The organism is Halosimplex yunnanense, from assembly GCF_054504345.1.
Window position 1 is genome coordinate 54,849 of the sequence record NZ_JBTJEL010000034.1, and the last position, 55,800, is coordinate 110,648.

General features: G+C 67.1%; 54 protein-coding genes (2 of these 54 running past the window's edge). 26 read left to right on the forward strand and 28 right to left on the reverse strand.

From position 1 onward, the window contains the following. A protein-coding gene (locus AB2U09_RS11605) for a hypothetical protein (RefSeq protein ID WP_459192883.1) crosses the window boundary here: on the reverse strand, positions 1–394 show its 5' portion. 233 nt of this gene lie to the left of the window's left edge; only the first 394 of its 627 coding nucleotides appear in the window; it begins with the start codon at positions 392–394; the stop codon falls past the left edge of the window. A gap of 239 nt (positions 395–633) precedes the next feature. On the opposite strand from AB2U09_RS11605, the gene AB2U09_RS11610 reads away from it, so the two are divergent. The 4 genes from AB2U09_RS11610 to AB2U09_RS11625 all read left to right on the forward strand — a co-directional run bounded on the left by AB2U09_RS11610 (position 634) and on the right by AB2U09_RS11625 (position 4,751). Continuing rightward, complete coding sequence (locus AB2U09_RS11610; protein WP_459192884.1) at positions 634–1,764, forward strand: enolase C-terminal domain-like protein; 1,131 nt, start codon at positions 634–636, stop codon at positions 1,762–1,764. A gap of 110 nt (positions 1,765–1,874) precedes the next feature. Next, positions 1,875–2,831 carry a TIGR03557 family F420-dependent LLM class oxidoreductase gene (locus AB2U09_RS11615; protein WP_459192885.1) on the forward strand — a complete coding sequence of 319 codons (957 nt, stop codon included), beginning with the start codon at positions 1,875–1,877 and terminating at the stop codon, positions 2,829–2,831. A 75-nt stretch (positions 2,832–2,906) separates the two neighbouring features. Continuing rightward, the gene (locus AB2U09_RS11620) at positions 2,907–3,704 is read left to right on the forward strand and encodes an SDR family NAD(P)-dependent oxidoreductase (protein ID WP_459192886.1); all 798 of its coding nucleotides are present in this window, start codon (positions 2,907–2,909) and stop codon (positions 3,702–3,704) included. 81 nt (positions 3,705–3,785) lie between these two features. Further along, entirely contained in the window at positions 3,786–4,751 is a 966-nt protein-coding gene (locus tag AB2U09_RS11625) for a beta propeller repeat protein (RefSeq protein WP_459192887.1), read from the forward strand. A 58-nt stretch (positions 4,752–4,809) separates the two neighbouring features. Here AB2U09_RS11625 and AB2U09_RS11630 read toward each other — a convergent pair whose 3' ends face one another. After that, the gene (locus tag AB2U09_RS11630) at positions 4,810–6,174 is read right to left on the reverse strand and encodes an aspartate aminotransferase family protein (protein ID WP_459192888.1); all 1,365 of its coding nucleotides are present in this window, start codon (positions 6,172–6,174) and stop codon (positions 4,810–4,812) included. Positions 6,175–6,394: 220 nt separating this feature from the next. Here AB2U09_RS11630 and AB2U09_RS11635 point away from each other — a divergent pair, with 220 nt between their 5' ends. Continuing rightward, entirely contained in the window at positions 6,395–7,162 is a 768-nt protein-coding gene (locus AB2U09_RS11635; RefSeq protein ID WP_459192889.1) for a PHP domain-containing protein, read from the forward strand. 7 nt (positions 7,163–7,169) lie between these two features. On the opposite strand, the gene AB2U09_RS11640 is transcribed toward AB2U09_RS11635, so the two are convergent. Beyond that, on the reverse strand, positions 7,170–7,370 hold the full coding sequence (locus AB2U09_RS11640; RefSeq protein WP_459192890.1) for a hypothetical protein: 201 nt from the start codon (positions 7,368–7,370) through the stop codon (positions 7,170–7,172). Positions 7,371–7,497: 127 nt separating this feature from the next. After that, on the reverse strand, positions 7,498–8,019 hold the full coding sequence (locus AB2U09_RS11645) for an archaemetzincin family Zn-dependent metalloprotease (protein ID WP_459192891.1): 522 nt from the start codon (positions 8,017–8,019) through the stop codon (positions 7,498–7,500). A gap of 40 nt (positions 8,020–8,059) precedes the next feature. On the opposite strand from AB2U09_RS11645, the gene AB2U09_RS11650 reads away from it, so the two are divergent. The 3 genes from AB2U09_RS11650 (at position 8,060) to npdG (ending at position 10,229) form a co-directional block, all read left to right on the forward strand. Beyond that, positions 8,060–8,449 (forward strand): UPF0146 family protein, encoded by a 390-nt coding sequence (locus AB2U09_RS11650; RefSeq protein WP_459192892.1) that lies wholly within the window; start codon positions 8,060–8,062, stop codon positions 8,447–8,449. A gap of 139 nt (positions 8,450–8,588) precedes the next feature. Further along, positions 8,589–9,473 carry a TIGR01548 family HAD-type hydrolase gene (locus tag AB2U09_RS11655; protein ID WP_459192893.1) on the forward strand — a complete coding sequence of 295 codons (885 nt, stop codon included), beginning with the start codon at positions 8,589–8,591 and terminating at the stop codon, positions 9,471–9,473. An 87-nt stretch (positions 9,474–9,560) separates the two neighbouring features. Further along, positions 9,561–10,229, forward strand: coding sequence for an NADPH-dependent F420 reductase (npdG, locus tag AB2U09_RS11660; RefSeq protein WP_459192894.1), 669 nt, complete (start codon positions 9,561–9,563; stop codon positions 10,227–10,229). A gap of 112 nt (positions 10,230–10,341) precedes the next feature. Here the strand turns inward: npdG and AB2U09_RS11665 are convergent, their stop codons facing one another. Next, positions 10,342–10,608 (reverse strand): thioredoxin family protein, encoded by a 267-nt coding sequence (locus AB2U09_RS11665; protein ID WP_274326015.1) that lies wholly within the window; start codon positions 10,606–10,608, stop codon positions 10,342–10,344. Between the two features lie 142 nt (positions 10,609–10,750). Here AB2U09_RS11665 and AB2U09_RS11670 point away from each other — a divergent pair, with 142 nt between their 5' ends. The 3 genes from AB2U09_RS11670 (at position 10,751) to AB2U09_RS11680 (ending at position 12,878) form a co-directional block, all read left to right on the forward strand. Next, positions 10,751–10,909 (forward strand): preprotein translocase subunit Sec61beta, encoded by a 159-nt coding sequence (locus AB2U09_RS11670; RefSeq protein ID WP_459192895.1) that lies wholly within the window; start codon positions 10,751–10,753, stop codon positions 10,907–10,909. An 83-nt stretch (positions 10,910–10,992) separates the two neighbouring features. Continuing rightward, a complete protein-coding gene (locus AB2U09_RS11675; protein ID WP_459192896.1) occupies positions 10,993–11,367 on the forward strand; it encodes a DUF7532 family protein in 375 nt (124 codons plus the stop codon). Continuing rightward, positions 11,364–12,878 carry a ribonuclease FAU-1 family protein gene (locus tag AB2U09_RS11680; RefSeq protein ID WP_459192897.1) on the forward strand — a complete coding sequence of 505 codons (1,515 nt, stop codon included), beginning with the start codon at positions 11,364–11,366 and terminating at the stop codon, positions 12,876–12,878. The genes AB2U09_RS11675 and AB2U09_RS11680 overlap by 4 nt, the downstream gene beginning before the upstream one ends. Before the next feature lie 8 nt (positions 12,879–12,886). On the opposite strand, the gene AB2U09_RS11685 is transcribed toward AB2U09_RS11680, so the two are convergent. Both AB2U09_RS11685 and AB2U09_RS11690 read right to left on the reverse strand, forming a co-directional pair. After that, complete coding sequence (locus tag AB2U09_RS11685; RefSeq protein ID WP_459192898.1) at positions 12,887–14,536, reverse strand: LVIVD repeat-containing protein; 1,650 nt, start codon at positions 14,534–14,536, stop codon at positions 12,887–12,889. Between the two features lie 46 nt (positions 14,537–14,582). After that, positions 14,583–16,310, reverse strand: coding sequence for an LVIVD repeat-containing protein (locus AB2U09_RS11690; RefSeq protein WP_459192899.1), 1,728 nt, complete (start codon positions 16,308–16,310; stop codon positions 14,583–14,585). A gap of 138 nt (positions 16,311–16,448) precedes the next feature. Here AB2U09_RS11690 and engB point away from each other — a divergent pair, with 138 nt between their 5' ends. Further along, on the forward strand, positions 16,449–17,066 hold the full coding sequence (gene engB / locus AB2U09_RS11695; RefSeq protein WP_459192900.1) for a GTP-binding protein EngB: 618 nt from the start codon (positions 16,449–16,451) through the stop codon (positions 17,064–17,066). A gap of 532 nt (positions 17,067–17,598) precedes the next feature. Here the strand turns inward: engB and AB2U09_RS11700 are convergent. From AB2U09_RS11700 to AB2U09_RS11725, 6 genes are all read right to left on the reverse strand, one after another. Beyond that, positions 17,599–18,012 carry an SCP2 sterol-binding domain-containing protein gene (locus AB2U09_RS11700; RefSeq protein ID WP_459192901.1) on the reverse strand — a complete coding sequence of 138 codons (414 nt, stop codon included), beginning with the start codon at positions 18,010–18,012 and terminating at the stop codon, positions 17,599–17,601. Positions 18,013–18,510: 498 nt separating this feature from the next. Continuing rightward, a complete protein-coding gene (gene purM, locus AB2U09_RS11705; protein WP_459192902.1) occupies positions 18,511–19,527 on the reverse strand; it encodes a phosphoribosylformylglycinamidine cyclo-ligase in 1,017 nt (338 codons plus the stop codon). 54 nt (positions 19,528–19,581) lie between these two features. Further along, positions 19,582–20,358: an SDR family NAD(P)-dependent oxidoreductase gene (locus tag AB2U09_RS11710; RefSeq protein WP_459192903.1), complete on the reverse strand. Its 777-nt coding sequence runs from the start codon at positions 20,356–20,358 to the stop codon at positions 19,582–19,584. A gap of 64 nt (positions 20,359–20,422) precedes the next feature. After that, entirely contained in the window at positions 20,423–20,905 is a 483-nt protein-coding gene (locus AB2U09_RS11715) for a peroxiredoxin family protein (protein WP_459192904.1), read from the reverse strand. Between the two features lie 92 nt (positions 20,906–20,997). Further along, positions 20,998–21,690 carry a DUF502 domain-containing protein gene (locus AB2U09_RS11720; protein WP_459192905.1) on the reverse strand — a complete coding sequence of 231 codons (693 nt, stop codon included), beginning with the start codon at positions 21,688–21,690 and terminating at the stop codon, positions 20,998–21,000. Positions 21,691–21,747: 57 nt separating this feature from the next. Further along, complete coding sequence (locus AB2U09_RS11725; protein ID WP_459192906.1) at positions 21,748–22,968, reverse strand: GNAT family N-acetyltransferase; 1,221 nt, start codon at positions 22,966–22,968, stop codon at positions 21,748–21,750. 106 nt (positions 22,969–23,074) lie between these two features. Here AB2U09_RS11725 and eif1A point away from each other — a divergent pair, with 106 nt between their 5' ends. Then, positions 23,075–23,362: a translation initiation factor eIF-1A gene (eif1A, locus tag AB2U09_RS11730; RefSeq protein WP_459192907.1), complete on the forward strand. Its 288-nt coding sequence runs from the start codon at positions 23,075–23,077 to the stop codon at positions 23,360–23,362. Positions 23,363–23,431: 69 nt separating this feature from the next. Then, positions 23,432–24,304, forward strand: a complete 873-nt coding sequence (gene rio1, locus AB2U09_RS11735) for a serine/threonine-protein kinase Rio1 (protein WP_459192908.1) — start codon at positions 23,432–23,434, stop codon at positions 24,302–24,304. Positions 24,305–24,316: 12 nt separating this feature from the next. On the opposite strand, the gene AB2U09_RS11740 is transcribed toward rio1, so the two are convergent. Continuing rightward, positions 24,317–25,102: an RlmE family RNA methyltransferase gene (locus AB2U09_RS11740; RefSeq protein ID WP_459192909.1), complete on the reverse strand. Its 786-nt coding sequence runs from the start codon at positions 25,100–25,102 to the stop codon at positions 24,317–24,319. A 162-nt stretch (positions 25,103–25,264) separates the two neighbouring features. Here AB2U09_RS11740 and AB2U09_RS11745 point away from each other — a divergent pair, with 162 nt between their 5' ends. Both AB2U09_RS11745 and AB2U09_RS11750 read left to right on the forward strand, forming a co-directional pair. After that, complete coding sequence (locus AB2U09_RS11745; protein ID WP_459192910.1) at positions 25,265–25,639, forward strand: winged helix-turn-helix domain-containing protein; 375 nt, start codon at positions 25,265–25,267, stop codon at positions 25,637–25,639. Further along, positions 25,629–25,985 carry a hypothetical protein gene (locus tag AB2U09_RS11750; protein ID WP_459192911.1) on the forward strand — a complete coding sequence of 119 codons (357 nt, stop codon included), beginning with the start codon at positions 25,629–25,631 and terminating at the stop codon, positions 25,983–25,985. The genes AB2U09_RS11745 and AB2U09_RS11750 overlap by 11 nt, the downstream gene beginning before the upstream one ends. 11 nt (positions 25,986–25,996) lie before the next feature. Here AB2U09_RS11750 and AB2U09_RS11755 read toward each other — a convergent pair whose 3' ends face one another. Beyond that, the gene (locus AB2U09_RS11755) at positions 25,997–26,641 is read right to left on the reverse strand and encodes a hypothetical protein (RefSeq protein WP_459192912.1); all 645 of its coding nucleotides are present in this window, start codon (positions 26,639–26,641) and stop codon (positions 25,997–25,999) included. 185 nt (positions 26,642–26,826) lie between these two features. On the opposite strand from AB2U09_RS11755, the gene AB2U09_RS11760 reads away from it, so the two are divergent. Next, positions 26,827–27,570 carry a DNA polymerase sliding clamp gene (locus AB2U09_RS11760; protein ID WP_459192913.1) on the forward strand — a complete coding sequence of 248 codons (744 nt, stop codon included), beginning with the start codon at positions 26,827–26,829 and terminating at the stop codon, positions 27,568–27,570. Between the two features lie 298 nt (positions 27,571–27,868). Next, positions 27,869–28,879, forward strand: coding sequence for an AI-2E family transporter (locus AB2U09_RS11765; protein ID WP_459192914.1), 1,011 nt, complete (start codon positions 27,869–27,871; stop codon positions 28,877–28,879). 119 nt (positions 28,880–28,998) lie between these two features. Here the strand turns inward: AB2U09_RS11765 and AB2U09_RS11770 are convergent, their stop codons facing one another. Continuing rightward, positions 28,999–32,277 (reverse strand): methyl-accepting chemotaxis protein, encoded by a 3,279-nt coding sequence (locus AB2U09_RS11770; protein WP_459192915.1) that lies wholly within the window; start codon positions 32,275–32,277, stop codon positions 28,999–29,001. A 216-nt stretch (positions 32,278–32,493) separates the two neighbouring features. Here AB2U09_RS11770 and AB2U09_RS11775 point away from each other — a divergent pair, with 216 nt between their 5' ends. From AB2U09_RS11775 to AB2U09_RS11785, 3 genes are all read left to right on the forward strand, one after another. Continuing rightward, the gene (locus tag AB2U09_RS11775; RefSeq protein ID WP_459192916.1) at positions 32,494–34,299 is read left to right on the forward strand and encodes a TraB/GumN family protein; all 1,806 of its coding nucleotides are present in this window, start codon (positions 32,494–32,496) and stop codon (positions 34,297–34,299) included. Positions 34,300–34,388: 89 nt separating this feature from the next. Next, positions 34,389–35,000 carry a zinc metalloprotease gene (locus AB2U09_RS11780; RefSeq protein WP_459193272.1) on the forward strand — a complete coding sequence of 204 codons (612 nt, stop codon included), beginning with the start codon at positions 34,389–34,391 and terminating at the stop codon, positions 34,998–35,000. Positions 35,001–35,045: 45 nt separating this feature from the next. Beyond that, the gene (locus AB2U09_RS11785; protein WP_459192917.1) at positions 35,046–35,504 is read left to right on the forward strand and encodes a pyridoxamine 5'-phosphate oxidase family protein; all 459 of its coding nucleotides are present in this window, start codon (positions 35,046–35,048) and stop codon (positions 35,502–35,504) included. A gap of 81 nt (positions 35,505–35,585) precedes the next feature. Here AB2U09_RS11785 and AB2U09_RS11790 read toward each other — a convergent pair whose 3' ends face one another. The 4 genes from AB2U09_RS11790 to AB2U09_RS11805 form a co-directional block, all read right to left on the reverse strand. After that, positions 35,586–36,506 carry a metal-dependent hydrolase gene (locus tag AB2U09_RS11790; protein WP_459192918.1) on the reverse strand — a complete coding sequence of 307 codons (921 nt, stop codon included), beginning with the start codon at positions 36,504–36,506 and terminating at the stop codon, positions 35,586–35,588. Between the two features lie 166 nt (positions 36,507–36,672). Further along, entirely contained in the window at positions 36,673–36,996 is a 324-nt protein-coding gene (locus AB2U09_RS11795; protein ID WP_459192919.1) for a DUF5783 family protein, read from the reverse strand. A gap of 129 nt (positions 36,997–37,125) precedes the next feature. Next, positions 37,126–37,404 (reverse strand): hypothetical protein, encoded by a 279-nt coding sequence (locus AB2U09_RS11800; RefSeq protein ID WP_459192920.1) that lies wholly within the window; start codon positions 37,402–37,404, stop codon positions 37,126–37,128. A 270-nt stretch (positions 37,405–37,674) separates the two neighbouring features. Continuing rightward, entirely contained in the window at positions 37,675–37,902 is a 228-nt protein-coding gene (locus AB2U09_RS11805) for a hypothetical protein (RefSeq protein WP_459192921.1), read from the reverse strand. A 1,333-nt stretch (positions 37,903–39,235) separates the two neighbouring features. On the opposite strand from AB2U09_RS11805, the gene AB2U09_RS11810 reads away from it, so the two are divergent. Beyond that, positions 39,236–39,508 carry a hypothetical protein gene (locus tag AB2U09_RS11810; protein ID WP_459192922.1) on the forward strand — a complete coding sequence of 91 codons (273 nt, stop codon included), beginning with the start codon at positions 39,236–39,238 and terminating at the stop codon, positions 39,506–39,508. On the opposite strand, the gene AB2U09_RS11815 is transcribed toward AB2U09_RS11810, so the two are convergent. Next, positions 39,501–39,914, reverse strand: coding sequence for a universal stress protein (locus AB2U09_RS11815; RefSeq protein ID WP_459192923.1), 414 nt, complete (start codon positions 39,912–39,914; stop codon positions 39,501–39,503). The two genes, AB2U09_RS11810 and AB2U09_RS11815, sit on opposite strands and share 8 nt — an antisense overlap. Before the next feature lie 445 nt (positions 39,915–40,359). Here AB2U09_RS11815 and AB2U09_RS11820 point away from each other — a divergent pair, with 445 nt between their 5' ends. From AB2U09_RS11820 to AB2U09_RS11830, 3 genes are all read left to right on the forward strand, one after another. Beyond that, entirely contained in the window at positions 40,360–41,937 is a 1,578-nt protein-coding gene (locus AB2U09_RS11820; protein WP_459192924.1) for a coiled-coil domain-containing protein, read from the forward strand. A 382-nt stretch (positions 41,938–42,319) separates the two neighbouring features. Beyond that, entirely contained in the window at positions 42,320–43,852 is a 1,533-nt protein-coding gene (locus tag AB2U09_RS11825; RefSeq protein ID WP_459192925.1) for a Gfo/Idh/MocA family protein, read from the forward strand. Positions 43,853–43,931: 79 nt separating this feature from the next. Then, a complete protein-coding gene (locus AB2U09_RS11830) occupies positions 43,932–46,118 on the forward strand; it encodes a pentapeptide repeat-containing protein (RefSeq protein WP_459192926.1) in 2,187 nt (728 codons plus the stop codon). 77 nt (positions 46,119–46,195) lie between these two features. Here the strand turns inward: AB2U09_RS11830 and AB2U09_RS11835 are convergent, their stop codons facing one another. The 5 genes from AB2U09_RS11835 to AB2U09_RS11855 all read right to left on the reverse strand — a co-directional run bounded on the left by AB2U09_RS11835 (position 46,196) and on the right by AB2U09_RS11855 (position 51,560). Next, positions 46,196–46,621, reverse strand: coding sequence for a spore germination protein GerW family protein (locus AB2U09_RS11835; protein WP_459192927.1), 426 nt, complete (start codon positions 46,619–46,621; stop codon positions 46,196–46,198). Positions 46,622–46,927: 306 nt separating this feature from the next. Further along, on the reverse strand, positions 46,928–47,935 hold the full coding sequence (locus AB2U09_RS11840) for a DUF7972 family membrane protein (protein WP_459192928.1): 1,008 nt from the start codon (positions 47,933–47,935) through the stop codon (positions 46,928–46,930). A 230-nt stretch (positions 47,936–48,165) separates the two neighbouring features. Further along, positions 48,166–49,152, reverse strand: coding sequence for a hypothetical protein (locus AB2U09_RS11845; RefSeq protein WP_459192929.1), 987 nt, complete (start codon positions 49,150–49,152; stop codon positions 48,166–48,168). 530 nt (positions 49,153–49,682) lie between these two features. Beyond that, positions 49,683–51,026: a winged helix DNA-binding protein gene (locus tag AB2U09_RS11850; RefSeq protein WP_459192930.1), complete on the reverse strand. Its 1,344-nt coding sequence runs from the start codon at positions 51,024–51,026 to the stop codon at positions 49,683–49,685. Between the two features lie 336 nt (positions 51,027–51,362). Next, positions 51,363–51,560, reverse strand: a complete 198-nt coding sequence (locus tag AB2U09_RS11855) for a hypothetical protein (protein ID WP_459192931.1) — start codon at positions 51,558–51,560, stop codon at positions 51,363–51,365. Positions 51,561–51,708: 148 nt separating this feature from the next. Between AB2U09_RS11855 and AB2U09_RS11860 the strand changes: the two genes are divergently transcribed. Then, positions 51,709–51,906, forward strand: a complete 198-nt coding sequence (locus AB2U09_RS11860) for a hypothetical protein (protein ID WP_459192932.1) — start codon at positions 51,709–51,711, stop codon at positions 51,904–51,906. 1,015 nt (positions 51,907–52,921) lie between these two features. Here AB2U09_RS11860 and recJ read toward each other — a convergent pair. Next, positions 52,922–54,349 carry a RecJ family nuclease gene (gene recJ / locus AB2U09_RS11865; protein WP_459192933.1) on the reverse strand — a complete coding sequence of 476 codons (1,428 nt, stop codon included), beginning with the start codon at positions 54,347–54,349 and terminating at the stop codon, positions 52,922–52,924. Between the two features lie 538 nt (positions 54,350–54,887). After that, on the reverse strand, positions 54,888–55,800 hold the 3' portion of the coding sequence (locus AB2U09_RS11870; RefSeq protein WP_459192934.1) for a metallophosphoesterase family protein. Its footprint extends 53 nt past the window's final position; only the last 913 of its 966 coding nucleotides appear in the window; its start codon lies off the right edge, out of view — the gene reads right to left on this strand; its stop codon occupies positions 54,888–54,890.

Below are 55,800 nucleotides of genomic sequence, written 5' to 3' on the forward strand. Positions count from 1 at the left end.
CCTTCAGCAGGAGTTCCCGAGCACTCGGGGAATCGGCGGGGATCGCCTCCCGGACGCCCTCGCGCGGGCCCGCCGCCTGCGAGAACCCGGCGGTCAGGAGCAACAGGAGCGCGACGGGGGCGACGAACAGGCCGATCGACATCATTCCGAGGACCGCCAGACCCGTCGTCAGGAGGGCGGCTGCCCAGACGAGCGGCGTCCGGCTCGTCCACGCGCCGACCGCGGCGACGGCGGCGAGTCCGACGACGACCAGCACCCACGCCGCGAAGTACGCGTCGGCGAACGGGTCCGGGTAGAGCAAGGCGAACGCGGCCGCGCTCGCGGCAAAGACGGCGAGCGCGCTCGCCTGTCGACTGGCCGTCTCGGGCGACGGGACGCCGATCGCGAGCGTCACGAGCGCCGTCCACCTCGATACCGGTCCCCGGTCTCGCTCCCGCCGCTCGCGCCCGGTTTGTAGACCATGATCGGTTGTCCGGGGGGAGGGCTCCTTACGTCACCGCCGTTCGCCGGCGACATCCCCTGTCGGTCCGATCACCCCCTCTCGCACGTGGACACTGACGTCGTCGGGGCGGCCGAACCCGGAGCGATCTGCGGCGCCCGAACGGTTTTACGTCGTCCGGTCGGTTCGCTGCCATGCAGATCACGGACGTCGAGACGATCCGGTTCGAGACGGAGCGCCAGCCGAAAGAGAACGACCGGAAGGGCCACTCCCATCCCGGCGAGGGGCCGCCCGTCGAGACGGAGCGGACGATCACCCGGATCGTGACCGACGAGGGGCCGGACGGGTACGCGCCCGGCGGCAGCGAGTCGGGAAACGAGTGGATGGCCTCGTTCCTCGAGGGGAAGGACCCGCTCGCCCGCGAGGCGATCTGGAAGGACATTGCCACCCACCGGGCCACCTCGTACGGCCGCGTCCCGATCGCCACTATCGACCACGCCCTCTGGGACCTCGCCGGCCGACGTGCCGACCTCCCGGTCTACCGGCTCCTCGGCGGCGACCGCGACCGGATCCCCTGCTACGCGAGCACCATGTGCGGCGACGACGACCCCGACGGCCTCGGGACGCCGGAGGCGTACGCCGACTTCGCCGAAGAGCTGGTCGAGAAGGGGTACCCGGCGATCAAGCTCCACTCGTGGATGCCGCCGTACGACCCCGACCCCGAACGGGTGATCGCCGCCTGCCGCGCGGTCCGCGAGCGCGTCGGCCCGTCGATCGACCTCATGCTCGACTCCCATCACTTCTACACGCGGATCGAGGCCAAGCGGATCGGGGAGGCCCTCGCCGACCTCGATTTTCTCTGGTTCGAGGAGCCGCTGAACGAGCAGTCCACCGCCGCCTACGAGTGGCTGACCGACGAGGTGTCGATCCCGGTCCTCGGCCCCGAGACGCTCCGCGGGAACATGCAGACCCGCGCGGAGTGGATCAAGCGCGGCGCGATGGACATCTGTCGGACCAGTTGCGACTACGGCGGCGGGATCACTGGCGCGATGAAGACGGTCCACCTCTGCGAGGCGTTCGAGATGACCTGCGAGGCCCACGGCGGGAGCGTCCCCAACCTCCACGTCATGGGCGCCATGTCGATCCCCGGTCGCTACTGCGAGCGCGGACTGCTCCACCCCGACTACGACTACGACTGGACGCCACCCCACTTGCACTCGCCGACCGACGCGCTCAACGACGACGGGACCGTCAGCGTCCCGCAGGAGCCGGGACTCGGTATCGACTGGGACTGGAGCTACATCGACGCCCATCGGGTGAACTGAACCGTTCGCGTTCCCGCTCGCGGCGACCGTCCCGCCAGGATATCCGCCCTTCGTACGCCGGCATCGGGCTTACCGCTCCGACGGGAGTAGCGCCCGCAGAGCCCTCGATTATGCCCGAGATCGGATACACGCTGTCGAGCGAGGAGCACCACCCGAACGACCTCGTCGAGTACGCCAGCCGCGCGGAGGAGGTCGGCTTCGACTTCCTGTCGATATCCGACCACTTCCACCCGTGGAACAGCAACCAGGGTGAGGCGCCGTTCGTCTGGTCGACGCTGGGCGGCGTCGCGGCGGCGACCGACGACATCGACGTCGGCGTGGGCGTCTCGGCGCCGGTCATGCGGATGCACCCGGCCATCTACGCGCAGGCGGCCGCGACGGCGGCGGCGATGTTCGACGGCCGGACCTTCTACGCCGGCGTCGGCACCGGCGAGGCGCTCAACGAGCACGTCCTCGGCGACCACTGGCCGGAACACGAGGTCCGCCTGGAGATGCTCGAAGAGGCCGTCGAAGTGGTCGACGAGCTGTGGGCCGGCGAGAACGTCTCCTTCCACGGCGAGCACTACACCGTCGAGAACGCGAAACTGTTCACGCTCCCCGAGGAACGGCCGCCGATCTGTGTCTCGGCCTACGGCGAGAAGGCCGCGAAGGCGGCCGCCGACTTCGGCGACGGCTTCTGGTCGGTCGGCCCGCAGGACGCCATCGAGACGTGGGAAGCGGAGGGCGGCGACGGACCGCGGCTCTGCCAGCTACAGGCCTGCGTCGCCGACAGCGAGGACGAGGCCGTCTCGACGGCCCACGAGTTGTGGCCGAACTCGGGGCTGCCCGGCGAGCTGAGCGCCATCCTCCCCACGCCGAAGCACTTCGAGCAGGCGACCCAGATGGTCTCCGAGGACGACATCAGAGAGGGGTCCATCCTGACCGGCCCCGACGCCCAGCAGCACATCGACACCATCCAGGAAGCGCTCGACAAGGGCTACGACCACGTCTACACCATGCAGATCGGCGACGATCAGGAGGCGCTGTTCGACCTCTACCGGGAAGAAGTCCTGCCGTCGTTCTCGTAGACTGCGGTCCCGAGCGTCCGCTCACCGGGACTCAGTCACCGAAAGACCGTTGGCTCGACGGCCCGAGGGGCGGGTATGGGCACGATCAGCGCGGACTTCTTCGAGGACACCGTGGTCGTCACCGGCGCCAGCTCCGGCATCGGCCGCGCGGTCGCCGTCGGCTTCGGCGAGGCCGGCGCGACGGTGATCAACGCCGACGTGCGCGCAGAGCCGAAAGACCGGAACGCCGAGGCGGCGGCGGGCGACGCCGAGACACCGACGCACGAACTGATCGACGACGGGACCGACGGCCGCGGCGAGTTCGTCGAGACCGACGTGGCCGACTACGACGACCTCGCCTCGGTGGTCGAGGGCGCCCGCGAGTTCGGCGGCGTCGACGTGATGGTCAACAACGCGGGCATCCACGTCAGCCGCGAGTTCCTCGACGTGACGCCCGAGGAGTACGACCGTCTCCACGCCGTCAACGCCCGCGGCGCCTTCTTCGGGACGCAACTCGCCGCCCAGGACATGATCGACCGCGACGAACCCGGCGCCGTCGTCAACACCGCGTCGACCACCAGCGAGCACGCCGAGTGGGAGCACTCCCACTACGCGACGACAAAAGGCGCGGTGAAGATGCTCACCCGGAGCGCCGCGCTCGAACTCGCCCAGCACGGCGTGCGCGTCAACGCCGTCGCGCCCGGCCCCATCGCCACCGAGATCACCGAGGGCTGGTCCGAGCGCGCCGCAGATTCCGTGGGCGGGGGCCGCGAACCGCCCACCCGCGCGGGCCGCCCCGAAGACCTGAAAGACGCCTATCGCTACCTCGCCAGCGAGGGCGCCGACTACGTCACCGGCGAGGTCCTGTGGGTCGACGGCGGCAGTACCATCTGACGATCCGTCCGGAGTGGTAATAGAAGTTACAAAAACGGGGTTCAGCGAGCGCTTTTGGGGCGGTCGGCCGTTCATCCGAGCATGCTCCTCGCCGGCAGCGACGACGGCGTGTATCGGCTCTCCGATCTCGACGGTCCGGCGGAAACGACCGCCGCGCAGGTCCTCGACAGCGGCCGCGTCCTGCGCCTCCGGACGTTCGACGGACTCGACGGGATTTTCGCGGCGACGAAGACCGGTCTCTTTCACTCCCCCGACGGCGACTCGTGGACGGATCTGGACGTCCCGCAGGAACGAGTGTACTCGGTCGGCGCCGCCCGGGCCGGCGACAGGCTCTACGCCGGGACGAAACCGGCCCACGTCTACGTCGCCGAGCTGGGTGACGACGCTGCGCTCGACGCCATCGAGTGGCGCGATCTCGACGACTTCCAGGAACTCCCTTCGCGAGAGGAGTGGCGGCTCCCCCGCCACGAGAACCTCGCGCAGGTCCGCGATATCCACCGGGACCCCGCCGAACCCGACCGAATCGTCGCCGGCGTCGAGGTGGGTGGAGTCCACCTCAGCGACGACGGCGGCGAGACGTGGGAAGAGCGGCGCGAGGGTGTAGACGACGACATCCACGAACTCCACGTGGTCTGGCCGGGAGAGTACGTCGCGGCAACCGGATTCGGGCTCTTTCGGACGGTAGACGGCGGCGAATCGTGGACGCGACTGGACGGGGGGTTCGACCAGCGGTACTTCCGGTCGGCGTTCTCGCTCGACGGGACAATTTACGCCGGGGGCGCCCTGGCGAACTCCTCGACGTGGGAGGACGAGGACGCCGACCCCGAACTGTTCGCGTTCCGGGACGACTCGCTGGAGCGCGTCGACTTCCCGAGGCCCGACGAGACGGTCACGGGGATGACCGCCGCCGACGGCGACCTCGTCGTGGCGACCCACCGCGGGTCGGTCCTCGTGGACCGCTCGACCGGCTGGGTCTCCGTGGGCGAGATCCCCGTGACCGACGACTTCACCGGCCGCTACACGCCGCTAACGTGGGTCGAGGAGTAAGCTCGGCCGCGATCGACCCACGAAATCCGCTACTCCGCTCGTTTCAGCGGTCTTTCTGTTACTGTCGGTCGGCGGACACGGCTTCAATCGCCTCACAGACGATATCGAGGCCGGTCTCGGCCTGCTCGCGGGTCATCACGAGCGGTGGGAGCAGGCGGAGGACGTTGTCGTCGCGGCCGCCACCCCACGCGAGGACGCCTCGCTCCATGCAGCGCTGGCGCACCTCGCTCACCGCGTCCGACGCGGGCCGTCCCTCCGCGTCGACGAACTCGGCGCCGACGAACAGGCCGAGGCCACGGACCTCGCCGACGAGCGGGCTGTCGACGTCGCGGAGCCGTCCGCGGATGTACTCCCCGAGTTCGGTGGCGTGGTCGAGCAGGTCCTGGGATTCGATGTACTCGATGGAGCGCAGCGCGGCCCGCATCGCGACGTTGTACCCGCGGAAGGTACCGGTGTGCCCGCCCGGCCCCCAGGTGTCCAGTTCCTCGCGGTAGATCGTCGCCGAGAGCGGGTGGCCGTTGGCGATGCCCTTCCCGACGGTCATCGCGTCGGGGGTCACGTCGAAGTGGTCGCTGGCCCACCACTCCCCGGTGCGGCCCATCCCCGTCTGGATCTCGTCGACGATCAGCGGCACGTCGTAGTCGTCACAGAGGTCGCGCAGGCCGGACATGAACCCCTCCGGCGGGACGACGACGCCGCCCTCGCCCTGTATCGGCTCGACCCACACGCCCGCGGGGTTGGGCATCGCACCGTAGCGGTCGCCCAGCAGCGTCTGCACGTCGTCCAGCGCACGGTCCACCGCTTCCCCGGACGGGATACCCTGTCGGAACGGATAGGGGTACTGGGCGTGTTCGACCTCGGCGAGCAGGGGCGTGTAGTCGCGCTTGTACTTCCCGTCGGCGCTGAGGCTGAACGCGCCGGAGGTCTCGCCGTGGAACGCGCCGTAGAAGGCGACCATCCCGCGGTTGCCCGTGTACTGCTTGGCGAGCTTGATCGACCCCTCGACCGCGTCGCTCCCCGTCGGGCCGCCGAAGACCACCCGGCTCGCCCCGGCCAGTCCCCCCGGTGCGATATCCTCGAGCTTCTCGATCAGGTCGAGCCGAGGCTCGGTCGGGAAGTCGAGCGAGTGGGGCAGCGTCCGGCTCTGCTCGGCGGCCGCCTCGGCGACGTATGGGTTGGCGTGGCCGACGTTGAGGACGCTGATGCCGGCGAAGAAGTCCAGGTAGCGGTTACCGTCCACGTCCTCGATGGTCGCGCCCTTCCCCTCGCGGAACGCGATGGGCATCTCCGTCGGGTACAGCACCGCCGAGCTCTCCGCGGCGCGCTGGCGCTCGCGAAGCCGTCGGGACTTCGGGCCGGGAACCTCGTCGACGTTCGGCGCGTCGTCGAAGTGGAGTTCCTCGATGGGTGGGGGAGCGGTCATGGGACCCCTACGGTCTTGAATGGTTTTTCAATTGGTTTCCCCGAGCGATTTTCCGCTTCCGTCCGGGAGATGGGTGGTCCCCGTCCCGCCGATCTGGTGCCCCCGTCAGCGAGGTACCAGACTCGGTCGACGCGGTGGCCGGACTCCGTCGGCGGGGTTCCGTGTATCGGCGACCCGTTCCCCCGAAAGGTCCTTCGCCGTGGCAGCCGGATCTGTGTCCGTGTACGACTACCACGTCCACTCCTCGTACTCCGACGGCACGTTCCTCGAGGGGATGGTGGAGGCGGCCGAGGAGGCCGGGCTCGACGGCGTCGGCTTCGCCGATCACTGCAACGTCTCCGAGCGCGAGCGCCTCCAGCGGTACAAAAAGCGGTTCGGCTTCAACCTCGACGTGACCTACGAGCGCCGCCGGGACGCAATCGAGGAACTGCGCGAGGAGTCGTCCGTGCGGATCTTCGACGCCGCCGAGATCGACTACCACCCCGCCGACGAGCCCGAGATCCGGGCGTTCCTCGACGGGGCGGACTTCGACTACGTGGTCGGGAGCGTCCACGAGATCGAGAAGACCAACGTCCACCGGAGCTACTTCACCGACCGCACAGAGGCCCAGCAGCGCGCCGCGGTCGACGAGTACTTCGACCGGCTGGTTTCACTCATCGAGTCCGGGCTGTTCGACATCGCTGCGCACGTCGACATCGTCGAGCGCAACCCCGCGCTCCGCGGGTACGCGACCCGCGACCACTACGAAGCGGTGGCGGCGGCGCTCGCCGACGCCGAGACCGTGCCGGAGCTCAACGCCGGCCGGATACAGGCCGACTACGGCGAGTTCCACCCGAATCAGGACTTCCTGTCGGTGCTCGCGGAGTACGACGTGCCCGTGACTGTCGGGTCGGACTCCCACTCGCCGCAGGAACTGCGAGAACGGATTCCGCTCCTCACGGACGCGCTCGACACCGGTCCGCTCGAAGTCGTCGAGCTACCGGTCTAACGCTCCCTCACTTCGACGCCGCGTCGAGGTCGGCGTCGATCGCGCCGTCGAGCCCGTCGTCGCTCACGACGTACTCCTCCTCGTCCGCCTCGTCGGCGACCTTCTCGCCCTCGGCCTCCTGGGACTCCGTCACCGTGTCGTCGCCGGTGACCGAGACGAACAGTTCACCGAGCTCGCGCGTGCGCTCGCTTTGCTGGGATTCACTCATCACCTCCGGATAGGCGTGGCCCACCGATAGCGGTGGCGCCTAACTATATTGGCTCTCAGTCCCTCTCCGGAGAACGGGCGAATAAATCGCTAAAACGGCCGTCTATGGGGTTCTGATACCGCCGCTCTCACATGACCTGCCGCTGGCAGGTCCCACAGAGCGCTTCGTCTTTGATGTCGACTTCGCGGACGGTGGGGGAGAAGCTCATGACGCAGCGCTTGTTGTCGCAGTGCTCCAGACCCATCGTGTGGCCGATCTCGTGGATGACCTCCTTGCGGACGCGGTCGGCGAAGACGTCGCCGTCCGAGCGCCGTGAGAGGCCGCCGTCGGAGGAGGTGTTGAGCCGGTAGGTGGAGATGACCGACCCCTTGCCGTCGAGGTACGCGAGGCCGAAGACGTAGTTGCGGCGGTGGTAGAACAGATCTTTCGGGGTGATGGCGATGTTCTTGTCGCCGTCGCCGACGCGGGTGGCCAGTTTGATGAACGCTTCGGCGCTGTACTGGTCGCGACTGCGGTCGTACGCCCCGGAGGGGATCGACTGTGTGTCGTGCATCGTGACGTCGCTCTCGTAGACGGCCCGCAGGCTCGCCGAGGCCTCCCGTTTCACCTCGGCGCGGACGTCCCCCACCGGCACGATGTCGACGTGCATACGGGACGTTTATGCGTGCCGCCAATATAAATACCGCGACGTGATCCCGGAGACGCTGGACGCACTCGTCGATCGATTCGCCGCGTTCGACGCCGCCGTCGAGGTGGGGGTCGGACGCCGGACCGTCGTCGCGGAGGCGCTCGCCGACGCCGGCACCGACGTGGTCGTGACCGACCGTCGCACCCGGTCAGTCCCCGCCGATGTTCGGTTCGTCCGCGACGACGTGACCGACCCCGACCCGGCGGTCTACGCCGACGCGGAGCTGGTCTACGCGCTGAACCTCCCGCCGGAGCTGCACCGACCGACGCTGGCCGTCGCCCGCGAGACCGACGCGGCGTTCGCGTTCACGACGCTCGGGACCGACCAGCCGCTCGTCCCCGTCGAGCGGGAGACGCTGCCCGCGGAGACGCTGTTCGTCGCCCGGGGCTGAGAGCGGAGTCGCAGGAGGCGCACCGGTGCAGCCATTCGATCGGCGAATCCGCCCCCTGTGTGGGTCGAAACTGACGTCCAGGCACAGGGTGGTGAAGTCGGAACGGATTTTTGGGAGGAGTTCTTCCCCGGAGACACCAATGAACGCGGACGCGGTCGTGCTTGACGTCGACGGGGTGCTCGTCGACGTCGCCGACTCCTACCGCCGTGCCGTCGTCGAGTCCGTCGCCCACGTCTACGGCGACACGATCGAGAAAGCCGATATCCAGCAGTTCAAGGACGCCGGCGGGTTCAACAACGACTGGGAACTCACCGACGCGGCGGCGCTGTACGTCCTCGCGCGCCGCGAGGGACTCACCCTCTCGCTGGCCTCCTTTACCGACCGCGTGGCCGCCACCGGCGGCGGCGTTTCCGCCGCCGAAACCGTCGTTCTCGACGCCCTCGCCCCCGCCGAGCGCGAGCGCGTCATGAACGAGTGGGACCCCGAGCGCCTCCGGGAGGTCTTCCAGCAACTGTACCTCGGCAGCGACCTGTACCGCGAGCTGGAAGGCGCCGAACCGGACATGGACACGTCGGGGTACATCAACGACGAACCGCAGATCCTCGAACCCGAGACCATCGAGTCCCTCGAAGCCCGCTACGACGTGGGCGTGCTGACGGGCCGGCCCGCCGCCGAGGCCGACATCGCACTGGAACGTGTGGGACTCGAGGTCCCCGACGAGCACCGGTTCACGATGGACGACTGGCAGGAGGGCAAGCCCGACCCACACGCGCTCGTGACGCTCGCCGAGCGGTTCGACGCGGAGTCGGTCGTCTTCGTCGGCGACACGCTCGACGACGTCCGGACGGCGGTCAACGCCGCCGACGCGGACCCCGACCGGAGCTACCGCGGCATCGGCGTCCTCACCGGCGGCCTGACCGGCGAGGACGGCCGCCAGAAGTACGAACGAGTCGGTGCAACGGCCGTGATCGACTCGGTCAACGACCTGCCCGCCCTCCTGGACGGGACCGACGGCGACGACTGAGCCGCCGGGGCTGCCGAGGCTACCGCACCGGCCGCTTGCGCGTGGGAATCGGCAACGCTTATCCTGATATCGTCCGAGCCATCCGGTATGGACATCGCACTGCTTGGCGGTACCGGCGACATCGGCGAGGGACTGGCGCTACGCTGGGCGTACGACACCACCCACGAGGTTATCATCGGCTCGCGCGACGCCGAGCGCGCCGAGAACAAGGCCGAGGAGTACGTGACGGAACTCGACAGCCGCGGCGTCGAGGCCTCGGTCTCCGGCGCCGAGAACAGCGAGGCCGCCGCACGGGCCAACGTCGTCGTCTGCGCGGTCCCCGCTTACCACCTCACGGACACCATCGAGGCCGTCGCCGACGACCTCGAGGAGGGCGACATGCTCGTCTCCCCGGCCGTCGGGATGAAGCGCGACGAGGACGGCATGCACTACAACAAGCCCGGCGCCGGGAGCGTCACGGCGCTGGCGGCCGGTGCGGCACCCGACGACGTCTCGGTCGTCGGTGCGTTCCACAACCTCGCGGCCGACCGACTCGCCAACCTCGACGCCGAACTCGACGTGGATACCCTCGTTGTCGCCGACGACGAGGACGCCGCCGACCTCGTCTCGGAGCTCGCCGAGGAGATCGACGGCCTGCGCGCCGTCTCCGCCGGCGGCATCGCCAACGCCGCCGAGGTCGAGGCGGTCACGCCGCTGGTGATCAACATCGCGATGAACAACGAGGGCATGCACGACGTCGGCGTCAAGTTCCACTGAGTCCCACTGCATCGCGAGCGGTGCCGGCGGCCAGCGATCCAGTCGCGGGCCGATAGCGCCGTCGCTGTTGGATCGAGTAGGAAACGGAGAAACCGATATTTTGACCGGAGAGTCAGGCCGAGGCCTGCGTGAGCGCGTCTTCGATGTCGTCGGCCTGCGTGACGCCGACGAAGCGCTCGACGATGCCGTCGTCGTTCTCGACGATGAGCGTCGGGAGCGAGCGGACGTGGTACTCGTTGGCCACGTCCTGCTCCTCGTCGACGTTGATCTTCTCGAATTCGACGTCGCCCCACTCCTCTTCGAGGTCCTCCAAGATAGGGTCCTGCGTCTTGCAGGGGCCGCACCAGTCGGCGTAGAAGTCCTTGAGCGTGACTGTCATGCGTCACTTGAAATTGCGAATCCGGCGGGATAAGGGTTTCCACTACCGGCCTGTAGACCCCACTGACGGTCGGTTCAACGACACGTTCGCGGGTCGACCTCGGGACGAAAGGCTTAGGCGGCCGGCCGTGAGAGTGACTCGTATGAGCAGCAGCGACAGCGGCGGACTGATGTCCAGTGCCGGCCTCGTCCGGTACTTCGACGCCGAGGACCGCAACGCGATCCGTATCGACCCGAAGACGGTCATCGCCTTCGGCGTGCTCTTCGGCTTCCTCGTCCTCGTCCTCCGCGCGACGGTCTGAGGCCGCACCCGCCCGCGGTTCGCACGAGCGCGGCGTCAGTCGTGACCGCGACGTTTTCAAGCCCCGACTGCGAACCCGCGAGCATGCACTTCGACCAGCGAACGCAGGCGGCGCTGCGCGACGCCGGCCTCTCCTCCGAGGAGATCCGGGAGGTCTCCGAGGCGGTCGTCGAGGCGACCGAGGAGGACGCCGCGGCGCTCGAATCGTTCTTCGAGGGGCTCGACACCGTCTACTCCGACATGGACCAGGCCCACTCCAGCGCCGAGTTCCCCGAGCACGCCGTCGAGTACCTCGATCTGTTCACCCACGCCGACGACATCCGCGGCTACCTCCGCTTCGACTCGTGGGGCGTCCCCGTCGAGGGCGGCCGCGTGCTGGGCAGCGACGTGGTCGAGTTGACGCTCGGTTCCACGGTGAACGACCGGGTCCGCTTCGCCGCCGACCGCGACGCGCTATGAGCGACGACGAGGGCGCGGCGGGGAGCGACGCCGACGCGGGTGCGGGCGGCGCCACTCCGACCGTCCGCGTCCGCGGCATCTACACGACGGCGCTGACACGCCTGTTCGAGGACGAGGGGCTATCGGTCGTCCAGGCGTCGCCGCCGATCCGCGACCGCTTCGCCGACGAGTTCCCGGTTGTGCCCGCCGACGTGGTCGTCGAGACGACCGACGACAGGCAGGGCGTCGGGATCACCGGCGACGCGTCCGCGGTGGCGTCGGCCGTGGCCGAGGCTCGCGCGGTCGGCCGCGACGCGATGGCGTGGCGCGACCCGACGCCTCGCGGCGCGGTGTACGCCGGCGAAGTGACCGAGACGCTCGGGAGCGGCGCGGTCGTGCAACTGGTCGACGGTAGCGCGACCCAGACGGCCGGGGACGCGGCGGCTGCGCTCCCGCCGGTCGCCGGCATCGACCCCGAGGGCTTTCTCCCCTACTCGAAGACGGCAGCGCACGTCGAGGAGGGCGACCGGCTGCGCGTCCAGGTGAAAGAGATCGAGTCGCCGTGGAGCGACGGTCGTCCGGTCCTCGACACGACGGTCCGCGTCCAGCGCGGGCTCGCCTCGCTCGTCCGCGGGTCCTCGCCCGACAGCAACGGCCCGGAGCTGGCCGACATCCTGTCGGTCGACCCGCCCGAAGGCTGGGGGATCGACTGGAGTCGGGCGGCCGACGACGCCGACCTCGACGCGCTCGGCGACGCGCTCGAAGGGCTCCGCGAGCGAGCGCTCGCACTCGACGAGGCGTTCGCCGACGCGCCCGCGCCCGACGACGCCGCGCCGCGCTGCTACTGGCCGGGCGAGTCGACCGTCTGGATCTGGTTCGGCCGCGAGTCCCGCTTCGGTCTGGACGAGCGCCGGCGGGCAGTCACCGCGACGATGGGCGGCCACCACCGCGTGAAGGCCGCGACGCAGAGCGCCAGCGCGGCCGTCGACTTCGTCGAGGCCGTCTGTCCCGAGGCGGGCGGCGACGGCGAGACGGACTTCCCGTTCGACGCCGTTACCCGCCAGTACGGCCCGACGGAGGGCGACCGCGTCCGGATCGACCACGGCAAGCCCGACGGGCGCATGTTCTCGCTCGGCACCGGCGAGGTGACCGACCGCGACCCCGGGGGCAAAGTCGTCGTCGAGCGGGCGATGTCCGGTCGCGGCACCTACGACGCCCTCGGCGTCGAACAGCAACCCGGCGACGTCGCCGTCACGAAACTCACCGAGGGCAAGTGGTGGTACCCGACGGTCTACCGCGGCGAGGACGGCGAGAAGCGCGGCACGTACGTCAACATCTGCACGCCTGTCGAGGTGTTCCCGTCGGCGGTCCGCTACGTCGACCTCCACGTCGACGTGGTGAAACACGCCGACGGACGGGTCGAGCGGGTCGACGACGACGAACTCGACGCGGCCGTCGACGCCGGCCACGTCCCCGACGAACTGGCCGAGAAAGCCCGGAGCGTCGCGTCGGCTGTCGAGAACGCGCTCTGAGCGGCCGGTCAGTCGTCCGGTTCGTCCGCTGCACCGGTTCTCCCGAGGAGCCGCCACGTCCCGATGCCGAGCCCCGCGAGCGCCGCGGCGGGGCCGAAACCGGGGCCGTCCCCGTCGGTGGTGCCCCCGGTTTCCACTGCGTCAGTCGGAGATGACGTCCCGGGGCCGGCCCCGGTCGGCGTCGCGCGGTCGGTCGGTGTCCCGGTCGGCTCCCTCGTCGGTGTCTCGGCCGGACCGTCAGTCGCAGTTCCGGTCCGATCAGCCGTCGGCGTCTCGGTCGGTGTGGGACTCGCCGTCTCGGTCGGCGTCGTCCGCTCGACGTCCGGGAAGGTGTACAGCCGCGACGGCGCGTCCAGCCCCGGCGTCCCGGCGTAGCTCGACGCGACGACCGCCTCGCCGGGTGCGGCGAGTTGCGCCGTCCAGAAGCTCGCCTCGTCGGCGCGCCGGAAGTACCGCACCCGCTCGGGACGTTCGGGATCGGAGAGGTCGTGGACCGCCAGACCGCCGCGGTACCACGACGAGTAGAGGTGGCCGGCGGCGATCTCGAAGTTGTGCGCGGTCGTCCACACGCCGTTGATGTTCGGGTCGGCCGTCGGCGGCGGGTCGATAGTCGCCAGGTGGGCCGGCGACGCGGGGTCCGACAGGTCGTAGAGGTCGATCCCGCTCGGGCCGCCCGGATCGTCCGCGTCGGGCGTCGTATCGCTCGTCCCGAAGTTGGAGTTCCAGGTCTCCCTGCCGACGGCCAGCAGCGAGCCGGAGGGGTCGACCGCGGCGTAGTGGTCGTTGCCCGGCGGCTCCTTCCGCTCGCGGGCGACCGCGAGCCCCGACAGTTCCGCCAAGTCCTCGGGCGAGTGCTGGCTGACGTGGCCGACGTACTCGGGGTTCTCGGGGTCCGAAACGTCGAGGATCCACGTCCCTGCGTCCCAGTGGGCGAGATACGCGCGACCGCCGTGGACGAACACGTCGTGGAGCGTCCGGAGCGCCACGGGCACCGACTCCCAGACCGAATCCCGGTCGAACAGCGACCAGCGGGCGACTTCCGCGGGTTCGTCGCGAGTCACGTCGACGACGACCAGCGGGTTGTCCTCGCGGTTGTTCCCGGTGAGGTAGGCGTACCCTCCGGACAGGTCGCAGTTGTGGATCGGGTAGGCGGTCTGGTGGGCGCCAGAGAGTTCGGGGTTGGCCGGGTCGGACACGTCGTAGAGCGCGACCCCGTGGTAGCTGTCGTCGCTGTAGTTGGCCGGCGCGGCGACGAGCAGGCGCTCGTCGTCGTATTTCACGTCCTGGATCCCCTCCATGACCTGTGGGGACCCGGGCGGGGAGATGTCGCGTTCCTCGGCGAGAACGGTGAGGTCGGCGGGGTCGGAAAGGTCGACGGCGGCGAACCCGTCGAGCGTCGCGACGAACGCCGTCTCGCCGTCCGGCGTCGTGACGGCCTCGGTCGCGCCCTCGATCGTGACGCGCCCGAGCGGTTCGTACCCGGAGGTCGGCGTCGCGGCCGCGTCGGTCGGCGTTCGCGTCGGCGTCCCAGTCGGCGTCGTCGCGTTCGTCGCCTCGGCGTTGGCGGGGTGTGCCGCACTGCTGAAGGGAAGCAGGGCGCCGGCGGGCGCCGGGACGCCGAGCCCGGCGGTCGCCTGGAGGAACTGGCGTCGGTTCACGTGCCGCGCCTAGCGGCGGACTGGCATGAGTCTCCCGGTCGCGGGGTTACTCCTCGTCGGCTTCGCGCAGTCGCCAGGCGCCGATGCCGAGCGCGGTCAGTCCGGAGAGGACGCCCAGACCGGCCCCGTCACCGCTGCTCGTATCGGTCGCGGTGACGTTGGGCTCGTCGGTCGGGGCGTCCGTCCCGGGGTCGGTCCCGCCGGCCATCGGGGTCTCGGTGACGGTCGATCCCGCCGTCGGGGTCGCGGTGTCTGTCGGCGTCTCGGTCGCCGTAGCCGTCGGCGTCTCGGTTGCCGTCGCCGTCGGCGATTCGGTCGGGGTGTCGGTCGCCGTCGCCGCGGTGTCGGTCGCCGTCCCACTTGCGGTCCCGGCGAAGACCGGGTCGCCAGAGGGCGTGACGGTCGCGTCGTTGTCGGTCGGATCCGGGAAGGTGTAGAACCCGCCGGGGCCGCCGTTCTCGGTCGGGTGTTGGTAGCTCGTCCCGAAGAAGTACCCGCCGGGGACGCCGACGCGCGCGGTCCAGAAACTCGCCTCGTCGCCGTCCGCCCAGTGGGCCAGTTCCTCCGGGTTCTCGGGGTCGGAGATGTCGTGGACCTTCACCCCGCCGCGGTACCACGACGAGTAGAGGTAGTCGCCGGCGATCTCGAAGTTGTGCGAGGTGGTGTAGTAGCCGCCGCGCCGGTTGCCAGTCTCGTCTTCGGGGGGCATCGGCGGTTCGATCTCCGACAGCGATTCGGGATTGGCCGGGTCCGAGATGTCCCAGAGGACGATGCCGCTCGGGCCGCCCAGGTCCTCCTCGTCGGGCTCGTCGGTCTCGATCGAGTCGTACTCGAGGTCCCAGCTCTCGCCGCCGACCGCCAGCAGGTCGTCGTCGTCGCTCGGCTGGACGTAGTGGTCGTTGCCCTCGGGCTCCATCGAGTACTCCGAGATCTTCGAGCGGTCGAGGTCGGCGAGCTGCTCGGCGCTGTAATCGGTCGCGTGCCCGACGTGCTCGGGGTTTTCGGGGTCGGAGACGTCGAGGATCCACGTCCCGGCGTCCCAGTTTGCGAGGTAGGCCCGCCCGTTCTGGACGTACACGTCGTGGAGGTTCCGGAGGCTCCGGGAGACCTCCGCGTAGGTGTCGTCGTAGTCGGTGACCGACCACCTGGCGACCGACTCCGGCTCGTCGGGCGCCACGTGGACGATGTCCAGTGCCGTCCCCGTCGACAGGTAGGCGTACTCCCCGTGGAGGTCGGCGTTGTGGATGGCGTAGCTCGTCGCGTACGTCTTGAGCGGCTCGGGAGCGGTCGGGTCGCGCACGTCGTACAGGGCGATCCCCTGGAACTGGCTGCCCATCTCGGTCGCGAGCATGAGCCGACCCTGGTTGTACTTCAGGTCAAGGATCCGCTCGATGGCCCGTCCGTCCGGGCTCGTGATCCCCGAGTACTCGCCGACGATCTCGGGGTTCTCCGGGTCGTCGCAGTCGACGACGTAGAAGCCGTCGAGCCGCGAGGCGAAGACGTACCGACCGGACGGCTCCGCGACGGCCTCGGTCGTCTGGTAGCTGGTCCCGTCCGTGGCGACTTCGACGTGTGCGAGCGGCGAGAACCCGTCGCTGTCGCTCCCCTCGGCGGTCGTCTCCGGGGCTGCCGTCGACGTCGTCGCGGTCGCGGTGGTCGATTGGGTGGAGGGCGATTCGTCGTCGTCGCTGCCGGCGGCGGTGAGGGCGTTCCCTGCGATCCCTGCCAGGCCGGCAGCGCCGACTGCGGAACGGAGGTATTCACGGCGGCGCATGCGCCCACACCTCCGTCCGGCGGTCGTTTAGTTTTGCTGATTTGACTAGATCCGACCGAGCGCGCCGGCATTCTGGTCGACCGCCCCCTCGCGACCGAGAGCGCGTCGCTTTTCCACACCCGTGCAGTACGGACGGCCATGTTCGACACACGCCCGGACCGCGGCGCGGAGGTGGCGCTGGTCGGCCGGTCAAACGTCGGCAAGTCCACGCTCATGCGCGAGCTCACCGGCCACACCTTCGACACCGGCCAGCGACCGGGCGTCACCCGTTCGCCCAACCACTACGACTGGGCCGGCCCCGACTTCGTGCTCACCGACCTCCCCGGCTTCGGCTTCATGGAAGGCGTCCCCGAGGAGGTCCGCGAGCAGACCAAGACCGACATCGTCCGCTACATCGAGGCGAACGCCGAGAAGATCCTCGTCGGCGTCCTCGTCGTCGACGGCAAGGCCGCCGTCGACATCATCGACCGCCACTCCGGCCCCGACGAGGTCCCCTACGACGTCGAGATGTTCCACTTCCTCCGCGACGTCGGCGTCCCCGTCGTCGTCGCCGTCAACAAGATGGACAAGGTCGACGACCGCGACCAGCGGCTGAACGAACTCTGCGAGCGCCTCGGCCTCCCCACCCCGTGGAAACAGTGGCAGAACACCATCGCCCCAATCTCCGCCAAGCGCGGCTCCATCGAACCCATGACCGAGGCCGTCCGCCACCACCTCCACGAGCAGGAACGGGACGACCTGTTCCAGTTCTTCTGAGACCATCTTTTTCCGGACGGGGTTTCCTCGCGAGCCGAAGGCTCGCTGCGGGGAACCCCGTCCGCAAAAACATGGGTGAAAAAGGCCGAATTCGCGCAGAGCGCGAATTCGGTGAACCGGCGCCGGAGGCGCCGGATGCTACTCACAGCACAGCGACCGACCAAACCACAGTGGCGCACGCAGTCGCGAGTTTCATCTCGCGACGGCATCGTGCGAGGGATGAGCGAGCGGAGCGAGCGAATCGGCTGGGGAGGCGTGTGGCCCGATGCGGTGCTGTGCGGGGCAGTGCTGTCCCTGGTGGACTGAACGGGCGAGGCGGGCTCGCGTTCATGCAGTCGCTTGAGCGACCCCTACCCGAGTGCAACGAGGGTATGTCGCTCAGCGACCGCGAGCCCGTCGAGGGCGTTCAACCCTCAGTAGTTCCTGCGGTAGCATCTCCAGTGAGCGAGCGCGCCGAGGGCTTTCGTCACCTGTTCAGTCCTGCGATAGCGGTTACGGCTACTCGTAGCGAACTTACCGGGGGATCTGGCGATCAAAACGCGTACTCGGTGTCGATATTCTGGGCCGCGCGGACGAGTTCCGTGACGGCTTCCCGCCGGTTCATGAGCTGCATCGTCGACCCCTCGAACTCGAAGGCGCCGCCCATCACCGCCTCGGTGATATCGATCTCGTCTTCCAGCAGATCGACCCACGCGGCGTAGGGACCCCGCAGTCCGAAGTCATACTCCGCGTTCGGGTCGCTCCCGCGAGCGGCCACGCAGGCACCGTCGGTGATCACGACCGTCAGCGTGATCTGACTCCCGTCGTAGCGGTCGTCCGGCATGATGTCGAACCGGAAGGTCGCGTCGAAACCCTCCGCCGCCTCCGTGAACGCCTCCCGGTCGTTGAGTCTGGCTTGCAACTGGTCGGCCCACTCGTCGGCCTCCCCTGGCAACGTCGGTGTCATCTGCCAGTAGTGGCTCGGTCGGTGACTTTGGCGTTTCGGCTCTAGTCGTGGTGCTCGCTGGCGTCTCGGTTTGATAGGGACGAAATACCTCGTCTGTAGACCGGGGCGGGTGGCGTGGGACTCCAGTGTGTTCGCTAGCAGTGGTTGCAACCACTGGAACTACTGGGGATTGAACCCCCTCGCTAGCTAGAGATGCTACCGCAGGATACGTCGAGAGTTGAAAGCCCTCGACGCGCTCGCGGTCGCTGAACGGGATATCCGCGCTCTCGGCACCGCCCGCGCGGATAGTGCCCGCTCAGGCAACTACATGAACGCGAGCCCGCCTCGCCCTTTCAGTCCGCCAGGACCGCGACCGCAACCACACCGCAGACAGCCACACACCTCCCCAACCGATTCCTTCGCTCGCGGTGCTCGCTCAGTCATCCCTCGCGCGACTCAGTCGCGAGACGAGACTCGCGACAGCGCGCGCCATCCAGAAAACCAGGAGTCCTGCGCCCGTTACAGCTCCAGCCCGCGGATCGCGACGGACTCCTCGCCGTCCTCGACGCGGCCGATGATCCGGCCGTCGTCGGTCGCCTCGACGACTTCTTCGGCATCCTCGGCGGGCATCGCGGCGACGAAACCGGTGCCCATGTTGAACGTACGGTGCATCTCCTCGTCGGTCACGTCACCCTCCTGCTGGACGAACGCGAAGACGGGCTGGGCGTCGAACGGGTCCGAAATCTCGTAGCGGAAGTCGCCCATGCGGGTCAGGTTCGTCCACCCGCCGCCGGTGACGTGGGCGGCGGCGTGGGTGTCGGCCTCGCGGAGCGGGCCGAGCAGGTCGCTGTAGATGCGCGTGGGTTCGAGGAGTTCCTCGCCGATGGAGCGCTCGGTGTTCGGCGGGAACGGGTCGGTGTACTCGTGCTCGCGGGTGACGGCCTCGCGGGCCAGCGTCAGGCCGTTGGAGTGAATGCCCGAGGAGGGCCACCCGACGACCACGTCGCCCGCTTCGGCCTCGCCGGGGAAGATGGCGTCTTTCGGCGCGAGGCCGGCGCAGGTGCCGGCGATGTCGAGGCCCTTGATCACGTCGGGCATCACCGCGGTCTCGCCGCCGACGAGGGCGACGCCGGCGCGCTCGGCGCCCTCGTCCAGCCCCTCACCGATGGCCTCGGCGGTGGCGTCGTCGGGTTCCTCGACGGCGAGGTAGTCGACGAACGCGACCGGATCGACGCCCGCGGCGACGAGGTCGTTGGCGTTCATCGCGATGCAGTCGATGCCGATGGTCGAGTAGTCGTCCAGCGCCTCGGCGACGAGGAGTTTGGTCCCGACGCCGTCGGCCGCCAGCGCGAGGTAGCGGTCGCCGATGTCGAGCAGTCCGGCGTAGTCGCCCTCGAAGTCGCCCGTTGCGCCCACGAGCGCTGCCGTCGCCGCTTCCTGTCCGGCGATGTCGACGCCCGCGTCGGCGTAGGTCAGTCCCTCCTCGCTGTCCTCGGTCGACTCGTCCGCTCCGTCGGCCGCGTCCCCGTCGGTCATGTTGAATCCCCCGCGGAGCGCGAGCAAAAGGCCACCGTTTCGGGTGGAGCGCCGTCACTCGGCGCGGTCACTGTCGGGGCCGAGGAATCGCTCGGTCCCCTGACGGGCGAGCCACGGGACCCGCTCGACGAGCGCCATCCCGAGTCGCGTCTGCCAGTCGGCGTAGATGACCGGCCCGGTCGAGTCGATCTTCCGGGCGAGTTTCCGGCCCACCGCGGCAGGGTCCTGGGTCGCGGCGTCGGGGTACTCCAGCGCGGCCGCCGAGCGGGTTCGCGTCGCCGGCGGATACAGCAGCGTACACCAGACGTCCTCGTGGCGGAGTTCCTCCCGGAGCGTGCGGGTGAGCGCCTCTATGGCCCCCTTCGTCGCGGTGTACCCCGACAGCCCGGGGTGGCCGACGCTCGCGACGCCGGAGCTGACGTTGTGGACGATGCCGGTTCCCCGGGCGCGCATGTGCGGCAGGACGGCGTGGATCGTCCGGAGGTAGCCGAAGAAGTTCACCTCGAACTCCCGCCGCGTGTCCGCGAGCGTCCGGTCGGCGAACAGCCCGAAGTCGAAGACCGCGGCGTTGTTTACGAGGACGTCGATGCGACCCCACCGGTCGAGGACGGCGTCAACCGCCGCCTGTACGTCCTCGTCCTCGGTCACGTCGCACTCGGCGACGTGAGCGCGGTCCGGCGCGACTTCCGCGAGGGAGTCGAGGCCGTTCCGGTTCACGTCGAGGCCGGCGACTCGGTAGCCGTCGCCGAGCAGCGCCCGCGAGAGGTGGTAGCCGATGCCCTCGTTCGCGCCCGTGACGACGACCACGTCGCCAGTGTCGAGCGTTGTCATCCCTCACGCTAGGGGCCAGCGGGCGATAAACTGGGTGCTCGACCCACTGGGAGTTCCACCACTCTCACCCCTCGAACGGCGGCTCGAAGTCGTTGCGGACGAACTTCCGGACCCAGTTGCCGTACGTGCGGTCGGCCGGGTTCTCGGAGACCTGCTCGTAGCGGACCGTGCCGTCCTCGTCGAGCACGTACGTCGCGGCCTTCCCGGTCAGGCCGTGTTCGGTCTCCTCGGTGCCGCTGTAGCGGTCGGCCACCGTGCCGTCGGGATCGGCGAGCAACTGGATCGACAGGTCGTAGCGGTCCCGCATCTGCGTCACCTTCACCAGCGGGTCGGGGACGACGGGCAAGACGCTGAGGTCGTCGTAGAACCACAGGTCTCGCTCGATCTCGCTGAACGTCTGGAGCTGTTCAGCGCAGAAGGAACACCAGTACCCGCGGTTTATCAGGACGACCGCCGGCCCGTCTTCCAGTCCGTCGGCGAGCGCGATGGTGTCGCCGGCCGTGCTCGGGAGTTCGAACTCGGGCGCCTGTTCGCCGTCGAGGCTCATGACTGAGAGGAGGGGCCCGACCGTCGTAAGTCGCCGGCCGGCAGTGTGCGGGTCGCACTGGACCGTCCCGGTGCGGTACCGGATTCGGCCGCTCACTCCGAGTGCTCGACGTTCTCGTCGATGGCCATCCCGGTGGTCATGATCGCCTGCATCCCCTCTTCGACGGACAGATCGACGTCGAAGACGCGCTCTTCGGGCAGATTGACGAGGTGGCCGCCCATCACGGGATTGGGCGCCATCGGGACGAAGACCGTCTGCATGTCGGCGTCGTCGGCAGCCGACTCGATCTCGCGGGGCGTATCGGCGGTGAGGAAGGCGAGCGCGAAGCAGTCCTCGCGGGGGAACTCGACGATCTTCACCTCGCGGAAGCTCTCGGTGTCGCCCTCGACCAGCACGTCGCTCATCCGCTCGACGCTGGTGTAGATCGAGCCGACGCCGGGCAGGTCCTCCATGAGGACGTCGAAGCGGTCGGCGATCGCCGTCTCCGGGCCGTGCTGGGCGGCGAACCCGACGAGGAAGATGACGCCGAACACGAGCGCAGCGGCGAGCAGTTCCACGAGCCATCTGCTCATCTCCTCGCCGGGGCCGAGCGCGACGATGGCGTTCGCGAGCGGCGTCAGCGCGCTCGACACCGTCCCGAGGACCCACAGCAACACGATCACCGTGATGAAGAAGGGAATCGTGAGCGCGAGCCCCGAGAGAAACGTCTGTCTGAGGTCGCGCCTGACCGCCTGACTCTCCTCTGCCGCGACGTGCGCGATGTCGTCGACGTCCGGTCTGGACATGTCGCTAGTTGGAACCGAACGTGGAAGTGCCTTGCCGGGTAGGGGGTCCCTAGCCGGTCAGAAGAACGTCCGCAGGTACGGCGTCGCCAGCGGGAACAACCCGTCGATCGCGTCCGCAATCGACTCCTCCGCGACCGACAGGTCGCCCACTCGTCGGGCCGCCGCGACGTCGTGGTAGCCGACGACGAGTTGCGAGAGCGTCCCGATGCCGACGGTCGCGTCGGGCTCGTCCTCGTCTGCGGGCGCGCACTCGACGTCACCGTCGGCGACGGTGAATCGGAAGATGTCGTCGTTCCACGGGGCGGTCTCGTCGGTCACTCGCAGCGTGAGGTCGGCGTTTGCCCCGTCGGGATACGGACAGCGTTCCAGCGCCGCGGGCACGTCGACGATCCGGACCATCGGGCCGGTTCGCGTCTCGCAATCGACCGCGCTGGGGTCGGGAGCCAGATCCAGCAGGTCCGTCCGGGCGTCCGAGGAGACCACGACCTCGCTGGCCTGGGAGTCGTGGTCGGCGAGCAAGCCGAGCAGGCCGAGCCGGGCCTCGTGGTCGACGGCGGCCGCGTCCGCGACTTTCAGCTGCTTGTTCATGTGTCGCGGCCCGCCCAGGTCCTCGAAGGTGTAGACCACGTACCCGCGTGGCTCGCCGTCCCGCTCCCAGAGATACGCCCACCGCCGGTCGTCGCTCCCCTCGTGGAGGATCCGCTCGCGCCACAGCTGCTCCGAGCGCCGCCGGAGCGCCAGACTCGTCTCCGCGGCGGCCTCCTCGTGGACCGACTGCAACGCGCGCCACTCGTCGGGGTTCACCGGCCGCGCTTTCCCCTCGGCGGCGCCGCGGGCGAACGCGAGCTGGTCGGGCGGACAGGTGTACTTCGTGGACGTGTTGGCCGTCGCCCAGCCGAACTGCGCGTAATAGGACCGCGAGAACGGCCACAGCGCGGCCAGCGGGGACTCGTCGCGCCAGCGATCCAGCGCGTCGTCGACGAGCGCGGCGACGTATCCCTCCCGGCGGTGTTCCGGCGGGGTTGCGACGGCGGCTAACCCGGCCAGTGGCACCCACTCGCCGCGGAGATTCGCCCGGAAGTCGTAGTGGCCGCACACGCTCACGAGGTCGTCACCGTCGAACGCGCCGTAGCGGTCGGCGATGCGCTCGGGCTCGTCGTCGTACTCCTGCGGTCCGTCGTCGGGCTGGAAGGCGTAGTCGGTGATCGCGCGGAACTCGTCGTAGTGCTCGGCCGCGAGCGGCCGGACCGCGACGCCGTCGGCTCCGTCGTCTGCCATACGTGCGCTCGGGAGTCGCGACCCGATATACCTTCGCCCATCGGCTCCCGGGACCGGTTTCACGATTCTGCAAAACTTAAAACGTCTCCCGAGACAACCAACGGGTATGAGCGACAACGAGGGACGGACCGACCTGCGGATGCCCGAGGACGACGAGGTGTTCGCAGTCGTCACGGAGATGCTCGGTGCGAACCGGGTGGAAGTACGGTGCATGGACGGGACGACGCGGACGGCTCGCATCCCGGGCAAGATGCAGAAACGCATCTGGATCCGCGAGGACGACGTCGTCCTCGTCGAGCCGTGGGACTGGCAGGACGAGAAGGGGGACATCACGTGGCGCTACGAGAAACAGGAGGCCGACCAGCTGCGCGAGGAGGGACACATCCAGGAGTAGCATGGAGGATCTTACCACCGCCGAGTGCGCCTACTATTTCTCCTCGCGCGCTCGGTGGAGTCGCTGACCATGGCGGAGTACCGACTGCTCGACACCGACGAGGCCGACTCGCCCGGCGACGAGTGGGAAGAAGTCGACGTCTACGACACCGAAGCCGACAAGATCGCTCGCCAGCGCGACCGCGAGTTCAACGAGTTCCGCGAGCGCATCAAGAACACCGAGCAGTTCAAAGTCGAGGCGTCGGTGTTCGACGACGCGACCTTCGCCGCCCTCTACAAGCTCGTCCAGGACGACTACATCGTCGCCTTCGGCGGCCCCATCTCCACCGGCAAGGAAGCCAACGTCTACACCGCGCTGGGCGACGACGACACCGAGGTCGCCGTCAAGGTCTACCGCATCAACGCCTCCGATTTCACCGACATGCGGGGCTACCTCGACGGCGACCCGCGATTCCAGGGCATCGGGTCGGACAAGAAGAAGGTCGTCCTCGCGTGGGTCCGCAAGGAGTTCGCCAACCTGAAACGCGCCCGAAAGGCCGGCGTGCTCGTCCCCGAACCCATCGCCGTCGAGCGCAACGTCCTCGTGATGGAGTATCTCGGCACCGACGAGGGGCGCGGCAAGCGCCTCTCCGAGGTGAATCTGGAGAATCCCGAGACCGCCTACGAAGTCGTCCGCGAGTACATGCGGCGGCTCCACGGGGCCGGTCTCGTCCACGGCGACCTCTCGGAGTACAACCTCATCGTCCACGGCGACGAGATCTACGTCATCGACCTCGGGCAGGCGGTGACGGTCCACCACCCCAACGCCGAGGAGTTCCTCGACCGCGACTGCGAGAACATTGCCGCCTTCTTCGGCCGGCAGGGCCACGACGTGACCGCCGACGAACTGAAGGCGTATATTCTCGACCAGGGCGACGACGAGGACGAAGCAGACGATTTCTAACCGGCGAGAGGGCTACTCGACGGGCTGGGCGAACCCGAAGTTCGGCTTGACGTCGTCGACGCGGACTTCCAGCGTCTCTCCCTCTTCGACGCCCGAGACGAACAGCGTGTAGCCGTCAACCTTGGCGACGCCGTCGCCGCCGCTCCCGATGTCGACGATCTCGACTTCGAGGGTGTCCCCTTCGCGGACGGGCGCGGTGAGATACCCCTTCGCGACGAGGTACAACTCCGAGGAGGAGTCTCGAGAGGCGTCGGGGCGGACCTGCCTGACGTACTCGAAGGTCTCCTCGATGTCGGCCTCCAGGTCGTCCACGTCCCGCCCGTCGAAGACCTTCACGGCGAGGTCGCCGCCCGGTGCGAGTACCTGGTCGGCCACTTCGAAAGCCTGCCGGGCGAGGTGGACCGACCGGGCGTGGTCCAGGTCGTAGTCGCCGGTCATGTTCGGCGCCATGTCCGAGAGGACGATGTCGACGGGGCGCTCCTCGCCGTCGGCGCCGACGCGGTCGACGATCTCCTCGACGGTCGACTCCTCGGTGATGTCGCCGCGGACGTACTCGACGTTGTCGCGGTCCTCCAGCGGGTCGATGCGCTGGCGGTCGACGCCGACGACGGTGCCGTGCTCGTCGACTTCCTCGGCGGCGACCTGCAGCCACCCGCCCGGCGCGGCGCCGAGGTCGACGACGGTGTTGCCCGACCCGAAGAGCCCGGCGGTCCGGTCCAGTTGCTGGAGCTTGTACGCCGAGCGGGCGCGATACCCTTCCTGTTTGGCCCTGTTGTAGTACTCGTCTTTGCCGCTCATGAGGCGATCACCGTGTTCGGGAGCCGACCCCCCGCGGGGACGGCCGGCGAAGCTGCGTTCATAGCGGGAGAGACGCCGTCGAACCGGAAAGGTACATCGGAGTGACGCGGCGGCAGATGGGGCCGCAATACATTCAATACAATGTAGTACATTACTCCGTGTATGCCCATCAGCGCGGATCGGTTCGAAGCGATCGAAGGCGACGAAGACGGCCCGACTCCGGGGACGAACGCGGCGCGGATCCTCGAATTCCTCCGGGATCACCCCGACAAGGCGTTCACGCAGAGCGAGATCGCGGACGAGACCGACGTCAAACCCGGGTCCGTCGGCCCGACCCTCGTTCGACTGCGCGAGCGGGGGCGCGTCGATCACCGCGGGAAATACTGGCGGATCAGCGATCACGAGCGGAGCGTCGACGCCGCCGCCGATCACGCGGCCGCCACACTGGCCGCACGTGAGAGCGAGGAGGAGACGCCACGGATGGGTGACTGGCAAGAACACGCAGTCGACCCGCGCGACCACCGCGATGAGCGGTGACGCGTTCGAGCGCGGGGACGTGTTCTGGGCGCCCGACCCGTATAACACGGGGGGCGATCCCCGGCCGTGGCTGGTACTAGCCGCCGAAACCATCCCGTACGGCGGCGAAGAGTACATCTGCGCGGGGCTGACGCTGAGTGATCTCCCTGAAAACGTGGAGGTGGAGGACGACGACTGGGTCGTGGGTAACGACCCCGACAAAACGTCCTACTGCTCGCCGTGGGTGCTGGCGACGGTCAAACACGATGCGGTGGTGAGCGCACAGGGGTACGTGACGGACACGTTCGCCCGGGAGATAGCGCGGAGAAGCGTCGAGTATCTCTCGGGCGACGCGGGCGTTGCGTGAGTGAACGAACTTCAGGTCTCCTGGTCGTCGTCGCACCACTGCAGGAGCGCACCGCCGCCTACCAGCCCGGCGACGGCGGCCGGCAGGCCGAACCCGGGCCCGAAGGCGCCCGACCCGCCATCGTCTCCGGTCGCAGTGGCGTCTTCTCCGTCGACGGTCACTTCGATGTCCGAGCGGCCGATCTGTTCGATAGTGGCGCCGACGAACCCGTTCCCGCAGCGGTTGAAGCGGTTGATGATGTAGAGCTTCCCCGGGGCCACGTCGGCGCGACCGCCGATGTACATCGTCGTCTCCTCCTCGGACATCGCGTCGTCCTTGCGGTTGATGAGGTGGACCTCGTAGGCGATCAGTTCGTCGGGCGGCCACGTGTCGCTGGCGGGCACCTCGCAGTTGTCGGCGGCGTCGGCCTGATCGATCGGGGCCGTGCTGCCGACGTGTATCATGAACCCGGCGAGGTTGGCGTCGCTCCACCGTTCGGGCTGGCGGACCGCCGCGGCCTCGGTGATCTGTCCGGCGGCGACGCCGCTTGCCGCCGTGAGCCCTCGGGCTGCGGCGATTCCGCTACCCAGCGTCGCGGCGCTTCCGGCCAGCACGGACCGACGCGTCACCCCCGCGTCGCTCCCCGCTCTCTCGTCCGGCTCAGATCGGTGGGGCATGTCCCGGAATTCGGCGCTGAATCGCCTAACCCCCGTGCGTGCATTCGCAGGCTGACCGGCGACTGCCGAACACGTCGCAGCCGGTCGAGCGGCCGCCCGTCTCCGCCCCGAGTGTCCCGAATCGCGCGTCCGCTCGCGGGCAAAGAAGGGACTTTTTAACGGATGGGGGCATAGCTCCGGCCAACATGTTCAACGCTATCGTGAGCGCGGACACGCTCCGGACGACGCTGGATTCCGTGAGCGTGCTGGTGGACGAGTGCAAGATCCACCTCGAAGAGGAGGGACTGGAGATCCGGGCTGTCGATCCCGCCAACGTCGGTATGGTCGACCTCTCGCTGTCGGCATCGGCTTTCGAGTCCTACGAGACCGACGGCGGCGTCATCGGCGTCAACCTCTCGCGGCTGGAGGACATCGCCGGCATGGCCGACGCCGACCAGCTCGTCCACCTCGAACTCGACGAGGAGACCCGCAAGCTCCACATCGCCATCGACGGCCTGGAGTACACGCTGGCGCTCATCGACCCCGACTCCATCCGCCAGGAGCCGGATCTGCCCGATCTCGATCTGGCCGCCGAGATCGTCATCGAGGGCCGGGACATCGACCGCGCCGTCACGGCCGCGGACATGGTCTCCGACCACATCGCGCTGGGCGTCAACGAGGCCGACGAGTACTTCTACGTCGACGCGGAGGGCGACACCGACGACGTCCACCTCGAACTCACGCGCGAGGACCTCATCGACCTGACCGCCGGCACGGCTCACTCGCTGTTCTCGCTCGATTACCTGAAGGACATGAACAAGGCCATCCCGAAGGACGCCGAGGTGCGGATGGAACTCGGCGAGGAGTTCCCCGTCAAGATGCACTTCGACATCGCCGAGGGTGAGGGGCAGGTCACGTTCATGCTCGCGCCGCGCATCCAGAGCGAATAGGCCACCGTCCGCGCTCGCCGTCGACCCGCTCGATCGCTTTTCGTTCCGCCCGTTCGCCGGATCACTTCGTCCATTCCCGGAGTACGAACTGACTGCCCTCGAATTGAATCACGACGAGCGGTGCGCCGGTGGACCGGTCGACGCAGTGTCCTCGCACGGAGTCGGCAACCGATCCGGAGTAGTCCGGATCAAGGCCCTTTGGGCCGGGACTCCACCGAACGAACGTGCGAGTCCGTAGCTGCTCTGTCCCGTCGGGAACGCCGCGCGACCGTCGGACCGACCGCGGCCGGTGGTCGTGATGGTCCGGTCGGAGACCCTCCGGGTCGGCTTCTTCGTCGCGCTGCTCGCGGTGTTTGCCTATCTACTGTTGCTGATCGTCCGGCCGTTCCTCACGGCGCTGCTGGCGGCGCTTTTGCTCGCGGTGTTGCTGGCTCCCGTTCAGCGGCGGCTGGCGCCGCGGGTCGGTGAGAAGATCGCCGCCTTCGGGCTGGTCACCGTCGCGCTCGCCGGGGTCGCCGTCGTGGTGTCGCTGCTGGCGGTCACGGCGCCGGCCGACCTGACGGACGTTTCGGCGGTACTCGATCGGATGCCCGCCAGCGACACGGTACAGCGCCGGCTCGAAGCCGTTCTCGGAGTCGACGTGCCGGTGGCTTCTATCGTCGAGTCGGTCCCCCGACGAGTCGCGGAACTGCTGTTCGGCGACGTCTCGATGCTCGTCAGCACCACGACCGACCTCTTCCTGGGGGCCGTGCTCTTCCTGTTCGTTCTCTACTACCTCCTCGTCGACGGCGACCGGCTGGTCGAGTGGATCGAGACGCGGCTCCCGCTCGAGGAGGAGGTGGCCGACGAACTCCACGAGGAGGCCCACCGGACGACGTGGGCGGTCCTGAAGGGGCACGTCTTCGTCGCGGTCGTCCAGGGCGCCGTCGCGGGCGTCGGGCTGTTCGTGGTCGGCCTCCCGGACGTGGTGTTCTGGTCGTTCGTGATGATGGTCCTGGAGCTGTTTCCGGTGATCGGCGTCGCCGGCGTCCTCGGCCCGGCGGTTCTCTACCTCGGCCTGCAGAACCGGCTGCTCGCCGCGGCGTTTCTCGCCGTCTACGGGCTGACTGCGGTGGCCGTCGTCGACGACTACCTGCGCGCGCGGGTCGTCGACCGGGAGTCCTCGCTGCACTCGGGAACGATCCTCGTCGGCGTCTTCGGCGGCGTCTACGCGTTCGGCGCCATGGGCCTGTTCTACGGCCCCATCGTCGTCGGCCTGTTCAAGACGCTCGTTCGCGTGCTCGACGAGCGGTACGTCACCGACTCGTAGCACCAGCGCGTCACTGACCCGGAACGACTCCGATCGAGTCACGCCGGTCGAGCGACCGTCGACCTGAAAACGGCCACACAGCGGCGCGAAAGGAAAGAGAGGAGAGGGAAGTCGGCGATTTAGCGACCGTCGTGGGCGTCGTGCCCGCCGTCGGTGCTGGCGGGGAGGTCGCTGGTCCCGTCCGTCGCGTCGAGGTCCGCCGCGTCGGAGAGGGAATCGACGGCGTCTGGTCCGGAACCGCCGTCGTCGTTGCCCGCGTCGACCTCGTCGGCGTCGGACACCTCGAACTCGTCGACCAGTTCCTCCAGGTCGGCGGCGAGGCCGGCCATGTCCTGGACGTTCTGGGAGACGCTGTTGATCGAGGCGGCCTGCTCCTCGGAGGCCGAGGAGACGTTGGTCGCCTCGGCGGCGGTCTCCTCGCTGACCGTGCTCACCTCGTCGACCATCGCGACGACCTCCTCGGTCGAGGCGGCCTGGTCGTCGGTGGCGTCGCTGATCTCCCGGACGCCGCTCTCGGCGGCCTCGACCGCCTCGGCGATGTCGTCGAACATCTCGATGGCGTCCTCGATGGTGTCGACGCCGGACTCGACGCGTTCGCGCATGCTGTCCATGTCCTCGACCGTCTCGCCGGTCGTCGACTGGATCTCCGTGATCCGCTCTTCGACCTCGTCGGTCGCCCCGCTGGCCTCGGCGGCGAGACTCTTGATCTCGTCGGCGACGACGGCGAACCCTTCGCCGGCCTCGCCGGCGTTGGCCGCCTCGATGGACGCGTTGAGCGCCAGCATGTTCGTCTGCTCGGCGATGTCGTTGATCATCCCGACGATCTCGCTGATCTCGTCCATCTCGGCCTGCAGGGCGGTGACCTGCTCGGCGGCCTGTTCGGTCTCGTCTTCGATCTCGCGGATCTCCGCCGAGGCCTCGGCGGCCTGTTCGCGGCCGTCGCCGGCCTGCTCGGCGGCTTCCCGGGCCGTCTGCGCCACGTCCGCCGAGGAGGAAGCGATCTCCTCGACGGTCGCGGACATCTCGTTCATCTCGTCGGCCGCTTCCTCGAGGTTCTCGGCCTGTCGGTCGGCGCCGTGAGAGATCTCCTGGACGGAGTCGGCGACGTCTTCGCTCGCGGCCTCGATCTCCTCGGTGCTCGCGGCCACGTCGCCGCTCGCGGTCCTGACTTCCTCGGCGATGGCCTGGACGCGGGCGACGCTCTCGTCGACGGCGTCGAGCCCCTCGTCGATGTTGTCCAGCACGTCGCCGTAGTCGCCGGGCAGGTCCGTCTCGAGGTCCTGGTCGAGGCGGCCGTCGCGGAGCTCCGCGCTGACGGTCTCGAGCTGGTCGAAGCTCTCGGAGAGCTGTTCGAGCCCGTCGTCGAGTTCGGTCATCACGTCGCCGTAGTCACCCGGCAGGTCCGTCTGGACGTCCTGGTCGAGCTGGCCCGCGCTGACGTTCGCGCTGGCGCGGCTGATCTCCGCGAAGCTCTTGCCGAGCGCGCGCATCCCCGCTTCGAGCGAGGTCATGATGTCCCCGAACTTGCCGGGCAGGTCCGTCTCGACCTCGGCGTCGAGGTCGCCCGACTGGAGCGCCTCGCCGACCGCCTCGATCTGCTCGATCTGCCGGTCCATGTTCGCCTGCATCTCGTCGAAGGCGTCGACCATCTCGCCGATCTCGTCGTCGCCCGCGGAGATCTCCGTGTCGTCGTCCTCGAAGCGCCCCTGCGACATCGCGGTGGCGCGTTCCTTGATCTGGACGATGGGTCGGGAGATGTACCGGGCCGCGCCGTAGCCGGCGCCGGCGACGACGACGGCGGCGACGGCGATCAGGCCGATCATGAAGTTGCGCGTCCCGTCGGCCCTGTTCTGGAGCGACGTGCCAAGCGCCGTGATCGGCTCGGTCACGTCTTTTTCGGACACCGTCGCGACGAGCGTGAACTGCTGGCTCCCGAAGTTGATCGGCGCGTAGTGGACGAAGCGAGTGACGTTCTCGCCGTCGACGTTCTTCGTGTGTACGGCCATCCCGCGCTGGCCCGAGAGCATCTTCTCGGAGACGATGGTGCCGAGTTGCTCGCCGTACTCGCCGGCCGCGGCGTCGGTTTCGGACGCGACGACCGAGTGGTCCGGGTGGCTGACGATCTTGCCCTCATCGTCGACGATGTAGAGGTAGCCGCTGTCGCCGACAGTGACCTCGTTGGTCATCTCCGAGATCAGCGAGTAGTTGAACTGCGCCACGACGACGCCGCTGAGCGACCCGTCGCCCTGACCGTATATCGGCGTCGAGATGGCGATCTGTTCGTGGCCGTCGACGGACCGAACGTCGCCGAAGTACGTCTCCCCCGGGGCGATCATCTTCGCTTCCGTGAACCACTCCTGGTCGGTGTGGGAGTCGCCGCTGGCTTGCTCGGTGACGACCCGTCCGCCCTCGCGCTGGGCCTGGACGATCTCCTGCCCGTCGCCGTCGACGAACGTGATCTCCTCGAAGACGGGCGATTCGCTCCCGCTGATCGTCATCGTCTGGGTCTGAAGACTCCGCTCGAAGGAGGTCGCGGTCCGCTCTCTGGCGTCTTCGAGCGCGGTCTGCTGGAGTTCGTAGTAGTAGACGTTCGGCGCCAGGATCCAGTCGAACGGTTCGTAGTACGTGTAGGAGATGAACTTCGTCTCGACCGGGTTGCCCTCCTGGGTGGTGTCCTCCCAGTCGTACTCGGCGACGCCCCACTCGTCGCCCGAGCGGATGTCCTCGTTACTCTGGATCTCCGATTTGATGTCGTCGAACACGCGGAGCGTCCCGCCGGCGTCCTCCTTCAGGTTGTACCCCTCTTCGAGGTCGTGGTGGACGACGATGTTCGATTCGAGGTCGGTGACGTAGGCGTACCCCGTGTCGCCGATGTACCCCGGCTGGAACGTGTCCGACATCGTCCCGTCCGCGGTGACGCCGCTGTCGGCGGTGCCGGCGATCTGGGCCTCGACCCGTTGCTTGACCTCCCGTTTTTCCTCCGCGGAGAGGTCCTCCCACGCGCGGCCTTCGTAGTCGGACTCGAGGATGGCCCGTCGCGCGTTCTCGATGCTGTCGTGCATCTGCAGCGCCACGTGGCCGACCTGATCCTCGCTCGTCTTCTGGATCAGTTCCATGTTCCCCTTGCTCGCGGCGAGGTAGTTCTGCACCGACCCCGACGCCCCCATCGCACGGACGTCGACCGAGCGCTTGTCGATCTCGTTCTGGATGCCGTCCTGTCTCGCGTCGACTGTCAAATTCAACTGCGCCGTGATCTCCTCACGCAGGTGTTCCGAACTCTGTTCCTGCGCGTTCTGGCTCAGGTCGTTCATGCCCATCGTCGCGAACGCTCCCACTGTCGACAGCGGGATCAACGAAATCGCGAGGAATAGTGCAATGAGCTTTACCTTCAGATCCATACCAGGAAACGATAATTGGTATACTTAAGGGTTCTCGGCAAATTACGCAATCTGATAGCGTGACTGGTGCATAACCGAACTGTTTCCCCCGTCTGTATTTATCTATGATACTATTACGAGCGCTGAATGCGAGGACCGCCGAGGCGCCGACGGCGGTCGCTTCGGGCCGTCGCCGTCCCGACAACGGTAAACCCGACGCCCGTGTAGCGGGGGTGAATGACCGATCGCGTCGCTGGTGACGGGCCGGGAGACGTCGACGGGGACCTGTCGCTCCCGCCCTCTCGCGGTGCCGGCGAAGGGGAGGTCCACGTTCTCGGCACCGCCCACGTCTCCGAGCAGAGCGTCGAGGAAGTCGAGCAGACCATCGCCGAGCGCCAGCCGGACGTGGTCGCCGTCGAACTCGACGAGGGCCGATACCGCCAGCTCAAGGGCGAGGCGCCCGACGACATCGACCCCGGCGACATGCTCCGGGGCAACACCGTCTTCCAGTTTCTCGCCTACTGGATGCTCTCGTACGTCCAGACCCGGATGGGCAAGAAGCTCGGCGTCGACCCCGGCGCCGACATGATGGCAGCTATCGACACGGCCGAGGAACACGGGCTCGGCGTCGCGCTCGTCGACCGCGACATCCAGATGACCGTCCAGCGCTTCTGGGCGCGGCTGAGCCCGCTGCGGAAGCTCTCCATGCTCGGCACCCTGACGCTGGCGATCGGTTCGCCGATCGCCGTCGGGTCCGGGATAGGCCTCTCGCTGGGCGCGTTCGCCGGTTTCGCCGTCGCCATGGTCGCCGCGAGCACGCTCGGGTTCGCGAGCGCCGACATCGTCGCGGCCCTCGGTCCGAACGTCGTCGCGCTCGTCGGCGGCCTCGTCGCCGGCGCGGTCGGCGGCGCGGTGCTGTGGTCGCTGTTCGACGGAGTCTTCGCGCGCGTCCTCGACGCACTTCCGATACCGAACACGACGTATACGCGGGTCGCCGCCGGCGTCGGACTCGGGTCGGTCGCTGGTGTCGCCATCGCCGCGACCGGCGGCCTCGCCGTCGGCCCGCTCTCGCTGTCGGTCGACCGGCTCGCCTCGATCGGCGGGTTCGTCCTCCAGGTCGGCGCAGGCGTCGGTGCCGGCGCGCTCCTGGGCGTCGGACTTGGGGTACTCGCCGGGGTCATCCTCGCGCAGTTCGTCTCCGAGGAGGAGAACATCGAGGAGTTCGACGTCGATGAACTGACCGACGCCGACGTGGTGACGGCGATGATGGAGGAGTTCCGGCGGTTCGCGCCGGGCGCCGCCGAGGCGCTCATCGACGAGCGCGACGCGTTCATCGCCCACCGCCTCGTGGCGCTCCGCGAGGCCGGCTACAGCGTCGTCGCCGTCGTCGGTGCCGGCCACCGCGAGGGGATCGAACGCTACCTCGACGACCCCGAGAGCCTCCCGCCGATGGAGTCGCTCGTCGGCGAAGCCTCGGGGTCGGGACTCACCGCGTACCTCTACAAGGCCATCGGCTACGCCATCACGCTCGGCTTCGTGGTCTTTTTCGTCCTGCTGGCGCTCGGCGGGGCGAGCAACGGGCTCCTGCTCGAACTGTTCGTCGCGTGGTTCCTCGTCAACGGCATCCTCGCCGGCGGGCTGGCGAAGGTCGCCGGCGCCCACTGGCCGAGCGCGCTCGCTGGCGGAGCCGTCGCCTGGCTGACCAGCGTCAACCCGCTGTTGGCCCCCGGCTGGTTCGCCGGCTACGTCGAACTGCGCTACGTCGACGTGAACGTCGGCGACATCGCCCGCCTCAACGAGATCCTCGACGACGACGAGTCGCCTATCGCCGAGATCTTCGCCCGGATGCGGGAGGTGCCGCTCTTCCGGCTGATCCTCATCGCCGGCCTGACCAACGTGGGGAGCATGCTCGCGAGCCTCGTCGTCTTCCCGGCCATCCTGCCGCTCATCTCAGCCGACGTCGGGGGCGTCTCCGCGATCGGCGACCAGCTGCTCCGCGGCGCCCAGACCGGCTGGGACATCGTCTGGAGGACGCTGACGTGAGTCGCCCCTCGACCGGCGGTCGAGACGACCGGAGCGGCCGCGGCGGTCCCGGTCGAGGCGGCCCCGGGGCCCGCGGAAACCGCGGGGGAATCTCCTTCAGCCGCCGCGAACTCCGGGACCTCCTGGTGGCGTGGCTCGCGCTCGGCGTCGCCTTCACCGTCTTCATCGATCCTACACTCACCGGTGCGCTGCTCCGGGGCAACATCGTTCTCTCGGCGCTCGGGCTGGCGCTCGGTATGTCGCTCGCCACCGTTGGCGTCGCCTTCCTGCTGCACGAACTCGCGCACAAGGTCGTCGCCGTCCGGTTCGGGCAGGTAGCCGCATTTCGGGCCGACTACGGCATGCTGTTCCTCGCGATCATGTCCGCGTTTGCCGGCTTCCTGTTCGCCGCACCGGGCGCGGTCGTCCACCGCGGGCGCATCACCGCTCGGGAGAACGGCCTCATCGCACTCGCCGGCCCGGTGACGAACCTCGGTCTCGCGGCCGTCTTCATTCCGTTGTGGCAGTTCGGGCCCGGACTACTGACTGATCTCGGGAGGCTCGGCCTGAGCATCAACCTCCTGCTGGCCGGGTTCAACATGATCCCCTACGGCCCGCTCGACGGCCGGAAGGTCATCCGCTGGAGCAAACCGGTCTACGTCGCCGTCGCCGTCCCGAGCGTCCTGCTCGCGCTGTTCGCCCTGTTGGGCCTCGGGCTCTGAACGGGCCGGCAATAACGACTTCCGCGTCCCGGCCCACCGTTCGACATGGCGCAGACGGTACCCGAGGAGGCCGAGGAACTGCTCACCGGCGACCCCGTCGTCGCGCACCTCGCGACCTGTGCCGACGGCCGGCCGCACGCGGCCCCGGTGTGGTTCCGCTACGAACCCGCCGCCGAGACCCGCGACGCGGAGGGCCGCCCGCCGGAACCCTCCGGCGGGGCCCACGAGGGCGGCGTGATCGAAGTGATGACGACCGGCCAGAAACTGGCGAACGTCCGGAAGAATCCCCGTGTCGCCCTCTCGATCGAGGTAGACGAGGCCGGCCACCCCTCGTGGATGGCCACCATCCGCGGGACCGCCACCGTAATCGAGGATGACGAAGAGAATCGCGAGGCCAACCGGCGGATCAACCGCCGCTACGGCGCCGACGACCCCGACGACTGGATCGACGAGAACACGCTCGTCCGTATCGCCGTCGGGTCGGTGTCGTACGACATCTTCTGAACCGTCCCGCGGCCGCAGAACTGGTCGCGGTGGGATCAGACCGTTCACCGCACACTGCCGACGAACGGGCCCGAAAGCCGGTCACCCGACGAAGAGGTACACCATCGCGTAGGCGACGGCGGCGAGACTGATGGCCGAGAGCGCGGTCACGGCGGCTCGCCACGACCGGAACCGCTCGAAGGACGGCGGCGAGACGCCGACGACGCCGACGGCGAGGACGCTGAAGACGAAGTGATAGGAGACCTCCAGCGTGGGCGCGGGCAGCGCGAGCGCGGCGCCGGCGTAGGCCACGCCGAGCACCGCGCGGCGGTCGACGTGGGCGTGCGGGCGCGCCCCGGAGATGCGGAAGTAGGCGGCCAGTGCCAGCCAGACGGTCGCGAGCTCGATTCCGAACGCGCCCAGCAGCTGCAGCGTCGGGTCGGCCGAGAGGACGACCCGCTCGGCGACGAGCGTCAGGTCGAAGGGATAGAGGAACGCGGGCGGCTCGCCGGTGAACAGGTCGCCGAAGGGGTGGGTCACGAGGCCGACGAGCGCCGCGGTGCCGAGGGTACGCGGCGACAGGTCACGACGGCGGGCGACGGCGACGAGCGCGGCGGCGCCGAGGACGAACACAGTCGTCACCGCGCCGGCGAGCAGCCCGCTGATCAGGGTCACGCCGGGGATCAGCGCGAGCAGCAACCCACCGCCGACAACACGCGCTCGAATGTCGGTACGAGCGGCGAGAGCCACCGCCACGGAAGTCACCGCGGCGATGGGGAGCGCGTGGGTAACGCCGCGGTGGACCTGGTTGCCGGCGTCCCAGAAGGATTCGACGGGGATCGGGCCGGACCCGGCGGACGGCGCAAGGAGTCCAGCGAGGCCGTAGACCACGTCGACGTCCGGGAGCGTGGCGAAGAGGCCGGCCAGCAGCGCGACGCGGAGTGCGGTCGCTCGGGACCACCCGAGACGGTGGGCGCCGAGGGCTGCGACCGCGAACGCGAAGCAGGCGTGGCCGACGAACATCACTCGCGTTTCGCCGCGACCGAAGATAAGTGTCTCGCGCGAGAGGTTCGCATACCCGACCTCGGCGACCGAGCGACGAGCGACGGGGATCGAAGTGGTCGCACCGCGGGACCGCGCCGTCACCAGCGGTGATCTGTACCGGATAGTCGCCGTTGAAACGTGGAACTCAGTCGTCGAGGCCGAACACCGAGCGGATCTCGGACTCGATCTCGTCGACATAGCGGTCGAGGATAGTCTCGACCTTCTCGTCGTCGACGACGAGCACGCCCGAGAGGCGGTCGGTGGGGTCCTCGGGGAGTTCGATCCGGAACTCGCCGTCGCCCTCGTAGAAGGGCTCGCTCTCGGCGAGGATCTGCTGGTCGATGGCGTGGATCAGCTCCGAGTCGTAGCGGTCGTTCATCGTCTCGAAGGCCTGCTTGTAGGCCTTCTGTAGCTCGGTGAAGTAGTTCGCGTACTTGTCCTCGAACTTCTCGGGATCGAATTCGGCCATTGCCCGGACAGACGACGAGCACCGACAAAAAGTCGTCCGTCTCGGTCCGGCGACGAACGCACTCTACCGCGCCGAATCTGCCGTCAAGTCACCGCGACGTATCGATCCCGCCACGACCGATGAGTCCGCTTACTTTCCCCCGAAGCCGAAGTCCTCGGCGTCGATCCGAATCAGCGTCCGGTTCTCCGGGAACGCCAGTAGGAACAGTCCTCCGCCGACGATGCTCGCGAAGACGACGCCCGCGACGACTGTCGCGCCGACAGTCACGGGGACCGACTGGCCGTTCGCTCCGATAACTGCGAGCACGACGCCGAGCAACAACAGCGACGCCATCACCCCGAAGACGAATCCCGCCCCGAACAGCAGCGTTCCGTCGTCGGTCAGTCCGTCTTTCGGTTCGGTGGTCATCCGTTCCTCCCAGTCGACTGTGTGCTCTTAAATATTTGCCATCGTGTAGGTCGTGGCGGTCGAACCTCGAAGAATTCACTGTCGTCGCAACTCGCCGATCACCGGTACTGGCCGCATTTGGTATATCGGTATGTGGTTTATGAGTACAAATCGCAACCCAACCCTGGGAGCGATAGCACCGGTTCAGAGCCGTCGAACTACAGAAATAGGAAAATTCCCCACGGATGATCGCGACGGTGACGGGCTAACCGCTTCAGTCCCTGAAACGGTTCACTGCCCGCTCTGTGCCGGAACGTACAGCAACGCGTACGCCATGAACAGTACTCCGGCGACGCCGAGGACGACGAGGTACGCGATCGGATCGAGAGACGTGACCGCGGCGAGGGCAGCGGCAACCCTCGAAACGGGGTCCGACGCCGAGATCGGCGGCCCGACGACGAGCACCACGGCTAGCGCGACCAGTAGCAGGTCGAACGCGTCGCGCTGCTCGACGGCCATCGACGGATCGCTCGGTGCCGACCCTCATAGTTGCCACGGCCGAGGGGCGTAGGCCACCACGCTACCCCAGGGTTCGACCCGCCTTCGCCCGTCCGGAAGATCCAGCGATGAAGTAAACTCCTGATACCCTTGCATTGAAATCAGACTGACATCGGGGGATGCTGGGGTCGCTGGCGGAACGAGCGGGAACTACTGCGGCCAGTGCAGTGGACGGGTGACCGGCCTCCATCGACGCATCCCGACAGAGAGACTGCCATCGAGGCAGTTCGAATGGTCCCTGGTTCTCCGCCGACGCTCTGGTGGTAGGGATCTGGGGCTGTGATCCGATTTCGTAGTCTCTGCGACCGGGAACGACCCACGGTGGAGAGCAGTCGAGGTCGACTCCACCCGCGGGATTGTCGACTCCCCGTCGTGACAGCTTTCGTCGCTACTGCCACGACGTCGCCGCCCTCGTATTCGGGGCGTGTCGGCCAGCGACCACGAGTCTGTCGCGCGTGCGGTGATGGTGACGCCACTTGACGCCGCCGAGAACACGCACTCGACTGCGACTCTATCTACAGGTCTTCGCCACGTTTGAGACTGAACTGCAGGATCGCTACCTATTCGGCCGCTTGAGGCCCCAAGTAGGCGATCGTCCGCGTCTCCGAGGTTCCAAGCAGCTCGACCGTGTCCGCGAACGGCTCGACCATCTCCGCACGACCGTCCTCCTCGCCGACTATCTCGGGATCATATACCGTATCTCGCGATATGAATCTGCTAATCAGCCGTTCCGAATGTGCATGAAATTCGTCCCAGATCGCCCCGATTTCTATATCTCAGAGAGATGCAGATCGAGCCGATGGGTCGCGAATGATTCTGGAAGGTCTCACCCGAAGCCCCACAGCGGTCACTGATTTCTCGAGAATTGGCTTAGTAGTCACTGGCCGCAGGGGTTTCGACACGTGTCAATCTACTATCGTATGTACTCGGGATCGCCTTCACCAGCTTCAGTAACCGATCTGCTTCGAGAGGTGGCTTTACTCGATAATCCAGTTCAGCCAGATCGACTTGAATCAGGAAGTCAACTAACCCATACGTTGAAGACATGAATTCCAAAGTCAAAATGAAAGAGTCTCACAGAGTATTCCTTCGACGGTGTCTCGGGGAGAAACGTGTCTAAGGAGCGGCAGCTTGTTTCGATTCCCCACCGTCGCGAGTACCGGTTCATCTGCCCTTTCGTCTTTACGCGAGCGAGCCGGATCTCGTCGTCTACGTCGGGATTCGTTGCAAAACGACTGTTTCGCTAGACGTCTGGCTCTTCGGAACGCCGTCGTGAGTCGTCAAAGATCACGCATTGGTCGGCGTCGGCCGCGACGAGGGATCTATCGCGGCCATCGAACGGGGCGTCGGCGAGGCGTCTAACCGCTCGCGGATTACGGGCTCCGAGCCCGCAGACGCGGGCGGCCCAGAGGCCACGCTCGAGGGGAGCACCGTCGTCCCCTCGCAGTGGGACGGCGACATCCCCGGACTCGGGACGCCGAAGATCGATGCCGCCGAGCGGACCACCGAGCGCGTCGACCCGCGGCTTCTCCGCCGAAACCTTCCTGAGCCCAGTGAGATCACTTGACGACGGTCACTGGGACTGGGGATCGATAGACGGTACCGTGCATTACGTTCTGGTAAAGGAGTCGGAGCAGACCGGACCGGCCGCAGCGCCCGATGACAACGTGATCGATGTCGGACTCCTCGATGCACTTGACGATCTCCCGAACCGGACAGCCGACCGCGGTCATCGTGGTGAGCGAACCGCCGTAGGCGTCCGCGGTTTCGGTCGCCGTGTCGAACAGCTCGTCGACGTACTTCCGTTCTGTCACCATCACTGGTTCGTGTACGTACGTTCTGCCGACCCCGTACGTGCCGTTCGCCCGTAGCACGTGCAACGCTGTGATCGACGCATCTGGGAACTCGCGGACGGCGTATCTGATCGTCTTGCGGGCCGATTCTTCGCTGTTAATGGGGACGAGAATCTCCATGTAAATCGGTTGAAACCGCTCGCATATGAACGAATATGGTAGTTAAATGGGTATATGATATATGAACTCTGTCAGAACTGTTCGAATGTTATCGCGTGACGAATCCGTCTATACCGCAGACGTGCGAACGGAGAGGACGACCTCCGAACGATAGCGCTGGCGATTCTGGTTTCGGTCGTCACCGAGGTGGTGCTCGTACCAATCGAGCACTGGAAGCGGTTCTCCAGCCGGGGGTACTTGAACCGTCGAATCCCGGGACTCCATCTATTCGACTAAAATGTCATTCATGAGTGTGTGTGATCCGATCTCTACCGTGGTCAAAACCAGAATTGTTCATATCGGAGAATCCTATCTCGGGACGCGTCAGTGCGAGACCGCAGCCCGACGTGACGACTTCGGAAAGGGGGACCGCGCGGCAGTCGGACTCGAGAGACGACCGTTCGGAATGTCTACCATCTCCTTCGGTAGTGGCGACGGCGTCGCACGCGTCCACGACGTTCTCGACCACTACGACCTCCTGGAGGCAATCGCGAGAGTCGAAGTGGTCGTCGAAGACGGCGCAGTCACGGCGGAGCAGGCGACGCAGATGGCGAACGACGGAGGTGTGGCCGTCGCTGACGCCGATCGCTCCGTGGACGGGCAGCCCGGAGAGACACATCCGACTGCACAGAACGCCGTCGAGACTGCCGCACTGAGTAGTTTCCGTCGGCGAGCGGGACGGCAGTCGGAGCCGGCTGGACAGAACGCGACCGGGACGCCGACGGTCGACGAAACGAGAGACGACTTCGAAGATGACGAAAACAGACAGAGCATGACGGACGAACGGACAGAACTGGTCGACGTGCGCGACAGGCTCGATGCGGAGTTGTCGGAACTCGGCGTCGAGATCGACGACTTGCTCTCCCGACTCGACACGATAGACGAAACCATCGCGGCGGCGGTCACGGAACGCGACGCGGCAGTGGAAGCGTTCCTGCCGGACGACCTGCTCCCGGAGACAGTGACCACCGAGACCCGAGACGTCGTCGCGTCCCATCTCGATACGCTCCGGGAGAAACGAGACGTGCGATCGGAGAAGGTGGCGATGAAGACCGACCGACTGAAAGCCGCGAACAGGAGGGCTACGAATGCCCGTGACGATATCGACGAGATCGAGGCGGTGATCGACCGTCTCGACGACCGGACCGACGAGGCCGAATCGAAGGTCGACGACGCCAGCGAGGAACTGGACGCCGCCCGGTCCTGGTTCGCGGACGACCTGGCGGTACTCGCACCGCGATTCGAGGCGTTCGACATCGACCTCTCCCCGGAGACGCTCGGAGCGGTCGTCGACGACCGGATCCCGGAGCGCAAGAGCGAGCTACAGGCGTCGGTCGAGCGTATCAGGCAACGTATCTCGGACCTCTCGGCGCGCAAATCCAAACTGGCGGGCGACCGCGACGACCTCAACTCGCTCGTCGGTGGGGGGACCTGTCCGACTTGCAACCAGGGCGTCGGTTCGGACCACAACGAGAACGAAGTGGATGCGATCGAGAGCGAACTTCACCAGACCGAGCGCCGATTCGGCGCGGCGGAGCGGGAACGCGACGAGTTGATCGCTGGCATCGAGGAACTGGACGACCTTCGTGACGAGGCGATCCGTCTCCGTTCGTTCCGTGACGAAACCGTGGCGGAGGCGACGAGCCGACTGGAGGACCGCCAGGAGACGTTCGAGGACCTCCAGGCGGACCTTGCGGAGGAGCGTTCGGAACTGGCCGACGCGAGAGCGGAGCGCGACGATGCGGACGCTGCGGTGACGACGCTCGAAATCGAAATCGGCAGTCACGAAGCCAACATCGATAGATTACAGGAGGAGATCGAGGACGGGGAAGCCTGCCTGGAGGCGTTCGACGTCGTCGAGGAACTCCGGGGGCGACGCGAGGAACAGGTCGACGGACTCTGGGATCGACAGGAAGCGTTCGAGGAGAAGGAACTGGAACGTGAATCGATCGACGCGGAACTTGAGGACCTCACCGATGAGTGATCCGTTCACGCTCCGGTCCGTCCCCGCCGAGGGGAGGAGCCACGATGGCAAGCGGGTTCGGTGTGGCTCCCACGCAGCACCGTGGAAACCACCGGTATCGGAGACGCTCACCTCGAACGTGCCCGTCCTGTCCCCCGCTGGCGCTGTGGGTGGCCAGCTGCGGCGGCGTACGCAGCGCCACTCCGTCGCCGACACCCCCACTCCGGGACAACTCCGACACCGGTCGAGGCAGGAGCCACTGCCGACTGCGTGGAACGCACTCGCGCCAGCGACGGGCGTCAGGGCGTCCCCGACGAGCGACCTCGAACAGCCCACCGGCCCGCCCGACGATACCGCAGGTAACCGTGACAGGGCCGGCGGGCGGGGCGACGCCGATCGCGACGTGTCAGCGCTCGACGCTGTCGGTGACAACGACCACGACGTCCACGACGTTCACGATATGCAGGAGAACAGCGACGACTCCGACGACTCCGACGACGGTCACGACGTCCACGATGTCCACGACGTCCACGACCTCCAGAACGACAGCGACGATGAAGACGAGGATAGCGACGATGACGACAGCAACGAAGGCAGTGACGAAGGCAGCGAGGACGACGATGACGAAAACGAGAGTGGCGATGACGACAGCGAGAGCGACGACGAGGGCGGTACTGACGGCGGCGGTGATGGCAGTGACAGCGACGACGATGACGACAGCGAGAACGACGATGACGACGACGAGTTCGCTTACAAGGAACTGGCCACCGCCCGGTCACGAGTCGTGGACGACCGGCGGGGGCGTGCCGACCGGCAGCGGACACCCGATATCACGCTGGGCGTGATCGGGTGTGGCGCGAACGCAGAGAGTTCGTACCTCCCGTATCTCTCGTCGCTCCCGGACACGGCTGTCACGGCGATCACCGATCTCTCGCGCGAGCGCGTGGAACACGTCGGCGACCGGTACGGGATCGCTCACCGGTATCGAATGGGTGCGACGCTGATTACGGAACACCAGACCGACCTCGACGGGGTCGTGATCTGTACCCCGTCGCACACGCACGCGGACATGGTGACCCAGGCACTGGAGGCAGGGCTGGCGACGTTCGTGGAACCCCCGCTGGCTCTCAGACCCGACGACGCGTCGGAACTCCTCACACTGGTGGAGCAGTCCGCGGTCCCGGCGATGGTCGGATACACGAGACGGTACGACCCAGCGTACCAGCAGTTCGAGTCGGCACTCGAACGGAGGGGTCCGGTCCGCTACGTCGATGCGTACACCGTGACTCCCGTCGATACACGGGGCCCTCGATCCCTCCCCGACCCAGTTTCGGAATCCCTCCCGGAGGGGGTGGCTGCCGACGTCGACCAGATCCGGACCGGACAGGCGAAGGACGCGCTCGAGACCGACGTGGACTGGATCGCGAACGAGTACCTGTCTCACCTGGAACGGCGCTGCCACGACGTGAACATGCTCAGGGGCCTCTACGGCGACGTATCAGAGGCTCTCCACGTCTCCCTCGACGGTCCAGGGGAGTTCTTCACGGCAGAACTCAGCTACGAGGGAGGGACTGATTGTCACCTGACCGCGGGTGGGATAGACGGCGAGTGGTCCGAGGAGTACGTCCGCGTGGCTACGGCCGACAGCGTCGTTCGCCTCGATTGCTCGGATCCGTACCGGCGACACTCGCCGTCCGCGGTGACGATCAGAGAGGGGGCCGACGAGGTCGTAACGCGCACGCGCGCTCCGGCCCGAGGTGGTCGCTCCGGGACTCCGGAAGCGATCGAAGCGCCGGTCGAACGGGCGCTCGGGGCGTTCCTCGAAGCAGTTCGGACGGGGAAACCGACTCAGACCCCCTTCGTCGACGCGGCGAAGGACGTGGCGCTGATCGCGGAACTGGTCGAACGCGGGACTCCACCCGCCGAGGGGGCCTGATGACCGACGGCTTCACGCGCTCGGTCACCTCGGCGTCGCGCACAGTCAGTACTGATGGCCGACGACGGGCGGTGAACGAGTGACTGACTCGGTCACGGACGGGTCGTGTACGTACGTCTACACGGACGTTTCGGCGTCCTCGCTGGACGAACCCTGGCACTGTCCGCACGACGCTGTGGAGGGCCGAGAGCAGTGTGTGTTCCACCATTCGGCCACCGAGCAGGAGGAGGTCGGGCTCTCGGAACGCGACGTACAGCGGCGATTCGCGGCGGCGCTCGACAGCGGTGACCCCGAGCGTCGGGCGTTCGTCGGTGCGACGCTCCCGGAACTGGACTTCGACCACATCGACTTCGACCACGACGATCAGCACCTGCTCGATCTGCGACACGCGCGTATCCGCGGCGACTTCGTGGCGAGTTACGCACGGTTCGAGGAGGCCGTCGATCTGCGAGACGCGACGCTCGGTGCGTTTCGCGCCGACGCCGGGAGCTTCAGCGACGGCCTGCTCTGTCGACGAACGACGTTCGAAGGGGAGGTCGACTGTTGCGGCGGGACCTTCACCGGCGACGACGTGGTGTTCACGGGCGCGACGTTCGAAGCCGCCGTCAGGTTCGACCAGGCCACCTTCGCCGACGCCGCCGTCTTCGACGACGTGACGTTCTCCGACGAGGCGACCTTCCGCGGCACGGAGTTCCACGGTCGGGCGATCGACATCGACGACTACACCTCCTTCGAGGGAGCCACGTTCGAGGACGTCGCCCGGTTCGACTACACGCAGTTCGAGGCCACCAGCTTCGAGGAGACGCTGTTTACGGGCGCTGCTCACTTCGCGGAAGCGACGACGGCTGCGCCCGTCAGGTTCGACCGGGCGACCTTCGAGTCGGCGACCGACTTCGACGGGTCGACGTTCGGCGACGACGTCTCCTTCTCGGAGGCCACCTTCGACGGCGAGACGCAGTTCCGGGGCGTCACGTTCGAAGGCGGGGGGACGATGCTGCACGACGACGCCGACTTCTCCGCGGTTCGGTTCGGACGGGCGGTCAGTTTCGAGTCAGGACAGGTCGGCGCCGCGACCTTCGAAGAAGTCGACTTCGAGGCCCACGCGTGCTTCCGTGACGTCGCGTTCCGGGAGAACGTGCGGTTCGACGCGGCGCATTTCGCCGGTGAAGCCCGCTTCGACGAGGCCACGTTCGACGCCCAGGCGACCTTCGAGGGCGCGACTTTCGCGGCGCTGGCGAGCTACCCCGGTGTCGAGTTCCGCGGGTCCAACAACCACAACAGCGCCAGCGTGACCTTCGACGAGGCGGTCTTCGGCGGCGACGCGAACTTCCATCACGTCTCGTGTACCGCCGGGAGCTTCCGTGACGTCCGGTTCGAGGGGGAGGCGTGCTTCATCGAGAGCGAGTTTCTGACACATATCGACATGAAGGTCTCCCGGATCGGGGACGACACCCTGGTCAACTTCACCGACGCCCACCTCGCGGCCGGAGCTGTCGTCCAGCCCGAACGTAGCTGGGTCAGGTACGACCTGACGAGAGCGACCATCGACGACATCGTCTTTCGGGTCGAGGGCACGGAGGACCGAGACCTGTTCAGGTACCTCCGCTTTTGCGAGACCACGTTCGAGAAGTTCGACTTCATGGCGCACGCGCACTATCTCAACCGGTCGAACTGGGGGATCCACGAGTTCGACGACGACGGCCTCGACGCCGAGTTCGCCGTGGAGATGACGCCCCAGGCGATCGAGAAGACTTACCAGCGGGCCAAGATCTGCGCCTCCGCGATGGGGAACGTCGAAGCCTCCGGGAAGTTCCGCTTCAAACGCCAGCAGTACGCCCGCGATAGCTACCGAGACATCGCCTCCGACCCCGAAGAGTCGATCGGGACGCGGATTCGAAACGGCCAGCGCGTCGGTGAGAACTTCTTTCTCGGGCTCACTTGCGGCCACGGGATACGGCTGTACCGGATCGCCGCGATGTTCGTGTTCTTCCCGATCGCCCCGGCGCTCCTGTACGCCTTCGGCGGGCCGGCCTTTCGGACCGAGGCCGGCCAGATCCACTCCGTCGCCGAGCTCGTAACTGGGGGCGGGATCGAGACGTTCATGTCGATCGTCTATTTCAGTTACATCACTTTTCTCACGATCGGCTACGGCGACATCGTCGCCACGGGGCGACTGGGACTCGTGATGGTCAGCCTCGAAGCGTACGCCAGCGTGGTCCTGGGTGGACTGTTTATCTACGTCCTCGTCAAGCGAAGTGAACTATAGGCCGTCGCGGTTGTGCGGGCAGTGAGACCCACTGACTGGCGGATTCGTTGTCCGTCGCGGCGGCCGCCGCACGGCGTTCACGCCTTCCGCGCTCGACCGATGTCGGCGGCGTCGAGGAGCCACCCGAAGACGAGTCCACAGACGAGCCCCGTGAGGCCGAACGCGAGCGACCGCCGTCGGTCGGTGGGTCTCACGAATCGCGTGCCCCCGTCGGTTACTTCGAGCGCTCCAGCCGGTTGTGCCGAGAGCCCCCCGCCGAGGCCACTGCCCTGAGGATATCCGTCGTCACCGTCGTCGCTCCCACCGCCTCCGCCGCCCGCGTCGTTCGCGCCGCCTCCGCCGCCCCCGCCGCCACCGTCGCCTCCACCGAGTCCGAAGTCGACCCGTGCGACCGGAACGACCGTCCGGTCCTGGCGCTCGATGGGCGTTCCGTAGACCGCCTCGGCGTCCGCACTCGATTCGACGGCTTCGCTCAACGACCGGAACGCGTCCGGGAGATTCACGGCCGCCCTCCGACGGTGTTCGTCAGCCGTCCCGTCCGTCCCGAATCGCTTCCGTACCCGGTGGCCGTGTTGCCACCGTCTTCGACGGAGACGTCCCCGCCTGGTATTCGACTGATCGGTGCCACGGCTGTACAGGTTCGGTCGACGCGCTCGTCTGTCATCGACCCAACTATCGACGGGCGGACGTATAGCACCGAGTGGTCGTCGAACGGACCACCATCGACTGCTCTGGAATCTTCCCGGATCAGGAGTTTCTAGACGGTCCCCGCGGCTCTCAACGGTAGTCCGGGTGTGCGAGCGAAACAGTCAAGATTGCCGGGGGATCAGCGGGTCGATCGCGAGCGTCCGTTTCGCGATGGTGAAGATGCGGAAGACGTACGAGACGAAGATCATGAACGGGAAGAGCGTCATCGTGAACGTGAGGCCAATTATGGGGATGATGTTCTCGATCCCGAACGTCGTCCCGGGAAAGGTGGTTCCGTCGAGGGTCACGAGCATCGTCCCTGCGACGATCAGCGCTGGCACCGCCGTGGCGAGGATCAGTTGCGAGAGGACGATCAGCGACCACTGGAAGTACAACGTCTTGATGTACTCGCGCGCCGGTCCGTAGAGCATCAGCGCCTGCTTCAGTTCGGCGAGCGCCTCTTCCTCCGCGCCGGTGAGGTCGTCGTTGTAATCGTCTCTGATACGTTCTACCTGGAACACTTTCCAGCTGTAATCGAAGTTCAGTGCGGCGAACACCACGTCGAAGGTGCCGAAATCGGCGTCTTCCAGTTGCGTTCTGACGTTGTCCGCGTTCTCGCTGAGGCCTTCGGACAACTGCCTGAGGTCGTCGTCCAGCGCCTGGTTGCCGGTGTCATCGATGTCGCGGACCGCCTCGGCCCGTTCCGACGTGGCTTCGAGTATGTCACTGAGAAACTTGGAGGGTTTCGTGGAACAGGGTGCACCGATCAGTTCCGACGCCTCTTCTCGAAACTCCATCGCGCCGTCAAGGCGTTCGAACTGGTCGCCGAGCGGACCGTTCTCCTGTGTCAGGATCAACTGGCCGAACGTGACGACGAGGGTCGCGCCGGTCACGATGACGGTGATCATCGTGGAGAACAGTCGCTCGGAGAGGTCGCCTTCCACGTCCACTTGGTACAGTTCTGGACGAAGGACGAATGTCCCGAGTGTGAACGTGACGAAGAAGACGGCGGCCAGAATACCGGCGATTATCAGTCGGTTCCCGGACAAGAGCAGCCACGACGTAATCCGGCCTGTATCGGCTCGTTCGCGAACAGTGTCGTCAGTGTTGACTACCGTCTCAGGACACATTGTGGTTCGGGGACATGTATCGGTCGAGTACGCGTATCGCTACAGCGGGGCTTCCAACGCTCTCGTGTCCGAATGGAGGGGGTGGACACGAGGACAGGGTACTGCACGGCCGTCGGGCGCCATTCGGCGCCGGTCGACGGTGAGTGTGGGTCACGATCGGTTCGCATCCCCCCGTCCAGTTGGCGGCGGATCCGGGTCGGTACGGGTGAGTACGACGGCCGGACACTGCGTCACGACTGGGGAACTCCACCGCGTCCCTGCTGGCCGCTCACGTCGTACTGGATGCTGACGGTCGCGTCGCCGCGGAGGGAGAGCGCCTCGACGGGCCCACGGAACCAGTACGCGTCGACCGAATCGGCGACGAGGCCGCGGACCGGCCGATCGCGAACGATGTCGCCGTCTGCGATCGGTGTGTCGTGGCCCGCAGCGACCGCTGCCGCGGCCTCGAAGGAGTACGTGCTCGGTTCGGTAGTCCGACTGCCATCGAACACGACGACGTTGGGGAACTGGTCGCCACCGTCGCCGTTCGGGGCACTCGAAGGACACAGCGGGGCGGACGACGCGGCGGCTTCGGCGCTGGTCGGGACGCCGTCGGGCGTCGAGAGGTCGGGATCGGTCGACACGTCGGTGTCGACGTCGACGGTCGACCCGCTCGCCCTCTGGATGGTCCCCCGGTACCCCCCGCTCTCGAAACTGATCCGTCCGGGGGCGTCGTTTGCGCCGGCGACTACGGCGTTAGGATAGGGGCCGTCGCCGAAGGACGAGTTCCTGATCGTCACGGTCCCGCCGTTCCAGACCCAGACGGGGCGGCCGTTGGTTTCGACGTAGTCGTCGTCGTGGCCGTAGTCGGTGGCGTCCGTGTAGGCGACACAGTTTTCGATCAGATCGTCGCCGCCCGCGCAGCGAAACGTCGCGACGCCGTTGTTCTTCCCGAAGCAGCTGTCGAAGTGAACGCTACCCGAACCGCCGGCCGTGTTCGAACAGTGGAACCCGTTGTTCGGGAATCCCTGGACGTTGCAGTGGCGGAACGTCACGTCCGCTTCGTTGCCGTGACGGAGGAACACCGCACCGGGTCCGTGGCCACCCTTCGAATCGCCCCCGGTCGCGCCGTCACCCAGGTAGACGTTCTCGAAGAGGACGTCGCCCCGGTCGGCGTCGACCGAGATCGCGAACTGATCACCGCGGTAAACGCCCTCGAAACCGACATTTCGTACCACCGCGTTCGCACCTGTGACGCGTAGACGAACGCTGTTACCCGTCGAAACGTCTATCAGTTTGTTCTCGAACACGTCTCCGCGACCGACGTGGATCTCTTGTCCCCGGGCACGGACGACGTCGTATCCTTCGCCGTTCGTCTCTCTTACTGAAGGCTCGATTGCCATGTACTCTCGTCGCCGCTCACGACGATAAACGACCTACGTGACCGAACACGCGAATAGACGGATACGCGAATCACACCGAATCCTGCGTCTTCGAACGGAGAGTGCCGGTGTCGCGGACTCCGGTCACCGTCACCCGACCGCGTTACCTTCTGGCTCCCAGCAAGAAGTCGAAGAGCCCCCTCAACACCGGAACACCGTGGGATCTCGAGGGAGTCTGCGACACTCGCCCGTCTCTGCCCGGTGAAGCGCACGGCTCCGCAGTGGTCCATCCTGCGCTGGAACCGGCCGGGCGTGACGCTGCTGTCGCTGGGCTGTTCCCCGAATGGGGGTGTGTCGGTCCCCTGTTCCACCTCGCACTCGCGCCGCTACGCCGGTGGGACGTGTTTTCGAACTACCGACTTCGCGCGGTCGAGTGGCACGTTCCCACCGCCGTCGAGGGTCCCGAACACGCCCAGGATCTGGAGCAGGGTCTCGGTCTCGTCGCGAGAAAGTGTGAGGTCGCGCTGGACGTGGTATATCGCAGTCGCCCCGTCCAGTGCCTCGACGATCGCCTCGCGATCGAGGCCGTTCCGGACGCAGATCTGCTCGGCCTCGTGATTCTCTGTCTCCGACCTCTCGCTGGGACTCTCTTGGTCGTCGAGGTGGACGCAGTTGGTGCAGGGGTCGTAGTCCGGAACCGCCGTCGCGTCCCGGAGTGCGACCTCGTTCGCCGATTCAAGTTTGGGGCAGTCCGCTCGCTTGTGGTAGGTCTCGGACTGCGAATTCGCCGCGACCGCGACGCACCCTCCCTCGAGGTCGTCAGCGACGCAACTGCCACACGGGCGATGATGCGGCACGACGGCGCGGTCTTTCTCGACGAAGTCGGCCGCCCGCTGCAACTGCGGACAGTCCGTCTGGACGTGAAACACCTGCGACGGACTTCCACCGCTGGACGCGATGTACACGGTGCCCTCCACTTCCGGGGTCTCTTCGACCGCGTCGTCCGACTGTTCCGACCCGTCGGTCGTACCGTCGACGCCCGCGGTCGCTTCGACCGAGTCGTCGCCGTTTTTTGCCGTTTCGCTGGTGACGTCCGGGTTCTCGTGTCCGTCACCGTCGATGGCCTCGTCGCACTCTACCGGCGAGTAGAGCTTCCGCCGGCCGTCGCTGGGGTCAGGCACGGTCTGGACGAGATCGGCCTGTACGAGCTTCGGCAGCCACGACCGAACACTCTGGAGCGTGGCGTCGACCTCGTCCGCTATCTCTCCGGACGCCCTGGATCCACCTAGATCCCGCAGTGCGCGCAAGGTCTCGCGCTCACCGTCGGTGAGGTCGCCCCGCGCCACGCTGGGGTATCTCCCACCACCAGTGTCACCTTGCTTCTCGCGATCCGACTCGTCGACTCCGCCCTGCTCCTCCAGTTCGGTGATGCGCGCTTCGAGTTCCTCCAGTCTGTCGGCTTCCTTCTGGAGCCCGTCGTACCCCTTCCGGAGTTTCTCGTACTGCGCTTCCAGGACCTCGGTACGTTCCCCAGCTCCGCCGTTCGAGTCGAAAGCCGGTGGGAGTCCGAGATCCAGGGTGAGACACAGGCTGCCGTCGTCCCTGACCCGCTCGGCTACCTTTGTGTCGACACCCATCTCTTCGAGCGGCTCGATGACCTCCGCGATCAGCCGGTGCTGCTCGGCGAGGTTGCTCACGAGCGTCCCCCGAGCCGTCCTGCATTCGTCCACAGCGGTGCCGGCTCGATCAGTGCGCTGGTAGCATGCAATCCTCTCTCCTGCCCGTCTATCGCGTGGTCCACTCCGATCACTTCCGTCGCGGGACGACCGAGTGCGCGCTGGTCGAACCAAGTAATCGCGCGACGGGACACGAGAGCCGTTCCGTGCCCACGCTCCGAACGGAGAGCGGGAGCGTCGCCGTTGGACGGCCGGAGCCGATACCTGTTCGCCGGACCGCTCGTCGAACCGAGTTTCGTGTGTTGCATTTCGAATCCCTCGTGGCGAGTCCGCTGTCCCATCGAGCGCGCCACCCCTGGTTGGACGACGCACTCAGCTCGACAGCGGAGGTCAATCAGTCGCATCCCCTCCCTTCGGGCCGGACACCGACCCGAAGAGCACCTCGTCGTCGATCTCTTCGACGTCCTGGAGACCGAGCCTGATCAGGCGGTGGACGACTTCTCTTTTCGGTAGCCCGGTTCTGCTGGAGATCTCGTCGACGTCCGCGGCCAGCGAATTCTGACAGCGAAACGTTATTTTGTCAGTCATATTCATGCAACATCAATACGTAGAATCTTGATGCATGATAAAGGTGTTCCACTGCACCACTGGTGCAGTGAATAGATGCCACTATTCACCATAGACGCTCCGATCCGATGACCCAGTTTTTTTGTGCGGCAATACCGTGACGTTAGGTATGGAGAGAACCGAAAAGATCAGTACGAGCGTTACTGAAGACGAAAAAAGCCGTTTTCGTGTCCTCGCTGCAGAGCGAGACATGACCATGGCAGAGCTGCTCCGAGAGCTCGTCTACGAAGAGATCGAGGTCGATGAGCACCAGAAGGCGGTAGGGGCCGAGGGAAACTCGACCCCCGAGACGACTCCGACTGACTGAGAAGTCTCTCCTCGCAAGGCTGTCGCACGCTCGTGGGAGGGGTTCCTGAATCTCCCGGATACTCGATTGCTGGTTCACTGTTTCGGTGACCGAATTCGGGGAGGGAGGCGGTCGCAACGAGAACCGCTCGTGGAATTCGATAATTTCCTCCGATAACTGTTCGACGCGGAGAATGAAGACGCTTGGGAGACCGAGCGTAAGCCGTCCCCGTGCAGCGTTTCGCGGCTCGAAATGTCAACTCGATGATCACGCGCATCAGGCCCTCGCTGAATCCATTCGGCGTCTCTCCTGTATCGAACGACAGGCACACGGCTGTGTGCGCCGCGTGTAGCCGACCAAAGACATACCGATGAACTATCCCGTCTTATCATATGTTTAAACACATGTGGGAAATTATGTACTGGCGTATGCTCCACGTCAGATTTCGACGATCAGGGAGTACTACGTTGTTACCAGGACAGATTGGCTTGTAGAGGCCCCTTTCTCACGCATATTACGGGAGTATCGCTGTAATCGTCGTTTGCCGCCGAAGATCGGCTTCCGTTCCCCGAGCTAATTGAGCTGCTGTCGGCGAATGGGAGAACAAGGCCGATGCGTGATAGAATCTGGCGTCTCCCTGTCCGAGTGTGACGATGAAACGACAGAGCTCAGTAAGTGGTACTGGAGTAATTCCACCGATCAACGAAACCCGCGAAAAGTGGGATTCGACGGTCCATCCGGTATCATCTCCCTCATTACACGCCGAATGCGGTTTCTGATCACCGATCGAGTCCCTTTCTCTATGACTCGAATGCGGAGAGCGACGTGAGGGACTTTGATCGGGCATTATCGGCAAGTGGCCGGGACGCCCTCGTTTCCAGATCGACGTAATCTGAAATACGTGTACGCATACTTGACAGAACACGTCAATAATCTGGACTTCGTACTGTCCGCGGTCGGTCGGAGTCGAACGGTACTGTCGATACGAGACGGCAGGTCAGCGAAGTTCGTCGAGGCGGGTGGACCAGACGGGTTCTCAGCCGATCTGGTCGGCGACGATCCCGTCGGCGGCGTCGACGAACGCCTGTTCCTCGCCCGCGGGAACCGTCGCGCCGGCGGCGATGTCGTGGCCGCCGCCGTCGCCGCCGACCGACCGGGAGGCCTCGCCCATCACGACGGACAGATCGAGGCCGTCGCGGACGAGCACCCCGGTCCCGCGGGCGGAGACTTTCGTCTCCTCGTCGTTCTTCCGGGCGAAGGCGATGATCGGCTTGTCCGCAGAGACGCCGTCGGTGCCCAGCGCCATTCCCGCGACGATGCCGACGATGGTCTCGCGGATCGCCTCCCCGGCGTCGAACCACTGGAGGTTGTCTTCGTGGGTGACTCCCTGCTGGCGGACGTACTCAAGCCCTTCCGAGAGGTTGCGCCGATGGTTCGAGAGCAGGGTCTGGGCGCGGTCGAGCGCGCCGCCGCGGTCGCCGAGACACACCCCCAGCCCCACGTCGGCGCGTTCGTATCGCGCCGTGGCGTTGAGCAGGGTCGAGAACTCGCTGGCGTCCCGGAGTTCCGTGCCGTGGGGTTCGTCGACGAGTTCGTAGGTCGTCCCGACGAGCGTGTTGATCTTCGATGCCGGAACCCCCCGCTGGACGGCGTGTTTGACGAGCGCGCTCGCGACCGTCTGGCGCTCGTCGTCGGTCAGATCGACCCACGTCCGCCAGTCGCCGGCCTCCTTCAGGTCGACGTCGAGGCCTTCGAGAAACCGGATCGCCCCCGCTTCGTCGCCGGAGACCCCCGGGATCTGGATGTCCGTCGCGTACTCGAAGAGCTTCGGGAGCGGGCGGGTCTGCTTGCCGTACAGCGTGAGGTCGGTCCCCTCGGCGAGGACGCCGGCCTCGACGCCCTCCTCGACGATACCGCGATTCGCGCCGACGAGTTCGCCGCCGACAGCCTGCATGTCCCCGACGGCGCCGACGACAGCCAGCCCGGCCAGGTCGCGGTTGTCCGCGGACTGGCCGCTGCGCTCGGCCAGCGCACGCGCGAGGACGTACGCCGCGCCGGCGCCGGAGAGTTCCGACGCCCCGTTGATCCCCTCCAGCAGCGGGTTGAGGTGGTACTCCGTCTCGGCGTCGGCGGGCTGGTGGTGGTCGGCGATGACCGGCACGAAGTCGCCCGCCCGTTCGTGAGCCGCGATGGCGTCGAGCTGACCGCTGCCGAAGTCGGTGAACAGCACGGTATCGTACTCGCGGGCCGCGATTGAGGCGATCTCGGTCTCGTCGAGCTGTTTCTTGAAGACGGTCTCGAAGTCCAGGCCCGCCCGCTCCAGCGCGGTCGACGCGACGGCGGCGCTCGTCAGCCCGTCGGCGTCGATGTGCGAGGCGAGCAACACGTCGTCGGCGGAAAGCAGTCTGTCGGCGCAGGCGCCCGCGCGCCCGGCGAGGTCGGGGACCGGCCCGGTCGTACTCATCGAGCGTTTCTAATCCGGGCTTGTGATTTAAGCCTCCGGGTCAGCCCGCGTCCCGGAGGCCGCGACCGAACGTCCGGTTCTATCTCTTGACGGCCTCACGCTACAGTTGCTCGATGATCGGTCGTTCGGTCGCCTTTCGGAGGATCAGCCCGCGATCTGAATCTCATCTCTGGGCGTCGGTCTGCTCGAACAGGATATTCTATATCGCGTTCTCTGATTTATCAGGAGGATCACTAGCTTCACACGGGCGGAGCTAAATCTCTCTGTCTCTCCGTATTCTGGTCTGGAAGAGCGGTTTTCTGCGATAGTACGAGACAGTGCGGTGGTCGACTTCCGATCTCAGCAGGGTGTGGGAATCAATAACGAGTGATCTCAGAACGGAGCGGTAGTACCGCAATGCGTGCGCCGCAGCCGTCTTACTGGCGGTTTTCTGCACGCTATCGAGCTCTCGTATCTAGCTGTCCGCATCGATGTCCACCAGCGGATCACAGAAACCGAACTCCAACTGCCGAGAATAGAGGGAGTCGATATCGACGTCTTATCCGTCGAGACGGGACGAAAGTCGCCGTTCGACCAGTTCGAGGACAGCCTGGCCCAGCACCGAGCCGTTCCGTGCAAGCCCGTGGGCTTCGGCGGCGCCGGACGCGTCGGCCAGCGGGACTAGCCGGAGCGTGGTCCCGTCAGGGCCGACTTCGACGTGGAGCGAGGCCTGCGGGAACGAACAGGCCGCCGGAGCCAGCGCTTCGACGGTGTCGCCGTGCGTGCAGAGCGCTGGAACGTGGTGATGGGCCGACAGCGCGAGCGGCACGTCGCGGTCACGGAGCAGGTCTGCCACGGCCTCGCCGTCCTGCAGCGAGAAGTTCTGCCAGCGGTCCCGGTCGGGGCAGTCCGGGAGCCGGGCCGCGGGGTGGTGGAACGCGACGATCGGCTGGTCGGCCGCGGCCAGTCGCTCGGCGAGCCACGCCCGCTGTACCGGGCCGACGCGGCCGCCCCAGGTGTCTCGCAGGTCGCCGCGCTCTGCCTGCCCGTCGGCGGCGGCCTCGGCGTCGCCGACCGCTCCCGCTCGCCCGCCCGTCGCGGTATCGACGCCGAGCAGCGTCAGGTCGCCGACTCGCCGCTCGAACGGGAGCGGGTTGTACCGCTCGGCGAACCGTTCGATCGGCGGCGTCGCGTGGTCGTCGAACGCCTTGGGAACGTCGTGATTGCCAGGGATCGCGTAGCCAGGCACCTCCAGCGCGTCGAGTACGTCGTCGACGGCGTCGAACTCCGCCGAGTGCCCGTCGCGGGTCAGATCGCCGGCGATCAGTGCGGCGTCGGCGTGCTCGTTCGCGACGGCGACGGCGGTCCGCAGTCGGTCGAGCGTCCGGTGATACACCTTCCAGGTCCCGCGGGCGGTCAGCGCGACGTGCGGGTCCGCGACGACCGCGAGCGTCGTCGGATTCTCGCTGCGC

Bases quoted from the DNA above. Each gene is read 5' to 3' on its own strand.
- AB2U09_RS11760 (WP_459192913.1), top strand. From the start codon at position 26,827: ATGTTCAACGCTATCGTGAGCGCGGACACGCTCCGGACGACGCTGGAT.
- engB (WP_459192900.1), top strand. From the start codon at position 16,449: ATGTTCGACACACGCCCGGACCGCGGCGCGGAGGTGGCGCTGGTCGGC.
- AB2U09_RS11840 (WP_459192928.1), bottom strand. From the start codon at position 47,935: ATGTGTCCTGAGACGGTAGTCAACACTGACGACACTGTTCGCGAACGA.
- AB2U09_RS11690 (WP_459192899.1), bottom strand. From the start codon at position 16,310: ATGCGCCGCCGTGAATACCTCCGTTCCGCAGTCGGCGCTGCCGGCCTG.
- AB2U09_RS11805 (WP_459192921.1), bottom strand. From the start codon at position 37,902: ATGGCCGTCGAGCAGCGCGACGCGTTCGACCTGCTACTGGTCGCGCTA.
- AB2U09_RS11640 (WP_459192890.1), bottom strand. From the start codon at position 7,370: ATGAGTGAATCCCAGCAAAGCGAGCGCACGCGCGAGCTCGGTGAACTG.
- rio1 (WP_459192908.1), top strand. From the start codon at position 23,432: ATGGCGGAGTACCGACTGCTCGACACCGACGAGGCCGACTCGCCCGGC.
- AB2U09_RS11715 (WP_459192904.1), bottom strand. From the start codon at position 20,905: ATGAGCCTCGACGGCGAACAGGCGCCCGAGTTCGAACTCCCGAGCACG.
- AB2U09_RS11710 (WP_459192903.1), bottom strand. From the start codon at position 20,358: ATGACAACGCTCGACACTGGCGACGTGGTCGTCGTCACGGGCGCGAAC.
- purM (WP_459192902.1), bottom strand. From the start codon at position 19,527: ATGACCGACGGGGACGCGGCCGACGGAGCGGACGAGTCGACCGAGGAC.
- AB2U09_RS11765 (WP_459192914.1), top strand. From the start codon at position 27,869: ATGGTCCGGTCGGAGACCCTCCGGGTCGGCTTCTTCGTCGCGCTGCTC.
- AB2U09_RS11740 (WP_459192909.1), bottom strand. From the start codon at position 25,102: ATGAGCGGCAAAGACGAGTACTACAACAGGGCCAAACAGGAAGGGTAT.
- AB2U09_RS11680 (WP_459192897.1), top strand. From the start codon at position 11,364: ATGAGCGACGACGAGGGCGCGGCGGGGAGCGACGCCGACGCGGGTGCG.
- AB2U09_RS11770 (WP_459192915.1), bottom strand. From the start codon at position 32,277: ATGGATCTGAAGGTAAAGCTCATTGCACTATTCCTCGCGATTTCGTTG.
- AB2U09_RS11855 (WP_459192931.1), bottom strand. From the start codon at position 51,560: ATGACTGACAAAATAACGTTTCGCTGTCAGAATTCGCTGGCCGCGGAC.
- AB2U09_RS11655 (WP_459192893.1), top strand. From the start codon at position 8,589: ATGAACGCGGACGCGGTCGTGCTTGACGTCGACGGGGTGCTCGTCGAC.
- AB2U09_RS11795 (WP_459192919.1), bottom strand. From the start codon at position 36,996: ATGGCCGAATTCGATCCCGAGAAGTTCGAGGACAAGTACGCGAACTAC.
- AB2U09_RS11745 (WP_459192910.1), top strand. From the start codon at position 25,265: ATGCCCATCAGCGCGGATCGGTTCGAAGCGATCGAAGGCGACGAAGAC.
- AB2U09_RS11670 (WP_459192895.1), top strand. From the start codon at position 10,751: ATGAGCAGCAGCGACAGCGGCGGACTGATGTCCAGTGCCGGCCTCGTC.
- AB2U09_RS11820 (WP_459192924.1), top strand. From the start codon at position 40,360: ATGTCTACCATCTCCTTCGGTAGTGGCGACGGCGTCGCACGCGTCCAC.
- AB2U09_RS11615 (WP_459192885.1), top strand. From the start codon at position 1,875: ATGCCCGAGATCGGATACACGCTGTCGAGCGAGGAGCACCACCCGAAC.
- AB2U09_RS11725 (WP_459192906.1), bottom strand. From the start codon at position 22,968: ATGGCAGACGACGGAGCCGACGGCGTCGCGGTCCGGCCGCTCGCGGCC.
- AB2U09_RS11630 (WP_459192888.1), bottom strand. From the start codon at position 6,174: ATGACCGCTCCCCCACCCATCGAGGAACTCCACTTCGACGACGCGCCG.
- AB2U09_RS11720 (WP_459192905.1), bottom strand. From the start codon at position 21,690: ATGTCCAGACCGGACGTCGACGACATCGCGCACGTCGCGGCAGAGGAG.
- AB2U09_RS11625 (WP_459192887.1), top strand. From the start codon at position 3,786: ATGCTCCTCGCCGGCAGCGACGACGGCGTGTATCGGCTCTCCGATCTC.
- AB2U09_RS11620 (WP_459192886.1), top strand. From the start codon at position 2,907: ATGGGCACGATCAGCGCGGACTTCTTCGAGGACACCGTGGTCGTCACC.
- AB2U09_RS11675 (WP_459192896.1), top strand. From the start codon at position 10,993: ATGCACTTCGACCAGCGAACGCAGGCGGCGCTGCGCGACGCCGGCCTC.
- AB2U09_RS11790 (WP_459192918.1), bottom strand. From the start codon at position 36,506: ATGTTCGTCGGCCACGCCTGCTTCGCGTTCGCGGTCGCAGCCCTCGGC.
- npdG (WP_459192894.1), top strand. From the start codon at position 9,561: ATGGACATCGCACTGCTTGGCGGTACCGGCGACATCGGCGAGGGACTG.
- AB2U09_RS11785 (WP_459192917.1), top strand. From the start codon at position 35,046: ATGGCGCAGACGGTACCCGAGGAGGCCGAGGAACTGCTCACCGGCGAC.
- AB2U09_RS11645 (WP_459192891.1), bottom strand. From the start codon at position 8,019: ATGCACGTCGACATCGTGCCGGTGGGGGACGTCCGCGCCGAGGTGAAA.
- AB2U09_RS11800 (WP_459192920.1), bottom strand. From the start codon at position 37,404: ATGACCACCGAACCGAAAGACGGACTGACCGACGACGGAACGCTGCTG.
- AB2U09_RS11665 (WP_274326015.1), bottom strand. From the start codon at position 10,608: ATGACAGTCACGCTCAAGGACTTCTACGCCGACTGGTGCGGCCCCTGC.
- eif1A (WP_459192907.1), top strand. From the start codon at position 23,075: ATGAGCGACAACGAGGGACGGACCGACCTGCGGATGCCCGAGGACGAC.
- AB2U09_RS11610 (WP_459192884.1), top strand. From the start codon at position 634: ATGCAGATCACGGACGTCGAGACGATCCGGTTCGAGACGGAGCGCCAG.
- AB2U09_RS11750 (WP_459192911.1), top strand. From the start codon at position 25,629: ATGAGCGGTGACGCGTTCGAGCGCGGGGACGTGTTCTGGGCGCCCGAC.
- AB2U09_RS11815 (WP_459192923.1), bottom strand. From the start codon at position 39,914: ATGGAGATTCTCGTCCCCATTAACAGCGAAGAATCGGCCCGCAAGACG.
- AB2U09_RS11860 (WP_459192932.1), top strand. From the start codon at position 51,709: ATGGAGAGAACCGAAAAGATCAGTACGAGCGTTACTGAAGACGAAAAA.
- AB2U09_RS11755 (WP_459192912.1), bottom strand. From the start codon at position 26,641: ATGCCCCACCGATCTGAGCCGGACGAGAGAGCGGGGAGCGACGCGGGG.
- recJ (WP_459192933.1), bottom strand. From the start codon at position 54,349: ATGAGTACGACCGGGCCGGTCCCCGACCTCGCCGGGCGCGCGGGCGCC.
- AB2U09_RS11700 (WP_459192901.1), bottom strand. From the start codon at position 18,012: ATGACACCGACGTTGCCAGGGGAGGCCGACGAGTGGGCCGACCAGTTG.
- AB2U09_RS11775 (WP_459192916.1), top strand. From the start codon at position 32,494: ATGACCGATCGCGTCGCTGGTGACGGGCCGGGAGACGTCGACGGGGAC.